The sequence below is a fragment of the Paraburkholderia sp. RL17-380-BIE-A genome, assembly GCF_046028085.1.
Taxonomy (GTDB): domain Bacteria; phylum Pseudomonadota; class Gammaproteobacteria; order Burkholderiales; family Burkholderiaceae; genus Paraburkholderia.
In genome coordinates this window covers 1-55,127 of the sequence record NZ_JARESQ010000028.1, presented here as the reverse complement: position 1 = coordinate 55,127, position 55,127 = coordinate 1, and the positions used below count along the sequence as shown (strand labels likewise).

Annotated in this window: 58 protein-coding genes (1 of these 58 running past the window's edge); 32 read left to right on the top strand and 26 right to left on the bottom strand. The window is 62.8% G+C overall.

Translation table 11 applies throughout. The features are described 5' to 3' along the window. The 3 genes in view from arcD to argF are tightly spaced (at most 45 nt apart) and all read left to right on the top strand, a layout consistent with a single transcriptional unit that may run on beyond the window. Window positions 1-856, top strand: partial view of an arginine-ornithine antiporter gene (arcD, locus tag P0D68_RS33240; RefSeq protein WP_408303367.1) — the 3' portion only. Its footprint begins 626 nt before the window's first position; the window shows 856 of its 1,482 coding nt (coding positions 627-1,482); its start codon lies beyond the left edge, outside the window; the stop codon is at window positions 854-856. Window positions 857-884: 28 nt separating this feature from the next. Continuing rightward, entirely contained in the window at window positions 885-2,102 is a 1,218-nt protein-coding gene (locus P0D68_RS33235; RefSeq protein WP_091793522.1) for an arginine deiminase, read from the top strand. Between the two features lie 45 nt (window positions 2,103-2,147). Next, window positions 2,148-3,146, top strand: a complete 999-nt coding sequence (gene argF, locus P0D68_RS33230; RefSeq protein ID WP_091793520.1) for an ornithine carbamoyltransferase — start codon at window positions 2,148-2,150, stop codon at window positions 3,144-3,146. A 65-nt stretch (window positions 3,147-3,211) separates the two neighbouring features. On the opposite strand, the gene P0D68_RS33225 is transcribed toward argF, so the two are convergent. Continuing rightward, window positions 3,212-3,712, bottom strand: coding sequence for a phasin family protein (locus P0D68_RS33225; protein ID WP_408303364.1), 501 nt, complete (start codon window positions 3,710-3,712; stop codon window positions 3,212-3,214). Window positions 3,713-3,756: 44 nt separating this feature from the next. Beyond that, on the bottom strand, window positions 3,757-4,446 hold the full coding sequence (locus tag P0D68_RS33220; protein ID WP_091793490.1) for a CBS domain-containing protein: 690 nt from the start codon (window positions 4,444-4,446) through the stop codon (window positions 3,757-3,759). A gap of 265 nt (window positions 4,447-4,711) precedes the next feature. Here P0D68_RS33220 and adhP point away from each other — a divergent pair, with 265 nt between their 5' ends. Continuing rightward, window positions 4,712-5,737, top strand: coding sequence for an alcohol dehydrogenase AdhP (adhP, locus tag P0D68_RS33215; RefSeq protein ID WP_408303362.1), 1,026 nt, complete (start codon window positions 4,712-4,714; stop codon window positions 5,735-5,737). Between the two features lie 85 nt (window positions 5,738-5,822). On the opposite strand, the gene P0D68_RS33210 is transcribed toward adhP, so the two are convergent. The 3 genes from P0D68_RS33210 to P0D68_RS33200 all read right to left on the bottom strand — a co-directional run bounded on the left by P0D68_RS33210 (window position 5,823) and on the right by P0D68_RS33200 (window position 7,374). Then, entirely contained in the window at window positions 5,823-6,089 is a 267-nt protein-coding gene (locus P0D68_RS33210; RefSeq protein WP_408303360.1) for a UDP-glucose 4-epimerase, read from the bottom strand. 131 nt (window positions 6,090-6,220) lie between these two features. Next, complete coding sequence (locus tag P0D68_RS33205; RefSeq protein WP_091793486.1) at window positions 6,221-6,871, bottom strand: BON domain-containing protein; 651 nt, start codon at window positions 6,869-6,871, stop codon at window positions 6,221-6,223. A gap of 74 nt (window positions 6,872-6,945) precedes the next feature. Then, window positions 6,946-7,374: an Hsp20/alpha crystallin family protein gene (locus P0D68_RS33200; RefSeq protein ID WP_408303358.1), complete on the bottom strand. Its 429-nt coding sequence runs from the start codon at window positions 7,372-7,374 to the stop codon at window positions 6,946-6,948. A 307-nt stretch (window positions 7,375-7,681) separates the two neighbouring features. Here P0D68_RS33200 and P0D68_RS33195 point away from each other — a divergent pair, with 307 nt between their 5' ends. After that, a complete protein-coding gene (locus tag P0D68_RS33195; RefSeq protein WP_408303356.1) occupies window positions 7,682-9,331 on the top strand; it encodes a bifunctional aminoglycoside phosphotransferase/ATP-binding protein in 1,650 nt (549 codons plus the stop codon). A gap of 152 nt (window positions 9,332-9,483) precedes the next feature. Here the strand turns inward: P0D68_RS33195 and P0D68_RS33190 are convergent, their stop codons facing one another. After that, entirely contained in the window at window positions 9,484-9,954 is a 471-nt protein-coding gene (locus tag P0D68_RS33190) for a hypothetical protein (RefSeq protein ID WP_091793479.1), read from the bottom strand. A 269-nt stretch (window positions 9,955-10,223) separates the two neighbouring features. Here P0D68_RS33190 and P0D68_RS33185 point away from each other — a divergent pair, with 269 nt between their 5' ends. Further along, window positions 10,224-11,351, top strand: a complete 1,128-nt coding sequence (locus P0D68_RS33185) for a PAS domain-containing sensor histidine kinase (RefSeq protein ID WP_408303411.1) — start codon at window positions 10,224-10,226, stop codon at window positions 11,349-11,351. Here the strand turns inward: P0D68_RS33185 and P0D68_RS33180 are convergent. Then, entirely contained in the window at window positions 11,296-12,156 is an 861-nt protein-coding gene (locus tag P0D68_RS33180; RefSeq protein WP_408303354.1) for a potassium channel family protein, read from the bottom strand. The two genes, P0D68_RS33185 and P0D68_RS33180, sit on opposite strands and share 56 nt — an antisense overlap. A gap of 13 nt (window positions 12,157-12,169) precedes the next feature. Beyond that, window positions 12,170-12,742 (bottom strand): hypothetical protein, encoded by a 573-nt coding sequence (locus P0D68_RS33175; RefSeq protein ID WP_408468812.1) that lies wholly within the window; start codon window positions 12,740-12,742, stop codon window positions 12,170-12,172. A gap of 235 nt (window positions 12,743-12,977) precedes the next feature. On the opposite strand from P0D68_RS33175, the gene P0D68_RS33170 reads away from it, so the two are divergent. The 5 genes from P0D68_RS33170 to acs all read left to right on the top strand — a co-directional run bounded on the left by P0D68_RS33170 (window position 12,978) and on the right by acs (window position 18,870). Continuing rightward, the gene (locus P0D68_RS33170; RefSeq protein WP_091793472.1) at window positions 12,978-13,217 is read left to right on the top strand and encodes a type 2 periplasmic-binding domain-containing protein; all 240 of its coding nucleotides are present in this window, start codon (window positions 12,978-12,980) and stop codon (window positions 13,215-13,217) included. Between the two features lie 57 nt (window positions 13,218-13,274). After that, complete coding sequence (locus P0D68_RS33165) at window positions 13,275-14,738, top strand: MBL fold metallo-hydrolase RNA specificity domain-containing protein (RefSeq protein WP_408303350.1); 1,464 nt, start codon at window positions 13,275-13,277, stop codon at window positions 14,736-14,738. Between the two features lie 100 nt (window positions 14,739-14,838). Further along, entirely contained in the window at window positions 14,839-15,870 is a 1,032-nt protein-coding gene (locus P0D68_RS33160; RefSeq protein WP_091793468.1) for an Acg family FMN-binding oxidoreductase, read from the top strand. Window positions 15,871-15,909: 39 nt separating this feature from the next. Then, the gene (locus P0D68_RS33155; protein ID WP_408185743.1) at window positions 15,910-16,581 is read left to right on the top strand and encodes a nitroreductase family protein; all 672 of its coding nucleotides are present in this window, start codon (window positions 15,910-15,912) and stop codon (window positions 16,579-16,581) included. Between the two features lie 312 nt (window positions 16,582-16,893). Further along, window positions 16,894-18,870: an acetate--CoA ligase gene (acs, locus tag P0D68_RS33150; protein ID WP_091793464.1), complete on the top strand. Its 1,977-nt coding sequence runs from the start codon at window positions 16,894-16,896 to the stop codon at window positions 18,868-18,870. Between the two features lie 301 nt (window positions 18,871-19,171). On the opposite strand, the gene P0D68_RS33145 is transcribed toward acs, so the two are convergent. Genes P0D68_RS33145 through P0D68_RS33135 form a run of 3 tightly spaced genes read right to left on the bottom strand, consistent with a single transcriptional unit; the run spans window position 19,172 to window position 21,134 of the window. Further along, the gene (locus tag P0D68_RS33145; protein ID WP_408185741.1) at window positions 19,172-20,212 is read right to left on the bottom strand and encodes a zinc-dependent alcohol dehydrogenase family protein; all 1,041 of its coding nucleotides are present in this window, start codon (window positions 20,210-20,212) and stop codon (window positions 19,172-19,174) included. 42 nt (window positions 20,213-20,254) lie between these two features. After that, window positions 20,255-20,728, bottom strand: coding sequence for a universal stress protein (locus tag P0D68_RS33140; RefSeq protein WP_408185740.1), 474 nt, complete (start codon window positions 20,726-20,728; stop codon window positions 20,255-20,257). Between the two features lie 40 nt (window positions 20,729-20,768). After that, a complete protein-coding gene (locus P0D68_RS33135) occupies window positions 20,769-21,134 on the bottom strand; it encodes a hypothetical protein (protein WP_091793458.1) in 366 nt (121 codons plus the stop codon). A gap of 255 nt (window positions 21,135-21,389) precedes the next feature. On the opposite strand from P0D68_RS33135, the gene chrA reads away from it, so the two are divergent. Together chrA and P0D68_RS33125 are read left to right on the top strand one after the other, a co-directional pair. Beyond that, window positions 21,390-22,607: a chromate efflux transporter gene (gene chrA, locus P0D68_RS33130; protein WP_408303346.1), complete on the top strand. Its 1,218-nt coding sequence runs from the start codon at window positions 21,390-21,392 to the stop codon at window positions 22,605-22,607. A gap of 172 nt (window positions 22,608-22,779) precedes the next feature. After that, window positions 22,780-24,411: an oleate hydratase gene (locus P0D68_RS33125; protein WP_408303344.1), complete on the top strand. Its 1,632-nt coding sequence runs from the start codon at window positions 22,780-22,782 to the stop codon at window positions 24,409-24,411. Between the two features lie 173 nt (window positions 24,412-24,584). Here the strand turns inward: P0D68_RS33125 and P0D68_RS33120 are convergent, their stop codons facing one another. After that, window positions 24,585-25,100 (bottom strand): flavodoxin family protein, encoded by a 516-nt coding sequence (locus P0D68_RS33120; protein ID WP_091793454.1) that lies wholly within the window; start codon window positions 25,098-25,100, stop codon window positions 24,585-24,587. A 229-nt stretch (window positions 25,101-25,329) separates the two neighbouring features. On the opposite strand from P0D68_RS33120, the gene P0D68_RS33115 reads away from it, so the two are divergent. The 7 genes from P0D68_RS33115 (at window position 25,330) to P0D68_RS33085 (ending at window position 31,235) form a co-directional block, all read left to right on the top strand. Next, window positions 25,330-26,166 carry a universal stress protein gene (locus P0D68_RS33115; RefSeq protein WP_091793448.1) on the top strand — a complete coding sequence of 279 codons (837 nt, stop codon included), beginning with the start codon at window positions 25,330-25,332 and terminating at the stop codon, window positions 26,164-26,166. A 37-nt stretch (window positions 26,167-26,203) separates the two neighbouring features. Continuing rightward, window positions 26,204-26,710 (top strand): universal stress protein, encoded by a 507-nt coding sequence (locus P0D68_RS33110; protein WP_091793446.1) that lies wholly within the window; start codon window positions 26,204-26,206, stop codon window positions 26,708-26,710. Continuing rightward, on the top strand, window positions 26,707-27,534 hold the full coding sequence (locus tag P0D68_RS33105) for a universal stress protein (RefSeq protein WP_408303341.1): 828 nt from the start codon (window positions 26,707-26,709) through the stop codon (window positions 27,532-27,534). The genes P0D68_RS33110 and P0D68_RS33105 overlap by 4 nt, the downstream gene beginning before the upstream one ends. Before the next feature lie 274 nt (window positions 27,535-27,808). After that, a complete protein-coding gene (locus P0D68_RS33100; RefSeq protein ID WP_408303339.1) occupies window positions 27,809-29,167 on the top strand; it encodes a PAS domain-containing sensor histidine kinase in 1,359 nt (452 codons plus the stop codon). Next, on the top strand, window positions 29,164-29,814 hold the full coding sequence (locus tag P0D68_RS33095; protein WP_408185735.1) for a response regulator: 651 nt from the start codon (window positions 29,164-29,166) through the stop codon (window positions 29,812-29,814). Before P0D68_RS33100 ends, P0D68_RS33095 begins: the two co-directional genes overlap by 4 nt. 208 nt (window positions 29,815-30,022) lie before the next feature. Then, window positions 30,023-30,454 carry a response regulator gene (locus P0D68_RS33090; RefSeq protein WP_091793438.1) on the top strand — a complete coding sequence of 144 codons (432 nt, stop codon included), beginning with the start codon at window positions 30,023-30,025 and terminating at the stop codon, window positions 30,452-30,454. 46 nt (window positions 30,455-30,500) lie between these two features. Continuing rightward, window positions 30,501-31,235, top strand: a complete 735-nt coding sequence (locus tag P0D68_RS33085; RefSeq protein ID WP_408303410.1) for a helix-turn-helix domain-containing protein — start codon at window positions 30,501-30,503, stop codon at window positions 31,233-31,235. Between the two features lie 89 nt (window positions 31,236-31,324). On the opposite strand, the gene P0D68_RS33080 is transcribed toward P0D68_RS33085, so the two are convergent. Both P0D68_RS33080 and P0D68_RS33075 read right to left on the bottom strand, forming a co-directional pair. Beyond that, on the bottom strand, window positions 31,325-32,311 hold the full coding sequence (locus P0D68_RS33080) for a zinc-dependent alcohol dehydrogenase family protein (RefSeq protein ID WP_408185734.1): 987 nt from the start codon (window positions 32,309-32,311) through the stop codon (window positions 31,325-31,327). Window positions 32,312-32,413: 102 nt separating this feature from the next. Then, on the bottom strand, window positions 32,414-32,698 hold the full coding sequence (locus P0D68_RS33075; protein WP_091800397.1) for a DUF1488 family protein: 285 nt from the start codon (window positions 32,696-32,698) through the stop codon (window positions 32,414-32,416). Window positions 32,699-32,925: 227 nt separating this feature from the next. Here P0D68_RS33075 and P0D68_RS33070 point away from each other — a divergent pair, with 227 nt between their 5' ends. The 3 genes from P0D68_RS33070 (at window position 32,926) to P0D68_RS33060 (ending at window position 34,244) form a co-directional block, all read left to right on the top strand. After that, window positions 32,926-33,261: a c-type cytochrome gene (locus tag P0D68_RS33070; RefSeq protein WP_091793432.1), complete on the top strand. Its 336-nt coding sequence runs from the start codon at window positions 32,926-32,928 to the stop codon at window positions 33,259-33,261. A gap of 95 nt (window positions 33,262-33,356) precedes the next feature. Next, entirely contained in the window at window positions 33,357-33,731 is a 375-nt protein-coding gene (locus P0D68_RS33065; RefSeq protein WP_408185733.1) for a DUF3564 domain-containing protein, read from the top strand. Window positions 33,732-33,767: 36 nt separating this feature from the next. Next, entirely contained in the window at window positions 33,768-34,244 is a 477-nt protein-coding gene (locus P0D68_RS33060) for a hypothetical protein (protein WP_408303336.1), read from the top strand. A gap of 24 nt (window positions 34,245-34,268) precedes the next feature. Here P0D68_RS33060 and P0D68_RS33055 read toward each other — a convergent pair whose 3' ends face one another. From P0D68_RS33055 to P0D68_RS33045, 3 genes are all read right to left on the bottom strand, one after another. Continuing rightward, entirely contained in the window at window positions 34,269-34,541 is a 273-nt protein-coding gene (locus P0D68_RS33055; protein WP_408303334.1) for a DUF2964 domain-containing protein, read from the bottom strand. A gap of 58 nt (window positions 34,542-34,599) precedes the next feature. After that, window positions 34,600-35,118, bottom strand: coding sequence for a hypothetical protein (locus P0D68_RS33050; RefSeq protein ID WP_408303409.1), 519 nt, complete (start codon window positions 35,116-35,118; stop codon window positions 34,600-34,602). Window positions 35,119-35,185: 67 nt separating this feature from the next. Beyond that, the gene (locus P0D68_RS33045) at window positions 35,186-35,605 is read right to left on the bottom strand and encodes a DUF1810 domain-containing protein (protein WP_408303408.1); all 420 of its coding nucleotides are present in this window, start codon (window positions 35,603-35,605) and stop codon (window positions 35,186-35,188) included. Between the two features lie 315 nt (window positions 35,606-35,920). On the opposite strand from P0D68_RS33045, the gene yghU reads away from it, so the two are divergent. After that, window positions 35,921-36,796, top strand: a complete 876-nt coding sequence (gene yghU / locus P0D68_RS33040) for a glutathione-dependent disulfide-bond oxidoreductase (RefSeq protein ID WP_408303331.1) — start codon at window positions 35,921-35,923, stop codon at window positions 36,794-36,796. A 185-nt stretch (window positions 36,797-36,981) separates the two neighbouring features. Next, the gene (locus tag P0D68_RS33035) at window positions 36,982-37,704 is read left to right on the top strand and encodes a phosphonate utilization associated transcriptional regulator (RefSeq protein WP_091793417.1); all 723 of its coding nucleotides are present in this window, start codon (window positions 36,982-36,984) and stop codon (window positions 37,702-37,704) included. Between the two features lie 9 nt (window positions 37,705-37,713). On the opposite strand, the gene P0D68_RS33030 is transcribed toward P0D68_RS33035, so the two are convergent. The 5 genes from P0D68_RS33030 to P0D68_RS33010 form a co-directional block, all read right to left on the bottom strand. Next, on the bottom strand, window positions 37,714-39,102 hold the full coding sequence (locus tag P0D68_RS33030; RefSeq protein WP_408303329.1) for an FAD-dependent oxidoreductase: 1,389 nt from the start codon (window positions 39,100-39,102) through the stop codon (window positions 37,714-37,716). Between the two features lie 94 nt (window positions 39,103-39,196). After that, window positions 39,197-40,327 carry a 2-aminoethylphosphonate--pyruvate transaminase gene (locus P0D68_RS33025; protein WP_408468811.1) on the bottom strand — a complete coding sequence of 377 codons (1,131 nt, stop codon included), beginning with the start codon at window positions 40,325-40,327 and terminating at the stop codon, window positions 39,197-39,199. Between the two features lie 35 nt (window positions 40,328-40,362). Continuing rightward, window positions 40,363-42,090, bottom strand: coding sequence for a putative 2-aminoethylphosphonate ABC transporter permease subunit (locus P0D68_RS33020; RefSeq protein WP_091793413.1), 1,728 nt, complete (start codon window positions 42,088-42,090; stop codon window positions 40,363-40,365). Next, on the bottom strand, window positions 42,087-43,178 hold the full coding sequence (locus P0D68_RS33015; RefSeq protein ID WP_091800390.1) for a putative 2-aminoethylphosphonate ABC transporter ATP-binding protein: 1,092 nt from the start codon (window positions 43,176-43,178) through the stop codon (window positions 42,087-42,089). Before P0D68_RS33015 ends, P0D68_RS33020 begins: the two co-directional genes overlap by 4 nt. Window positions 43,179-43,297: 119 nt before the next feature. Then, window positions 43,298-44,353 (bottom strand): putative 2-aminoethylphosphonate ABC transporter substrate-binding protein, encoded by a 1,056-nt coding sequence (locus P0D68_RS33010; protein WP_408303324.1) that lies wholly within the window; start codon window positions 44,351-44,353, stop codon window positions 43,298-43,300. Between the two features lie 223 nt (window positions 44,354-44,576). Here P0D68_RS33010 and phnA point away from each other — a divergent pair, with 223 nt between their 5' ends. The 3 genes from phnA to P0D68_RS32995 all read left to right on the top strand — a co-directional run bounded on the left by phnA (window position 44,577) and on the right by P0D68_RS32995 (window position 48,007). Further along, complete coding sequence (gene phnA, locus P0D68_RS33005) at window positions 44,577-45,812, top strand: phosphonoacetate hydrolase (protein ID WP_408303322.1); 1,236 nt, start codon at window positions 44,577-44,579, stop codon at window positions 45,810-45,812. Between the two features lie 14 nt (window positions 45,813-45,826). Beyond that, entirely contained in the window at window positions 45,827-47,281 is a 1,455-nt protein-coding gene (gene phnY / locus P0D68_RS33000; RefSeq protein ID WP_408303320.1) for a phosphonoacetaldehyde dehydrogenase, read from the top strand. A gap of 204 nt (window positions 47,282-47,485) precedes the next feature. Next, the gene (locus P0D68_RS32995) at window positions 47,486-48,007 is read left to right on the top strand and encodes an MmgE/PrpD family protein (protein WP_408303407.1); all 522 of its coding nucleotides are present in this window, start codon (window positions 47,486-47,488) and stop codon (window positions 48,005-48,007) included. Window positions 48,008-48,246: 239 nt separating this feature from the next. Here P0D68_RS32995 and P0D68_RS32990 read toward each other — a convergent pair whose 3' ends face one another. After that, entirely contained in the window at window positions 48,247-48,723 is a 477-nt protein-coding gene (locus P0D68_RS32990) for a nuclear transport factor 2 family protein (RefSeq protein ID WP_091793405.1), read from the bottom strand. Between the two features lie 248 nt (window positions 48,724-48,971). Continuing rightward, window positions 48,972-49,892, bottom strand: a complete 921-nt coding sequence (locus P0D68_RS32985) for a LysR family transcriptional regulator (protein ID WP_408303318.1) — start codon at window positions 49,890-49,892, stop codon at window positions 48,972-48,974. Window positions 49,893-50,032: 140 nt separating this feature from the next. Between P0D68_RS32985 and P0D68_RS32980 the strand changes: the two genes are divergently transcribed. From P0D68_RS32980 to P0D68_RS32970, 3 genes are all read left to right on the top strand, one after another. After that, window positions 50,033-50,836: an SDR family NAD(P)-dependent oxidoreductase gene (locus P0D68_RS32980; protein WP_408185726.1), complete on the top strand. Its 804-nt coding sequence runs from the start codon at window positions 50,033-50,035 to the stop codon at window positions 50,834-50,836. An 82-nt stretch (window positions 50,837-50,918) separates the two neighbouring features. Further along, window positions 50,919-52,031, top strand: coding sequence for an NADH:flavin oxidoreductase (locus tag P0D68_RS32975; RefSeq protein WP_408468810.1), 1,113 nt, complete (start codon window positions 50,919-50,921; stop codon window positions 52,029-52,031). Between the two features lie 49 nt (window positions 52,032-52,080). Beyond that, window positions 52,081-53,037, top strand: a complete 957-nt coding sequence (locus tag P0D68_RS32970) for a helix-turn-helix transcriptional regulator (protein WP_408303312.1) — start codon at window positions 52,081-52,083, stop codon at window positions 53,035-53,037. Between the two features lie 186 nt (window positions 53,038-53,223). On the opposite strand, the gene P0D68_RS32965 is transcribed toward P0D68_RS32970, so the two are convergent. Next, complete coding sequence (locus P0D68_RS32965) at window positions 53,224-53,754, bottom strand: MarR family winged helix-turn-helix transcriptional regulator (protein WP_408468809.1); 531 nt, start codon at window positions 53,752-53,754, stop codon at window positions 53,224-53,226. Between the two features lie 248 nt (window positions 53,755-54,002). Here P0D68_RS32965 and P0D68_RS32960 point away from each other — a divergent pair, with 248 nt between their 5' ends. Beyond that, complete coding sequence (locus tag P0D68_RS32960) at window positions 54,003-54,797, top strand: SDR family NAD(P)-dependent oxidoreductase (RefSeq protein ID WP_408185722.1); 795 nt, start codon at window positions 54,003-54,005, stop codon at window positions 54,795-54,797. On the opposite strand, the gene P0D68_RS32955 is transcribed toward P0D68_RS32960, so the two are convergent. Next, window positions 54,785-55,127, bottom strand: a 343-nt coding sequence (locus tag P0D68_RS32955) for a hypothetical protein (protein ID WP_408468808.1), incomplete at its 5' end; no start/stop codon positions are given. The genes P0D68_RS32960 and P0D68_RS32955 overlap by 13 nt on opposite strands.

Sequence of the window (55,127 nt, the reverse complement as noted above, 5' to 3'; positions counted from 1 at the left end):
GAAGCTCGGCAGCGTCTTCACGCAGGTCAAAAGCACCATGCTGATCACCGTGTGGGTGTTCATCGGTATCGAAGGCGCCAGCGTGTTCTCAGCCCGCGCGCAGCGGCGCGAGGATATCGGCCGCGCCACCCTGCTCGGCTTCGCGGTCGTACTGGTCCTGCTGATGGCGGTCTCCCTGCTGTCGCTCGGGATCGTCCCGCAAGGCGAACTCGCCGCGATGAAGAATCCGTCGATGGCCGGCGTGCTCGACAAGGCCGTCGGCGCCTGGGGCGCGGTACTCATCAGTCTCGGCCTGCTGGTATCGGTCGGCGGCGCGTTGCTGGCGTGGACCCTGCTGGCGGCGGAAACACTCTTCACGCCGGCGAACGGCGGCGTCATGCCGAAGTTTCTGGCGCGCGAAAACAGTCACGGCGTACCCGCCAATGCACTCTGGGTCACGAACGGACTCGTGCAACTGTTTCTCATCATCACGCTCGTCTCCAACGCGACTTATCTGGCGCTGATCTCGCTCGCGACTTCGATGATCCTGATCCCGTACCTGTTCTCCGCCGTCTACGCGACTCGCGTCGCCATACGCGGCGAGGGCTACGCGGCGGCGGAAGGCACCCGAACCCGCGACATGCTGATCGGTGCGGCCGCAACCGTTTATTGCTGCTGGCTGCTCTACGCCGCCGGGCCCAAGTATCTGCTGCTCTCCGCCCTGCTCTATGCGCCTGGCGTGCTTCTGTACGGCTGGGCAAAGCGCGAACGCGGCGCACGTCTGTTCAAGCCGTTCGAAGCGGCGATCCTCGCGGGCCTGCTCGTTCTTGCGGCCGTGGCGGCGTGGCTGCTGTCCACCGGCGCGCTCGGCTTGTAATCCGGCGATCTTCAGGAGAGAAAACTCGATGACATTCGGCGTCTATTCCGAAACAGGCACGCTGCGCAAGGTCATGGTCTGCCGCCCGGGACTTGCGCAGGCACGCCTGACACCCGCCAATTGCCGCGACTTGCTGTTCGACGACGTGCTGTGGGTATCGCAGGCGAAGAACGACCATTACGCGTTTGTCAGCACGATGCAGGAGCACGGCGTCGACGTGCTCGAGATGCACGATCTGCTGGCCGACATTCTGCGAGGCCGTGAGGCGCGCGACTGGGTGCTAGAACACAAGCTCGCGCCCGGCACCGTGGATGCGGAACTGGCGGCACAACTGCGGCCGTGGCTCCAGGAGATGGAGCCGAGTGAACTGGCGACTCGCCTGATCGGCGGAATCGTTCGGGCGGAATTGCCGTTCAAGGCCGACGGGTTGCTCGCGCAATGCACGCTGCCTGCGGGATTCATCCTCCCGCCGCTGCCCAACACGCTCTTTACGCGCGACAGCAGTTGCTGGATCAACGACGGCCTCGTGCTCGGATCGATGTACTGGCCGGCGCGGCAACAGGAAACGCTGCTCGCCGCCGCGATTTACCGCTTCCATCCGCTCTTCAGCAGCGGGACGCGCATCTGGTGGGGCGGCCCGGAGGCGGACCACGGTGGCGCCACGCTCGAGGGTGGCGATGTCATGCCGCTGTCGCGCGACGTCGTGCTGATCGGCATGGGCGAGCGGACCTCGCCGCAAGGTGTCGCGCAACTCGCACGCGCGCTGTTCGCTCGCGAATCGGTCAAGCAGGTGATCGCCGCACAACTGCCGCGCTCGCGCGGCGCGATGCACCTCGACACGGTATTCACCTTCTGCGATCGCGACCTGGTCACGATCTTTCCGGAAGTGGTCGATGCCATCCGTTGCACGAGTCTGCGCCCCGGCAAGCTGCCGGGCCAGCTCGACGTGCGCCCCGAAAGCGCACCGTTTCTGCAAGTGGTCGGGCAGGCGCTGGGCATCGGCACGCTGCGCACCGTCGCCACCGGCGGCGACACGTGGGAATCCGAGCGCGAGCAATGGGACGACGGCAACAACGTGATCGCCCTCGCGCCGGGCATCGTCGTCGCCTACAACCGCAATGTGTACACCAACACGCTCCTGCGCAAGGCGGGGGTGGAAGTCATCACGATCCCGAGCGGCGAGTTGGGCCGCGGACGCGGCGGCGGCCATTGCATGACCTGCCCGATCGAACGCGCCCCCCTCTGACCCTCTGACGCGAAACACGCGCCGCACCCTTTGGAGAATTCGCCTATGGCATTCAATCTACGCAATCGCAGTCTGCTGAACATGCAGGACTTCGCGCCGCGCGATATCCGCTTCCTGCTCGATCTCGCCGCCGAGCTGAAGCGCGCCAAATACGCGGGCAACGAAGTCCCGCGGCTCAATGGCAAGAACATCGCATTGATTTTCGAAAAGACCTCGACGCGCACGCGCTGCGCATTCGAAGTTGCCGTGCACGACCAGGGCGGCCACGTCACCTATATCGACTCCGCGAGTTCACAACTCGGCCGCAAGGAGTCGCTCAAGGACACGGCACGGGTACTCGGACGGCTCTACGACGGTATCGAATACCGCGGCTTTCATCAGAGCGTGGTCGAAGATCTTGCGACCTATTCGCATGTTCCAGTCTGGAACGGCCTCACCGACGAGTTCCACCCGACCCAGGTGCTCGCCGACCTGCTCACCATGCAGGAATTCGGCGAGAAGCCGTTGCATGAGCTGTCGTTCTGCTACCTCGGCGACGCCCGCTTCAACATGGGCAACTCGCTGCTGATCGGCGGCGTGCAGATGGGCATGGACGTGCGCATCGCGGCGCCACGCGAATTGTGGCCGCATGACGAACTGGTCGCGCAAATGCGCCTGCTCGCCGAGCGCACCGGCGCCGGCGTGACGATCGTCGAGGACCCGCATGAGGCGGTGAGCGGCGTCGATTTCGTCTACACGGACGTCTGGGTGTCGATGGGCGAGCCTGTGGACGCGTGGGGTCCGCGGATCGAACTCCTGCAACCCTATCAGGTCAACGCCACGCTGATGAAAGCAACCGGCAACCCGCGCACCCGCTTCATGCATTGCCTGCCGGCCTATCACAATCTGGACACCGAAACCGGCCGGATGGTCCACGAGCATTTCGGCGTGTCCGAACTCGAAGTCAGCGACGAGGTGTTCGAATCGGATGCGTCGATCGTCTTTACGCAGGCCGAGAACCGCATGCACACGATCAAGGCCGTGCTTGTGGCGACCCTCGCTTAAAGTCGGCGCACGATGCGCAGCTTCGACACCGACTCGACACCGGCCGAACCTCCAACCGAAGTCCGCTATTCCGTGTGCATCGGTTGGATGGGCTTTTTGTGCGCAGACGTTTTCTCATTTTCAGTAGCGTCCGCCCCTGCGACGGCGGGCGCGGCAGACGTCTGCGGCTCGCCCACCACCTCGGCAGGCACGAGCGCCTGGGTGGCGAGCCCCCCCACCAGGCTGTCGGCCGGATGCCGTTGCCGCCCCGCGCCAACGGCGGGCGGCGCGGCGTCCCGCTGCAGGTCCGACAGGATCTCGAAGAACTGCCGGCTGTACGAGAGCGCCTGGGCCACGCCCACAGGCGCCAGCAACGTGGGAAGACACAGCATCTCCGGCAGATTGTCTGCCGCGCATGTCCGGGCCATCGCCTCCTGCGTTTCGGCAAGTCCAAACCGGATCGCCTCCAGGTTCAACGCGGTGAGCCGCTCAAAAGCCTCGAAGCTGCGCGTCGTTACGCCGAACAGATTGTCGAAACCGGCGCTTTCCATGTTGAGCCATTGCCCGGGAATGATCTGAGCCATCATGCCTCCAAAAGTTGATTGCCGAAACGCGCCGGCTCGCTGATCCGCTAGATGCCCGGCATCACCGGATACGGCTCGGTGTGATCCTCCACACGTTTGACGCCGGGAATGTTCTGCGCCGCCACGCGAACTGCGTCGACGGCTTCCAGCGCATGAAATACGCCCCACAGGTGCACCACGCCATCGGTAACGACGATATTGCGGCCGGCGAAGCTCCATTTGCGGCCCGCCAGTTCGCCCATCAGCATCGCGCGGATCTCGGCGTCCGAGAGCGTCACATCCGATGTCGGCTCGTCCGGCACGCTTGCGAGCGCCTGCACAAGATTGGCGCGGCTCACGAGACCCACGAGCCGTCCCGCTTGCGTCACGGGAACACGTTTGATGCGCCGCGTCTCGAGAATGCCGGCCACTTCGCCAAGCGGCGTGTCGGGCTGAACGGTCACCACGTCGGCGGTCATAACGTCGCGCACCTTCACCGCATGGGTCTTGATGTAATCCCGCGCTTCATGGTTCGCGGACCAGACGTCGAGCCAGGAAGCGCGCTTGCGCTCGTCGGTGCCGATTTCGGTGCGGCGAAGCAGATCGCCCTCGCTGATCATGCCCGTGATACGACCCTCCGGATCCAGCACCGGCGCACCGCTGATGCCGTTGTCGACGAAAATTCTGGCGACGTCCCGCACGGTCATGTCGGGGGTGACAGAGATGACGTTGGTGGTCATGACATCGGATGCGCGCATAGTGAGCCTCCTGAACAGTTAGGATCATTGAATTCGCGGGACCGGCCCGTCTCGATCGTCAATATCTCGAAGCCGGTGAGCCCTCGGGTGACTTCAGATTAGGCCGCCACCGCATCCTCCCGTTTGACGTGGATCATCTCCAGGGTGGTACAGCACGAGCGTGATCCGAATAGCGCCGCGTAGCCATTGGATGACCCAAGTCAATTGCACCGTATGCGTGACAGAGATACTGGTCGCCACGCGTTCAACGTCTGGAGAAAAGGTTATGGCCCAAGTGATGAAAGCTGCTGTCGTTCACGAGTTCGGCGCTCCGCTGCGCATTGAAGAGGTCCCCGTCCCGAAGCCCGGTCGCGGTCAGATTCTCGTCAACATCAAGGCGTCCGGCGTATGTCACACGGATCTGCACGCGGCTGACGGCGACTGGCCGGTCAAGCCCACGCTGCCCTTCATTCCCGGCCATGAAGGAGTCGGCTATGTCGCTGCCGTGGGCGAAGGCGTCAAACACGTGAAGGAAGGCGATCGTGTCGGCGTGCCGTGGCTTTATACCGCCTGCGGTCATTGTGAGCACTGCCTCGGCGGTTGGGAAACCTTGTGCCATGAGCAGCAGAATACGGGCTATTCGGTGAACGGCGCCTACGCGGAGTACGTGCTGGCCGATCCGGACTATGTCGGCCATCTGCCAGCCGAAGTCACGTTCGAAGATATCGCGCCGATCCTCTGCGCGGGCGTGACCGTCTACAAAGGCATCCGCATGACGGACACGCGGCCGGGTCAATGGATCACGATTTCGGGGATCGGCGGGCTCGGCCACGTCGCGGTTCAATACGCGATTGCCATGGGCCTGCGCGTGGTAGCGGTCGACATCTCAGCGGATAAGCTCGCTCTCGCCCGCGAACTCGGCGCTACGCTCACCTTCAATGCTTCGGAGTGCGACGCCGCGGCGGCGATCCAGAAGGAAATCGGCGGAACGCACGGGGTACTCGTCACCGCCGTATCGCGCAGCGCCTTCGCTCAGGCACTGGGCATGGTGCGGCGCGGCGGCACCATTGCGCTGAATGGTCTGCCGCCGGGTGAATTCCCGCTGCCGATTTTCTCGACCGTGCTCAACGGCATTACCGTGCGCGGCTCCATTGTCGGCACGCGCAAGGACTTGCAGGAATCGCTCGAATTCGCCGCGCAAGGCCGTGTGCGCGCTCGAATCCATCTCGATCGGCTGGACAATATCAATCAGGTTTTCGCCGATTTGAAGAGCGGGAAGGTAGATGGACGTATTGTCCTGAAGCTCGACTGAAGCTCGACTGAGCGAGTGACGGGATGGCGAGATAAACGAACTAAAAAAAGCGAACTAAACCGAACGCGCGACGGAAGTCAGAAAATCACTTAGGCTCGGCCGGACATCCCCCCGGCAGAACCGACAGCGTATTCGACATCTTGAGGCGGACCCAGTCCATGCCTTCGCGCAAACCCGCCAGAACCGCTTCGCGCTCGGTAGGAAAAACACTGCTGTGTCTGAACTCGTGTTTGAAGATGCCCTCTGGGGTGTGGTGGCTGAGCTGGATCGAGCAATCGAAGCCGCCCGCTGTGCGATGTGTGGTTGCGGCGACCGACCAGTCGCCGTCACCCACACTACCCGAGATCGTCATGTGTCGCTCCTTGATAATGTGCGCCGCCCATGGACTGCCGTCCATGCTGCACCGTTCATGCACCCGCGCACGGCTTACGCCACCTGCGCGGCGCCCGTCCCGTCCGCAGCCAGGCGGCGCATGGCGCCTGTTTATCCCACGGTCAGATTGTCGATAACCGCATGGACACCCGGCGCCGACCACGCCGCACCTCGCACGGCGGAGCGCTCCGCCATCGAATCGACCGAGCCCGTCAGCGTGACGGTTCCGTCATCCACCTTCACGGCAATGTGCTTCGCCTCGCGTTCGGCGTGACGTTGCAGCGCCTTGCCGATCTGTTCGCCGATATCGAGCGCGGCCACGTTGCCGCCGATCCGCACGAGGTTCGACACCCCTGTCACGCCGCGCATGTGCGACACGGTACGCATCGCGACATGGCTCTGATACGCCCAGTCGACCTCGCCGCTCAACGTCACCCAACCTTTCTCGACCTGCACCTTGACCGACTCTTCGCTCAAACCGACCGTCCAGCGCAAGATGGAACGAACGGCGTTGGCGATTTCTTCGTCGGTGCGCACGTCGGAATGCGGCAGGCGAACGTTCAGTTCCACTACGACAGCCTTCACGCCGGCCACGCGTTGCGCAGCCTTTTCCGCCGCGAGCTTCTCCGCATAGCTCACTGGATGCCCGGACAACGTCACGACCCGGTCATGCACTTCAACGCCGATGTCCGTGACGGTCACCGCAGGATCCCAAGCCAGTTCGTCTTCGACCTGCTGCTTCAATTCCATGTCCGACTTCATTGCGTGCTCCTTGTTGGCATACGGCTAAAAGCCCGCGCGGCCCACGAAACCGCAGTGCTCCGCGCGGCCCCGGATCAATTGATCTGCAGGCGCTTGTGTTCGGAAGCCGCCTTCTTCGGCAGCGTGAGCGAGAGCACGCCGTCCTTGTACTCCGCTGCCGCCGCGCTCTCGTCGACTTCGCTCGCCAATGAAAAGGCGCGGCTGACAGCGCCTGCATAGCGTTCCCGGCGAATCACCCGTTCGCCCTCTTTCATTTCCTGATTCCGTTCGACTTTCGCGCTGATCGAAACAAGGTTGCCGTCGATTTTTACGTCGATGTCCTTTTTCTCGACGCCCGGCAGTTCGGCCTTCACGGTGTACGCGTTATCGCTTTCCGTCACGTCGACCTTGATATCGGCAAGCGGCGCTTCGCCGCCCGCGCCGCGCAGCGGCCGGAACAAACCTTGAAAGAGTTCGGACATGGGTTCGAGGGGAAACGGATCAAATCGGGTCAAGTTGCTCATCGTACTGCTCCTGATTTAGTCAATGACATCATGGATACGCATTCGCGTCGCACGCCTCATACCGCCTCTTTGACGCTCGATCTTCAGGACGGGAGCGGTGCACTCCAGCGCGCTTCGACGCACGGCGTTCACCGTCGCCACGAGCAGGCTGTACCGGTAACTCTATGCTCGCCTTCGACTCGTGAATTGACGTGCGTCAAGCGGCCCACATCGCAGTCCGAGACCTCGAAAAGCATGACGTCGGTCAACCCCGCACAATGGGCCGCATCTATTCTGAAGGAACCATGATCGTGCGACGGAGAGTTCCATGCCTGCTGACTTTTCACCGGCACATCAGCGTCCGGTTCACCTACGGCAGCGCGAGCGGCTCGCGCAACGAGGCTGGCGTGCGCTCGACCGCGCCATGCAGAGGTCGTCTACCTACGGCCATCCGGCGGGACGCATTCGCCGTATCGAGACACATATTTCGGTCGTGTACCTGGCCGGGCGTTACGCGTACAAAGTGAAGAAGCGCGTCGATCCTGGCTTCGTGGACTTCACGCAGGCGCAAGCGCGCGAGCGCTCGTGCGCCGACGAGTTCAGACTGAACCGGCGGCTCGCACGTGAACTCTATTGCGGCGTCGTATCGATTACGCGCCGCGGACGCGCGTATCGCATCGCAGGGACAGGCGACACCGCCGAGCACGCTGTGCGGATGGGGCGCTTCGACGAACACGACGTGTTCAAGGCGTTGCAGGCGCGCGGCGAGCTCGGCTTTGCCGAAATAGACGCCTTGGCCGTGCAACTCGCCACGTTCCACCGGCAGTCACCACGCACGCCGACTCGCGAGGTCTTCGGGTCGGCGCCGTTTGTTCAGCAGCAGATGCGCACCGTGCTGGAGGCGCTCGAAAGTGAGACCGGGGCGCGCTTGCCTGCGCGCCTCTCCGCCTGGTGCGAGAGCGAAGGCAAACGTCTTGCCGGGCACTTCGCCGCGCGCCGTAGAGGCGGCTTTGTGCGCGAGTGTCATGGAGACCTGCACCTCGACAACATCGTGCGCCGCGGCAAGCGCGTGCTCATGTTCGATTGCATCGAGTTTGACGACGCCTTGCGCTGGATCGACGTCGCCAGCGACCTGAGCTTTCCCTTGATGGATCTGCAGGCATACGGACGGCAGGATCTGGCAGCGCGGCTGTTGAACGGCTGGCTGCAACGTACCGGCGATTTCGCGGCGTTGCCTGCGCTGCGTTACTACATGGTCTATCGCGCGCTGGTACGTGCCCTCGTCGCCTTGTTGAAAACACGAAATCAACCGCACGATGAGCACTTCGCGCGAGCCGCTGCCTACCTGAATCTGGCAGAGCGCCTGAGCGCGCCACAGCGGCACTACTTGCTGCTATGCCACGGCTATTGCGGATCGGGCAAATCGGTGGCGAGCGAAGCGTTAGTGAGCCTGCTCGGCGCCGTGCGACTGTCGAGCGACATCGAGCGCAAACGCGGTCGTCCGTTCACTCCCGTCGATCCCCGGCCTCTGCCAGCGGACGCGTACACACCGCACTCGATCGATCGGCACTACGACCTGCTGCAACGGCTGGCGCAACAAGTGCTGCTGGCGGGCTACCCCGCGCTGGTCGACGCGACGTTTCTCAAGCATGCGCATCGTGCCCGCTTCGTTGCGCTCGCGCGCTCGCTCGGCGTGCCCGTTTTCCTGCTCGATTTTCATGCGCGAGCGCGTCAACTCGAACAGCGTGTGCAGGCGCGTGCCGCCGCTTCGCACACGGCGTCGGATGCCGGCCCGCTCGTGCTGATTCGCCAGATGGCCAACGAGGAACCGCTTTCCGCCGAAGAAATGCAGCGAACGGTGAGCTTCGATACGGAGGTCCCGCTCGCTGATTTCGGCCGTCTGGATTACTGGCGAAAACTGCTGCGGCGGCTGTGCGAACCCGAAGCGGCCGCGTCGACGGAAGCGGCGCATGGCTAGCCCGGACGCACACGCCCGCCAAAACGGTAATCCTTCAACGTTTCAGCGCATGTACATGTCGCCGTTGATGGACGCAACGCCTTCAGCCGACAGGATGCCCTCGCTCCTGCGGCTGGCCCACCGGCGGTCGGCGCCGGGGCCGAACTCGCCGATTAGCGTTCATGGAGGACATCGCCGCCGAGTGCTCGCCCGCGAGGCATGCCCGCCGCGCTTTCCACGCGCTGTAGCCACTCCTGCCAAGGCTGCATGACGGGATTCATCGCGGCCTGCGTGGGCCATTGGTCAGTCGAAACCGCCTGCCAGGTCGCAAACGCTTCACGCATGCCTTCGAAGGATCCGGTTTGCAGCCGCACCGCCGCGCCGAGGCCTTGCTGCCAGAGATTGGTGGTGGTCGCCATGTAGTCGCGCAACACCGTTTGCCACGATACGGCGAGCGCGCTCCAGTCCTTTGCCGCCGAAGCGGCATTGCCAATTGCGCGTGCCGCCTCCAGATCACGCCGTATACGCTGCATCTCGAACTCGCATGCCTGCTGCCTGGCCTGGTGGCCGAAGCTCAGCGCCTGCAGCGCGAACGAGAGATTGGCGCGGAACAGCTCGAAGGGCGTGACGGATTTGCCGGTCATAATGGACCTCCTGACGTGATGAAGCGATCCGCCTGCGCGCTGTGGGACGCAGCGACGAGCACGCGCACGGCAGTAGTCAGTCCAATGTAGGCGTGCCCCCTGGAAGCCGGTTGACATGCATCAATCATCGAATGGCTTGCTGCGCGCGTGAATGGCACGCGCAGTTGCGCTGGCTATCGTCGGCGGAAAGGAATTATTCGGCGTAACCTCGGTGGATCTCGCTATCATTGCAGTGGACCGGTCGTTCGCCATTGACCAACTTTTCGGAGATGCCGGTGGTGTTCAACTGGAAAGATGCAAACCGTAAATCCGCCTCAGCCAACGACTCCGACGTACCGGTGGAGGACCGCTATCATTTGCTGATCGACGCGGTGCAGGATTACGCGATCTTCATGCTCGATCAGGACGGCCGCGTGGCGAGCTGGAACGGCGGCGCGCACAAGATCAAGGGCTATGCGCCCGGCGAAATCATCGGCCGCCATTTTTCGGTCTTCTATACACCCGAAGACGTCGCCGCCGCGAAGCCGGAACGCGAACTGGCGCTCGCTATCGCGCAGGGCCGGGTGGCGGATCAGGGCTGGCGCGTTCGGCGCGACGGCTCGCGGTTCTGGGCGGACGTGACGATCACGGCAGTTTATGATGCGGCCGGTGCATTGCTCGGTTTCGCCAAGGTTACGCGCGACATGACCGAACGCATGCGCCTCGCCGAACTCGAGCATGCGAGCGAACTGGCCGCGCAGATTCAGCGCACGCGCGAAGACGAGCAAAGACGAATTGCCCGCGAACTGCATGACGACCTCGGCCAGCAGCTCACGGCGCTCAAGATGGGCGTCGTCGCGCTGGAACGGCGCATGGGCGAGAACGCGAGTGATCCGGAAGGACTCACCGCCGCGAGCGAACTGCAACGTCAGATCGACGGTATGGTGGCGTCTCTACGGCGTATCGCCTCCGACTTGCGCCCGCCATTGCTGGACGACCTCGGCCTCGTCGCGGCGCTGGAATGGCTGACCGACGATTTCACGCAACGCTTCAACGTGGTTGCCACGCTTCACAACACCGTCGACGATACGGGCTTCACGCCTTTCGCGTCTTCCGCGCTCTTTCGCATCGTGCAGGAAGCGCTGACGAATGTGGCCCGGCATGCGCAGGCTAGCCGGGTGGTGGTCGAAATATCGAGCGATCCAAACACCTGCTCGCTTCATATCGAAGACAACGGCTGCGGGGCGGTGCTCGAAGACACCGGCAGGCGCGGCTCGTTCGGTCTGCTCGGCATGGGCGAACGGGTACGTCAACTGCATGGCCGCCTGGCGATCGACACCGCGCCAGGCCACGGCTTCCGAATCACCGCGAAGATTCCGCTGAGTGCGATTCGCCCGGATGAGACGCAGCCGGGCTGACAGGCTCGCATGCAACCGCAGCAACGCGTGTTTCGCCGCCTGCGGACTGCACATCCTTTCTCAACTCGGCAATCTCGTCGCGCAACGCCTTGATGTCGCGATGCATTTCGCGCCGCAGAATCCGCTCTTCCTGTTCGACGAAAATCGCGGCAATGCTGGCGAAAACCAGCGACAACAGACCATAGCCGAGCAACACCACGAAGGCCGCGAGAACACGTGACGCAGGCGTGGTCGGCGCCATGTCCCCATAGCCGACTGTCGCACTGCTTTCGAATGCGAGCCAGACGCCTTCAGCGTAGGTATGCACGCCCGGTTCGAGCCAGTAAAACCCCGCGCCCGCGGACGCGAGCAGCAACACGGCTGTCACCAGCAGCAATCCCAGGCGCCCAGGCGAGAAAAACCCTCGTAACGACAACACGATCCGCGCCGCCACCAGCCCCACGAAAACAATGCGCAACACCCATTCGGCAGACGACCACGTCGACACGCCCCACGCCACGCTGATCGCCGAGCTGGCCGCGATCAGGACATCGTAACCGTTGCGCATGAGGAAACGCTTGGGCTTGCGGCTCAAACAGGCCATTCGCGCCAGCACCACCACGTATCCGGCGGACATGCAGGCGTAGAGCGCACGGCCGGCCAGATGAAACGGGGAGGCGGCGGCCAGTTCGAAATAGAACGCGGGAATGGCAAGCAGGCTCAAAGCGAACAACGCCCACTGCATCCAGCGCCATGCCCGCACAGCTCGCGCGTCGTCGTGAGGGTCGACGCCGGCGAGACCGGCAATGCGCCAACTCTCCTTCATATCGCCACCGTTGTCATGACGCCGCGCCGACGAACGCGCGGAAATCCGTTTCGACCGAGCGGATCTGTTTCGCACACGTTCCGTACAACCATCCGGGATTGCCGTCCGCGCGGTACATACCCCGGCACATGCCTTTGACCTCGATGGTCGACACGCCGCTGGCGTTGCTTGTCCGCGTTGCCCACACATAGACGGCGCCGAACATGTGCGGCTCTGCCGTTTCGATCGCCGTGTCGTCCGCGCGCCGGATTGGCGTCACTGAGCGTTGTGCCACGTACAGTCTCGTGCGGCTCCATAGCCGTTCGCATTCGGCAGAAGAAGAACAGTCCACGTGCGCCTGTTCGCGCGCCGTTTCCAGCGCGATCTCGGTGTCGCGGTGCGCGGCGACGCTCGCTTCGGTGCTGCAGCCAGCAAGGATGATTATCGGCAGCGCAAAAGCTGCCAGCCGCCCGTATTTCATATCAGCCTGCCCATTGTTACGTTCAACCGCGCAATGCGCCGTTGCACACCACTGGCCTGTTTTTTGGAAAGTTACCCATTTACAAAAGTATGGGCAGGACGCCCCAAGGCATTTGACCTGGATCATCGTCCAGCGTGGGAGCAGCATCGCGCTACGCCGCGTTTTCCCTAACATCCATCGTGCCCGGCCGTGTAGGGAAAGGCTGACATTGACGCAGGAACACCTACCCTAGTCTCAGCGACACCTGATTTATCCCGCCTGCTCGATGACCAATACTGAATTCATCCGAAGCACCAATCGATACGTTCACGCGGCAGGAAACGCAGTCTTGTCATACCTGCCCTGTCATCAGGAGACCATCATGCCGACCACCGCTTTGCACGCCCACACGATGTCGCCTGACGGCACGCTGCGCGAAGCACTCGACGCCACCGACGATATCAACCGGATTCTCACGCTGGCCCGCGAGGCGGGCATGCTGGTCACGCTCGACGGCCAGATCGGCGGCGAAAAATACCAGAGCATTGCCGGCTCGCTCAACGCCTTCCGGCGCTTCGCTCGAGCGCTTTGCAACGGCTCCACGCAAACCGCGGCGCGTTGAACGCGCGTTGAACATCCCTCACGGCCATGTGCGGCCATTTCTGACAGAAGGTGCGACATGAAGCTGACCTTTCTTGGTGCGGCGGAAACCGTCACCGGCTCGAAGTATCTACTGGAAGGCGCTGGCCTGCGGATTCTGATCGACTGCGGCCTGTTTCAGGGCACGAAGAATCAGCGTCTGCGCAACTGGAATCCCTTGCCAATCGACGTCGCAAAACTGGACGCCGTTATCCTGACCCACGCGCATCTGGATCACAGCGGCTACCTGCCGGTGCTCAGGCGCATGGGCTATCGCGGGCCGGTCTATTGCACTCGCGGCACCCGTGACCTGTGCCAGGTGATGCTGCGCGACAGCGCCAGACTGCAGGAAGAAGAAGCCGCTTACGCCAACCGCCACGGTTTGTCGAAACATCATCCGGCGCTGCCGCTGTATACGCTGGAAGATGCCGAGAATGCGCTTGAGCTGCTCAAGCCGCGCGAGTTCGACGTGCCGAAACAATTGAACGACCATGCGTGTTTCCGCCTGCTGCCGGCTGGCCACATTCTCGGCGCCGCGAGCGTCGTGCTGTGCGTCGAGGGCAAGGTCATCGCCTTCTCCGGCGACCTCGGCCGCCCAGACGACCCGATCATGCGCGCGCCTATGCCGCTCGCCCGTGCCGACTACCTGGTCGTCGAATCCACTTACGGCGACCGCCTGCACGACAGGACCGATCCCGCCACCGAACTGGCGGAAGTCTTCGCGAGCACTTTCCGGCGCGGAGGTGTCGTCGTGATTCCCTGTTTCGCGGTGGGGCGCGCGCAATCGATCCTTCACTACATCGTGCAACTGAAAGCCACCGGCCGCATGGCGAACGTGCCGGTTTTTCTCGACAGTCCAATGGCGACGAGCGTCACGCAGCTGTACCGGCATCACGTCGGCGAACACCGGCTGAGTTCGACAGAAGCCAACGCAATCAGCAACGCCGCGCACATGGTGCACACCGTCGAGGAATCCAAAGCAATTCTGGGTCTGAATGGTCCACGAGTCATCATCGCGGGCAGCGGCATGGCGACGGGCGGCCGGGTCGTGCATCATCTGAAAGCCTTCGCCCCCGATCCTCGCAACACGATCGCGCTGGTCGGCTACCAGGCGGCCGGCACGCGCGGCGCGGCGCTTGCCGCCGGCGCGCCGACGATCAAGATTCACGGTGACTACGTGCGTGTGCGCGCTTCGGTGGTGAGCCTGTCGTCGTTGTCGGCCCATGCCGATTACGCCGAGACACTGTCATGGCTCCGCTCGATTCCGCAGCCGCCGCAGCGGACCTTCGTCACGCACGGCGAACCCGCCGCCGCCGATGCGATGCGCCGTCACATCGAGGAAACCTTTCACTGGCGCTGCGAGGTGCCGCTCTACCTCGAGAGCGTCGAATTGCCCGGATCGGCGGGAACGGTGGGCGTCGATCCGTGTGCCGCCATCGCGAATGCAGCGCCGGACCACAGCGTGCCGACGTCGACTGGCGCAAGCGACCGGTCCACCGAATAGAAGCCGTCGCTCTCCGTTCAATTCGGACTGATCCAGATCAATCCGCGCGCGGCGCGCACCTGACACAGTGGCAGAATGGAATCGTGCAGGAGACCATGACATGAGCGCACTGCCGCAGACGGGCGCCTGGGCCGTCGACGAACATCAGCTTGACCCCACCGCCAGCGTCGAAGCGAAACTGCGATTTGCGCTGCGCTATGCGGTGCTGGCGCCGTCCAACCACAACACGCAACCGTGGCACTTCATTCTGGATGGCGACAGCGTGACCGTGTGCGCGGATCGTTTGCGCGCACTGCCCGTGGTCGATCCCTTCGATCGCGAACTGATCATGAGTTGCGGCGCGGCGCTGTTCAATCTGCGCGTGGCGCTGAGTTACTTCGGGCTCGCCTACGCCATCACGCTGTTTCCATCGCGCGCCGATCCCGACGTGCTGGCGCATTTGCGAATCGTTCACGACGGTCATTGCGACGCCAGTCTGGCGCCGCTCTTCCAGGCGATTGCCCGCCGCGTCACGACCCGCGAAATTTTTGCGGATGAGCCGCTGCCCTCGCTGATCCAGCAACAACTCGCGGATGCCGCCGAGGCGGAAGGCGCGGATGTGGTCTGCATCTCCAGCGCGCCGCTGCGCGAGAGTCTTGCCGAGCTGGTCGCCGAGGCCGATCGGGTCCAGTTCAAGGACCCGCGTTTTCGCCGCGAACTGGCTAGCTGGATTCATCCGCGGCGCCGTGAAGACGGCATGCCCGCGCTGTCCGCCGGGATGACCGTGCTGCTCGATCTGGCCGCGCCGTTGCTCACGTCGGTAATCCGGACCTTCGACCTCGGCGGCGGACTCGCCGCGGCCCATCATGCGCTGGCCGCGGGGTCTCCGTTGCTCATCTGCATATCGACATCGACGGACGACGCCTCCGCGTGGCTGGCAGCCGGCCAGGCACTCGAGCGACTGCTGCTGGTCGCCGCGAATGCCGGGATCACGGCCTCGTATCTGAACCAGCCGATCGAACTGACCCTTCTGCGTGAGCGGCTGGGCGCCACGCTGGCCATGGACGCCGTTCCGCAACTGCTGCTGCGCGTCGGCCGCGGCAAGCCGGCGCCTCATTCGCCGCGCCGTCCGCTTGCCGAAGTCGTGTCCTGAGGACCGACGCCTGCCCAACGCCTGTTCGATGAGGCTGCGATGAAACATTTCTTCAGACTCGGCACCGCCACGCGCGATCCCGCTCGCGCGCGCCCGGTCGTTGGCCACCCGGTCTCGCATATCACGCTGCCACCGCCCGTGCGCAGCGGCGGCCGACCGATCATGGACGCCTTCTCGGAGCGGCGCACCACGCGCCGCTTCGCGACGACCGAACTCGACGAAGCAACGCTTGGCCAGTTGCTCTGGGCCGCCAACGGCGTCAACCGCAGCGGGGCCGATGACAGTGGTGGACGCACGGCGCCATCGGTCCTCGCCCTTCACGAAATCGACATCTATGCGGCGCTGGCCGGCGGCATGTACCGCTACGACCCGTTGGAACACTGCCTCGAACTGGTGAGCGCTGCCGATTTGCGCGCACTGACGGGCTACCAGGACTTCGTCGGCGAAGCGCCACTCGAACTGGTCTACGTGGCTGACCTCGCACGCATGCACGACATCGCCCCGTCGCAACGTGAGCCGTTCGCGTATGCAAGCGCCGGCACGATCGTGCAGAACGTCTACCTGTTTTGCGCCGCCGCGGGGCTCGCGGTTGCCGCGCGAAGCTGGCTCAACCGCAGCGCATTGGGCGCCGAAATGCGTCTCTCGCGTGAGAGCTTGCCCGTGCTGGCACAAACCGTCGGCCACTTCGATCTTAGCGATCCGGCTTCCTGAACGATCCTGCTTAGATGCGGCGCCTGTGCGCGGCATCCGCTGCCCCGCGTTTGCGCATTTGACGCCCGCGGCTCGTGTCGCGCGCGGAAAATCCCACGACGACCTTGGCGGCGCGGCGCGTTCCAGTTGATGTGCATCAATGGCGCCAGCCGCCGCGCCTTCATAGTGGCTCCATACGCACGCTGATCTGACGCCGGCCCGTCCACGCTGCAATGCGAGTTCGGATGCCGACGCCGCATGGCCGACAAGAGCCATCCCGCATCGGTAAAGCACTAACGTGCTTTATCCCTTCATGACTCATGTGAGGAGACTATGTCTACCATCGATACCGCCCCGTCCGACTCCACCGCATTGCAAATACCCCTTACCCGGGATGCCAGCATCGACGGCATGGAAGCCTATCGCGCCCTCGTTGCCGAAGCGAGCCAGGATCACGAAGCTTTCTGGGCGCGTCTTGCCCGGGAACACCTGGACTGGCGCCGCCCATTCACGAAAGTGCTGAACGATACCGACGCGCCGTTCTATCGCTGGTTCGAAGACGGCGAACTGAACGCTTCGTACAACTGCCTCGATCGCAATCTGATCAACGGACTGGCGGAGAAGACCGCGATCGTGTTCGAATCGGACGACGGCAAGATCACTCATGTCACCTATCAGGCCCTGTATCACCGCGTATGCCGTCTCGCCAATGCGCTGCGAGCGCGTGGCGTGAAAAAAGGCGACCGCGTGGCGATCTATATGCCGATGTCGGTGGAAGGCGTGGTCGCGATGCTCGCCTGCGCGCGCATCGGCGCACCGCACTCGGTGGTGTTTGGCGGCTTCTCCGCCAAGTCGCTGCATGAACGCATCGTCGATATCGGCGCGTGCGCCATCATTACCGCCGACGAGCAGGTTCGCGCCGGCAAGACGCTGCCCCTCAAAACGATCGTCGACGAAGCGCTCGCGATGGGCGGCACCGCCGGCATCAAGACGGTGGCGATCTATCGGCGCACGGGCGGCCAGATTCCGTGGATTGCCGAGCGCGACAAATGGCTTCACGAACTCGAAGCGGCCCAGCCGGACACCTGCGAGCCCGAGTGGGTCGGCGCGGAACATCCGCTGTTCGTGCTCTATACCTCCGGTTCGACGGGCACGCCCAAGGGCGTCCAGCACAGCACCGGCGGTTATCTGCTGTGGGCTGCCGTGACGATGAAGTGGACCTTCGACATCAAGCCGGCGGATGTGTTCTGGTGTACGGCTGACATCGGCTGGATCACCGGTCACACCTATATCTGCTATGGCCCGACCGCGGTCGGCGCAACGCAGGTGATCTTCGAAGGCGTGCCCACCTACCCGAACGCGGGACGGTTCTGGGAGATGATCCAGCGCCACAAGGTCAGCATCTTCTATACGGCGCCGACGGCTATCCGCTCACTCATCAAGTCCGCCGAGGCGAATCATGCGGTGCATCCGGACAGCTTCGACCTGAGCAGTCTGCGTCTGCTCGGCACGGTCGGCGAGCCGATCAACCCGAGCGCCTGGACGTGGTACGCGCGGCACGTGGGCGGTGGTCGTTGTCCTGTGCTCGACACCTTCTGGCAGACGGAAACGGGCGGACACATGATCTCCCCGCTGCCGGGCGTGACGCCGCTGGTGCCGGGTTCATGCACCTTGCCGATGCCCGGTATCGACGCGGCAATCGTCGATGAAACCGGCCAGGACGTGCCAAATGGAAACGGCGGCGTGCTCGTCATCCGCAAACCGTGGCCTTCCATGATCCGGACCATCTGGGGCAATCCGGAGCGCTTTCGCAACGGCTATTTTCCCGACGAACTCGGCGGCAAGCTCTATCTCGCGGGCGATGGCGCAATCCGCGACCGCGAGACCGGCTACTTCACCATCACTGGCCGTATCGACGACGTGCTGAACGTGTCCGGGCACCGGCTCGGGACGATGGAAATCGAGTCGGCGCTGGCCGCGCATCCGTTGGTGGCCGAAGCCGCGGTGGTCGGGCGTCCCGATGAAACAGCCGGCGAGGCGATCGTCGCGTTCGTGGTGCTGAAGGCGGAGCGCCCATCCGGAGCCGACGCGAAGCGCGTGGCCGACGAATTGCGCGCGTGGATTGGCAAGGAAATCGGCCCGATCGCCAAGCCCAAGGACATCCGCTTCGGCGACGCAATGCCGAAAACGCGCTCCGGCAAGGTGGTACGCCGGCTGCTGCGTTCGGTGGCCAAAGGAGAGGTCATCGCGCAAGACACCTCGACGGTGGAAAACCCCGCGGTGATTTCGCAGTTCGCCGACGCCACCTGACCTGCCGCCTGACCGATGAGCGACTAGCCCTCGCTCATCGCTTCCGTCGCAATCCCCGCAGCAATCCCATGCCGCGCGTGCACCGTGAGTGCACGCGCGCAACCCTCATTTTCAGCGTTCCTGTAAGGGACCCGTGGTTCAGGAAAAGCTGCGCAACGCGTAACCCGGGCCTTCTGCGCACGGTGCCTGCTGCCACAGCGTTGCGGTTGCGCCACCCTGAACTGAGCGGCGCTGGGGCGCAGATCGAATCGACTTCCTCGCCAGCATCCTGGCTCCCGGCTGTGCCGACCCGACACCGCCGCTACGACATTTCGATGATGACCTTCAACGCATGGGAATCCGCCGCGGAGCCGAAAGTCTCGTAGGCGTTCAACACGTCTTCGAGATGGAAGCGGTGGGTGATCAGCCTGGCAGGATCGAGCTTGCCGGAACCTACTGTTTTCAGCAACATCGGCGTACTGACGGTATCGACAAGGCGTGTGGTGATGGAGATGTTGCGGTCCCAGAGCGTTTCCAGATGCAGATCCGCCTTGACCCCATGCACGCCGATATTGGCGATCACGCCGCCAGGGGCGACCAGCGCCTCGCACAACTCGAAAGTTTCAGGCACGCCCACCGCCTCGATCGCGCAATCCACGCCGACATGGCCGGTCAGTTTCATCACCTCGGCTATGGGTTCGGCCACTCCGCTGTCGATGCACGCTGTCGCCCCGAAACGGCTCGCCACCTCCAGGCGGCTTGCATCGCGATCGATCATGATGATCTGGGCCGGCGAATAGAACTGCGCGGTCAGCAGCGACGCCAGTCCGATCGGGCCCGCGCCGACAATTGCGACAGTGCTGCCAGGCTGGACCTTGCCATTGAGGACGCCGCATTCGAAACCGGTCGGCAGGATGTCGGAGAGCATCACGAGCGCTTCTTCGTCGGCACCGGCGGGAATCGGATAAAGACTCGTCTCCGCATGCGGAATGCGCACGTACTCTGCCTGTGTGCCGTCGATGCGGTTGCCGAGAATCCAGCCCCCGGTCGTGCAATGCGAATACATACCGCGCCGGCAATACTCGCACTTGCCGCACGAGGAGATGCACGAGATCAGCACGTGATCGCCCTCTTTCAACGAACTCACCGCGGCGCCGACCTGCTGTACGATGCCCACCCCTTCGTGACCGAGAATGCGGCCGGGTTGGCACGTCGGAACGTCGCCCTTCAGGATGTGGAGATCGGTGCCGCAGATCGTCGTGCGCGTCACCTTGACAATGGCGTCGGTGGCGCAGGCGAGTTGCGGCACGGGCCGCTCGTCGAGCGATTTCTTTCCAGGGCCGTGATACACCAATGCTTTCATGATTTTCCTCGTTGATCAGTCAGGGCCGCCGCGAGATGAGCATCACGCCGGTGTGTCATGCTCCGTGTCCGCCTCTTCGCGAACCAGCAGCACCGGGCACGTCGCAAAGCGCGCGAACCGCTCGGCCACGCTCCCGAGCACCATGCGCCGCAAACCACGGCGCCCGTGCGTGCCCATCACGACCAGGTCCGCGCCACGGCGTTCCGCACAGCGCAGCAACGCGCTGGCAATGTCTTCGGCGATGCCTTGCGTCTCGACGATTTCCGTATCGCCCGCGACATCGAGTTCGCGCATCTGGTCGAGCGCGCTGGTCAGGAAGCTTTGCCCCACCTGCCGCGCCGCGTCTGTCAGCAGATGCGGATCGCAGGCGCCCGCGTACGTGAAAGCCGCAGACTGATCCAGCACGAAAACCGCCGTCAATTTGCCGCGCGCGAGCCTGGCGAGCTGGATCGCTTCGGACAGCGCCCGCTTTGAGGCTTCACTGCCGTCGAGCGCCACTACGATGTTGGTGTACATGACTCACTCCTGAAGAAGACGCTGAAACATCCGTTGCCAATCAGTGGCGCGCGGCACCCTGTTCGAGAAGCCGTTCGGCCGCATCGAAGGCCTCCCGTATCGCGCCATCGGGATCGTGACCCTGGCGATGCTCGAGCGGCACCAGTTCACCCGTGCGCAGCACCAGATCGAGACGTGCGTCGAACAGGGTGTGGTTCGGCGCCGCGCCTGGCGCCGTCCCTGGCTCGGCGCCTCGCGCGCCGGGCATGTCGTAGAGCGACCGCTCGTGAATGGCCTCGATCGCCAGATGGCAACCGGAGATGAATCTGCCGAACCGCTCGAGCCGCACCAGTTGCGCCGCTGCCTCGGATTCGATTTGCGCGGATCCCGCAAATCCGAAGTAGACGATCTGCATATCAATTCCCATACTGCCTCCGCGCGTGCTGTCCCGCCGGTCGACCGTTGCTGCAGCGAAGCCACATAGGCAACGAGCCGATTAAGAGATCATCGGCACTATTGGCGTCTTGCGATTGACCTGCATCAACGGCGGGGCAGTGCCACGCAGCGTGCGTGAGCGCGTGTTCGAACGCGGCCGCGTTGGCGAGATGCTGCGACCCGGAGACGGGCGGCGTGTGCTATTTTCTGGAGCCCAACGCGGTACAACCGGTGTATGAACTTTCCCATGCATGACGCCAAAACAGAGACGTCCTTCGACCTGTCGTCACACAGCTCGCCGTGGACGCTGTTCTGCATTTTCCTGAGGCTCGGCCTGACTTCGTTCGGCGGGCCGGCGGCTCATCTTGGCTATTTCCGCGATGAATTCGTCAGCCGCCGCCGCTGGCTCGATGAACACACGTTCAGCGACGTGGTCGCGCTGTGCCAGTTTTTGCCGGGCCCGGGCAGCAGCCAGGTCGGCATCGCAATCGGCCGTCTGCGCGGCGGCATTGCCGGCGCGCTCGCGGCCTGGCTCGGCTTCACGCTGCCGTCGGTGCTCCTGCTCGTGGTCTTCGCATACGGCTTCACGCTGCTGTCGGATGCGACCTCGCTTCATCTGCTGCGAGGGCTGAAAATCGCGGCGGTCGCGGTGCTCGTCCAGGCTGTCTGGTCGATGGGACGCATGCTCTGTCCCGACCGCCTACGCGCGACAATCGCGGCGGCTTCCGCGATCACGGTGATCCTGCTCGGCGCGGGCTTCGGGCAGATCGCGTCGATCGTTGCCGCGGGGGTGGCCGGCGCGGCGCTGCTGACTTCTTCGACCGAGGTGCCGAGCGCGCCACCCGGCATGCCCGGGTCCAGAACCGGCGCGCTCGCCTGCCTCGCGGCCTTCGCACTGCTACTGTTCGGCCTGCCTGCGGCAGCGGCCTATCTGCACAGTTATCCGCTCGATCTGTTCGCGGCGTTCTACCGGGTGGGATCGCTGGTATTCGGCGGCGGCCATGTGGTGTTGCCACTGCTGGAAGCGGTCGTCGTGCCGCGCGGCTGGGTTCCCGCGAACACCTTCATGGCAGGCTACGGCGCGGCGCAAGCGGTTCCCGGCCCGCTCTTTTCGTTTGCCGCGTTTCTCGGCGCCACCAGCAGCGGTCATCCGGCAGGCCTCGCGGGCGCACTGATCGCTACGGTGGCGATCTTCCTGCCTTCGTTCCTGCTGGTCGGCGCGGCCTTGCCGCTTTGGGGCAGGTTGCGCGCGTTCGCGTCGATGCGCCGCGCCATGGCCGGCATCAACGCCGCCGTAGTCGGCATCCTGCTCGCCGCGCTGTACGACCCCGTGTGGACCAGCGCCGTGCACACCGGCCGCGACTTCGCGCTGGTCGTCGCCGCGCTCGTGCTGCTCGGGTGGTGGCGAGTGCCGTCGTGGGCGGTCGTGCTGATAACGGTCGTGCTCGCGTGGTGGTTCGTGTAAGGAGGCCGATAGCGGGCCGCTAGCGCTCGCTTGCCGAACAGGCGCGCGGATCACTCGCGCCGCCCTGCCCGGCCCCGTCGCACCGCGTTGATCCAACTCAACGAGATTCCCCCGCCGCGCGAGTATGGTTTAGCAATACGTCCACGGCCATCATCCCTCGGGGGATCATCACATGAAAAATTCCGATTACCTGGCCACGCAAGCGGCCACGGATCCGGCCCGCGACAAAGCAAACGCAGCGGGCCATTTCTATCTCGTCGGCGGCGGCATCGCGTCACTCGCGGCCGCCGCCTTTCTGATTCGCGACGCCGATATGCCCGGCGCCCGCATCACGATCCTCGAGGCGCTCGACAAGCCAGGCGGCAGCCTCGACGGCGCCGGCTCGCCACAGGAAGGCTATGTCGTGCGCGGCGGCAGGATGCTCGAGAGCAAGTATCTATGCACCTACGATCTGTTCGACTCGATTCCCACGCTAGACGGTCACAGTAGCGTCACGAAGGAAATCTTCGACTGGAACGAAACGATCCGCACCTCGTCGAAAGCACGCTTCGTGCGCGACGGCCAGCGCGAGGACGCGCCCTCTTACGGTCTCGCCGAAACGCATCTGCTGACGCTCGGGCGCCTCTCGATCGAACCGGAAGCCATGCTCGGCGACAGCCGGATTTCCGATCACTTCGAGCCGGACTTTTTCGAAACCAACTTCTGGTACATGTGGTGCACGACGTTCGCCTTCCAGCCCTGGCACAGCGCCGCCGAATTCCGGCGCTATCTGCTGCGTTTCGCGCATATGACGTCGGGCTTCAACCAGTTGCAAGGCATCATGCGCACGGTCTACAACCAGTACGATTCGATGGTGCGGCCGCTGCGCAAATGGCTCGACGAACGCGGAGTGAGATTTCGAACCAACACGCGCGTTGTCGATCTGCATTATGACGAAAGCGGCGAACTGAACCGGGTGGCAGGCATTGTCTGCGAACAGGACGACCGGCGTATCGAGATCCCCGTCGCCGCACAGGACAAGGTCATCGTCACGCTCGGTTCAATGACGGCAGGTTCGAGCCTCGGCGGCACGGACCGCGCCGCCGTGCTCAACCATGACGACAGCAGCGGCGCGTGGGCGCTGTGGAAAACCATCGCCGCGGGGCGTGCCGAATTCGGCCATCCATCGGTCTTCGCCGATCACATCGACGAATCGACCTGGCTTTCCTTTACCGCGACGCTGCACGACCGCACGCTGTTCCGCCTGATCCGCGATCTGAGCGGTAACGTGCCCGGCGAAGGCGGCCTGATTACCTTTCCGCACTCAAACTGGCTCGCCTCGATCGTGCTGCCTCATCAGCCGCATTTCATGGGTCAGCCCAAGGGCGTCGAGGTGTTCTGGGGTTATGGATTATTCGTTGACCGGCCGGGCAATTTCGTCAACAAGCCGATGGCCGAGTGCACGGGCCGCGAAATCATGACGGAGCTGCTCGGTCATCTGCACATTCAGGCGGAAGCGCCGCGCATTCTCGACGACGCCGTCTGCATTCCATGTCTGATGCCGTTCATTACCAGCCAGTTCCTGCGACGCAGGCGCGGCGATCGCCCGCAGGTGGTGCCCGAGGGCTGGACGAACCTCGCGTTCATTGGACAGTTTTGCGAGTTGCCGAACGACGTCGTGTTCACGGTCGAATACTCGGTACGTTCCGCGCAAACGGCTGTGTATACGCTGCTCGGCCTGAACCGATCCGCGCCGGCAGTGTACAAAGGCCAGCACGATCCGCGTGTGGTGTATGGCGCGGTTTCCGCTTTGCACGGCCACTGAAAACGGCAAAGCCTGTCGCGAAGCGTTCGATGAGCGTTCGATGACGGGCGCTTTCGCGCTTTCACCGCGAGTCGTAGGCGACTCGGCGGCTTCTTGCCCTTGCACCGGTCGCGGCGAAGGTGCCGCGCGCGGCAGCGCTGATGATCGTGCTGCCGACCTGAACGGCGCGTCGCTCAGCTAGTCCATGCGAGCGCGTCATAGTTGGCGAGATGGCGTTTCAGCACGCTCACGAACAGCACCAATGAAGCGGCCACCGCGCCGCGCTGCACTTCGGCTGCGCGCACCTTGCATTGCGCGACGGGCGCCTTGCCGGCCAGCGCGCGCATTTCGTCAAAGGCAGCCTGACTGCCGAGGCCGCCCAGGCTGCAAAAAAACGCGACATGTCTGAACTTCCACCGGTTTTCGAGCAGATATGCGCGAACCGGTGCGGAGACGGCGCCACCCCAAACGGGCGTGCCCACCACCACGAGATCGTATTGCCCGGTGTCCCGCCCGGCCGGGACGATCTCGGCGGGCCGCTTGAGCCACGAGTCGATCAGGCAGCGCATATAGCCCAAGCCGCCGCGCCGATCGGTGCAATCGCAGATCTCTTCGAGATCGGCAGACAGCATCTTTGCCAGCGTGAACGCGAGCGTGCGCGTGGTGCCGGTCCGCGAAAAGAAGACGACTAGAACACGGGCTTCAGACATGACTCGCTCCTTCTGGGGAAAACGCACGAGCGCGCATGACGCCATGCATGTCCGGAGCATAGGTGGGAGCAGGCGCGGCTTCATGACGCAAGTCAAAAAACGTTTTCACGCGGCGCGCTGGAAGCACCATTGATCTGCGTCAATGAGACCGGCGCCGCCGTTCTTAGACTCAAGCTCACTGATTCGCGCGTCAAGCCTGCGCGTCACCCCCTCTCGCGGAGCGACTGTCATGAGCTACAAAACCATCGTTGTTCATCTGGACACCAGCCAGCACGCCCATCCGCGGCTCGAGATCGCGCTGCGTCTGGCCAATCAGTTCGGCGCGCATCTGACCGGCGCATTCGCCGTGTTCTCGCCGGACCCGCGCTCGCTCTATGTGATGGCCGGAACCGCGGAGTATTACCGAACGCATCAGGAAATGCGCGCGGAGCGCAGCGCGGCGCTCGAACGGCTGTTCCACGCCGAACTCCGGCGCGCCGGCGTCTCGGGGGAATGGGTCGCCATCGACGAGCCCGCCAGTGTCGCGATCCCGCGCGTGGGCCGCTGCGCCGACCTTATCGTGGCCGGTCAGGACAATCCGGCGGATCCGGAGTCGTATGTCGGCGACTTCTTTCCGGAAAACCTCGTTCTGTCGAGCGGCCGTCCAGTATTGCTCGTGCCCTACGCCACCAATGAACGGTCGACGGGCGGCCGCGTATTAGTCGCGTGGGACGGCAGCCGCGAAGCCACGCGCGCCGTGCACGACGCACTGCCGTTCATGCAGTCGGCGAGCAGCACCACGATTCTCACGATCAATGGCGAGCACAACGGCGAAGGAGCCCGCATTCCCGGGGCGGATATCGCCGCCGTGATCGCGCGGCATGGCGTGCGGGTCGAGGTCGCCGACATCGAAACGGGACCGGGCGGACTGGTTGGCGAGGTGTTGCTCTCGCAGGTCGCCGACAGCGGCGCCGATCTGCTGGTGATGGGCGCTTATGGCCACGCCCGCTGGCGCGAACTGGTAATGGGCGGCGCTACGCGCACGATTCTGCGCTCGATGACCGTGCCGGTACTGATGTCGCACTGATCGCGGCACCCGCCCTTCTGATTCTGGAGAGTTCGCCATGTATAAACAGATTCTGGTTGCCGTCGACGGCAGCGAAACCTCGTCGCGCGCTCTGGCCGCCGCGATCGGACTGGCGCGCGACTCGGGCGCGCGGCTTCAGCCGCTCTACGTGGTGGACGTGCCGTTGATGTCCTACGACGTGCCCGGTTACGACCCGTCCTATGTGCGCGATGCCCTCGTCGCGGAAGGCAAGCACGTGCTCGCCGACGCCACCGCGCTGATGACCGCGGCAGGCGTGATCGGCCCCTCGCGCATGGTCGAAACCGACCTGACGGGCGACGACACCGCGCACCGCATTTTGCTCGCCGCGCAGGAATTCAACGCCGACGTCGTCGTGATGGGCACGCACGGCCGGCGCGGTGTGCAACGGCTGGTGCTCGGCAGCGTGGCTGAACATTTTCTGCGCATCGCCACCTGTCCGGTATTGCTGATATCCGCGCATTGCCCGGCGCCTGCCGCAAGCCCCGCAAAAACCGAGAGCGAGCCTGTCAAGGATCCGTCATGAACTGCAAAACCCTGCTGGTGCATCTCGACGACAGCGCTCACAGCGCCGCCCGGCTCGACTATGCGCTCGACCTGGCCGCTCGCCACGACGCCCATCTGATCGGCCTCTACCTGGTTTGCGACGAGCCCGAGGGACCGCTCTTTCTGCACGGAGAGGACATCTGGACCGCCAGCCGTCAGGTGCAACGGGACAAGAATCTCAAGAACGCGCACGCGGCTTTTCTTGCCGCGGCGGAGCGCGCCGGGCGCAGCGTCGAATGGCGCGCTCCGGGCGGAGCACCGACCGGCACGGCGATCCTGCATGCGCGCCACGCGGATCTGCTGATCCTCGGCCAGGACGATCCGGAAGACAGGAGCGCATTTATCGCGCGCGATTTCGTCGAGGACGTGATCATCGCTTCCGGGCGGCCGGCAATCGTACTGCCGTATGCGGGACCGGTACGGCCTCAGATAGAGAATGTGATGATCTCGTGGGACGGCGGACGGGAATGCGCGCGGGCGGTGACCGATGCGCTGCCGCTCATCCGCGGCGCCGGCTTCGTCACGATCATGAAGGTCGAGCGCCATCCGCAATATGGTGAGCCGAGCGGCATCGACGTGGCGGCCTGGCTCGCGCGGCACGGCATCGAGGCGAGTTTCACGGCCATGCCGAAAGTGTCCGGCGTCCACACCGGCGCGATGCTGCTCAATGCGCTGGCCGACCGTCACATCGATCTGCTGGTCATGGGTGCGTACGGCCACGCGCGGGCGCAGGAGCGGCTGCTCGGCGGCGTCACGCGCACCATGCTTCAGTCGATGACCGTGCCGGTGCTGATGTCCCATTGAGCACCGCGTCGATAGTGAGGGCGAGAGCGAGCGCCCGTCTTGATGGAATGAGCCGGACGACCACGGCCTGCGACACCCGGCGGGACTGGCATGAACCCGGCGTTTCACGGACAATGAGCGCAAACACAAATTATCCGCGCGGTGTTTCGCCGGCCTGCGGCCACACGAACCACGGAATCGCCCGGAATAGACGTGCTTGCCGTGCACGCCGCCGTACAGACGCTCTCGGGCGGCGCGCGCTATCCTTGTCCGCAGTCATTCCAAAGAGATGCACATGTCCGTCAGCGGTAAGGCGCCCACATCGCGCAGTGCGAATTTGCGTGAGCGATTGGGTTCGTTTGCGGGTTCGTTTGCGGCGCGGCCCGCGCTCGCGGCCGCTGCCGCGTTCGTCGTCACGTTGGCCGCCATGCTGACAGCGCGGCACTGGTTCGATCCGGCACTGCTGATTTGCGTCGCCGCCGCCCTGCTGCTGGCCACGAGCGCGTTTTTGCTGGTGCGCGCGCGGCGCGAAAGCGTATCCGCACGCGGCGAGGCCAGCACCCGGAACAATCAGTCGGCCGTGAATGAAGCCCGCATGATGGCGATCATCCGTTCGTCGATGGAAGCGATCATCACCATCGACGACCAGCACCGGGTCGTCATCTTCAATCCGATGGCGGAACAGGTGTTCGGCTGCTCAGCGATGGATGCAATCGGTGCGCCGCTTGCCCGTTTCATCCCGGAGCGGTTTCGGGCGGCGCACGCGCAGCATGTCGCGCAGTTCGGCGTGACGGGCGTATCCGACCGCCAGATGGGCAAACAACGCGTGCTGGCCGGCTTACGCGCCAACGGCGAGGAATTCCCGCTCGAGGCGTCCATTTCGCAGATCCGCGATGGCGACATCCGCCTCTATACGGTGATGCTGCGCGATATCACGGAACGCGTCAAAGCAGAGCGCGCGCAACGGCAGGCGCGCGAGGAGTTGCGCGAGCTGTCGGCCAATCTGCAGAATATCCGTGAAGACGAGAAAACGCGTATTGCGCGCGAACTGCACGACGACCTCGGCCAGCAACTCACCGCGCTGAAAATGGACATTTCGTCGGTCGAACAGGCGCTCGACGGGTCGGCAAGCGAGCCGGTGCGTGGACAATTGCAAGGCATGCGCCGACTGATCGACGTGACCGTGGCCTCGGTCCGCCGCATTGCGGCCGATCTGCGTCCGGTCATGCTCGACGACCTCGGATTGATTCCCGCGATCGAGTGGCTCGCCACCGACTTCACCAACCGCTACGGCATCGACGTGGAGCGTGACATCGAAACCGGCGACGCGCGTTTCAGCCCGGCAGGCGCCACCGCGCTGTTCCGGATCGTGCAGGAAGCGCTGACGAACGTGGCGCGCCATGCCGACGCCACGCTGGTCACGCTGAGCCTGCAGGCGGGCGATCAGACCTTCGTGCTGCGCATCGCCGATAATGGCCGCGGCGTGCATCGCACGGCCGAGCCGGCAGCCAAATCCTTCGGCCTGCTCGGCGTTCGCGAACGCGCGCACATGCTCGGCGGTGCCGTCGACATTCAAACCGCCCACGGCCAGGGCTTTGTGCTCACCGTCACCATTCCGGCTGAAAACGTGCAGATGCAGGAGATGCAACTATGACCCGCGTTCTGATCGCCGACGACCACGCGCTGGTGCGCGACGGTCTGCGCCACATCCTGAAGAACGCAAGCGGCTTCGAAGTGATCGGCGAAGCAGACGACAGCGCCAGCACCGTTGCGCTGATCCGCGAGCGGCCCGCCGACGTGCTCGTGCTCGATCTTTCCATGCCGGGGCGTAACGGCGTCGAGTTGATCAAGCAGATCAAGGAGGAAAAGCCGGCGCTGCGCATCCTCGTGCTGACCATGCACGCCGAACAGCAATACGCGGTGCGGGCGTTCAAGGCCGGCGCGTCCGGTTATCTGACCAAAGAAAGCGCGAGCGCCGAACTGGTGGCCGCCGTGACCAAAGTCGCTGCCGGCGGCGTCTACGTCAGCCTTGCCATGGCCGAGCGGTTCGCGCAGAGCCTGAACGAACCGGCCGATCTGCTGCCGCATCAGCGTCTGTCGGATCGGGAATTCGATGTTCTGAAGCGTATTGCCGCAGGCCAGACGATCACGGAAATCGCGGTCGAACTGTGTGTGAGCAGCAAGACCGTCAGCACGTACAAGACGCGCATCCTGGAGAAGATGCAGATGCCGCACGAGGCCGCCCTGGTGCGCTACGCGATGCGCCACAAACTGGTCGCCGACGACGACGCCGACATCTAGACGGCTTCGCGGCGCCTCCGCTCGCGGGCGAGCGCCGCATGTTCCCTAGCCGCCCCGAACCACAAAGCCTGCTCCTTTCGCACCCAGGGACTTTCCTGGTGCGCCCCATCTCCATGTAGGAAACTCCCTACAAAGCTTCACGCTCACCTACTCGAAGTTCATTCGGCGCCGATTTTATTTTGAGACAGCGCAGCCGATACTTCGAGCCATGAACTCAAGCCCCGAGAACCTTACCCTCCGCGTCTTTCTGGTCGACGACGCAGTATCGGTCCGGCGCCGCATGGCCGCGCTGCTTGGCGCGCTGGACGGCGTGGAAATCGTCGGTGAAGCCGAGGAATCCGGCGCCGCGCTCACAGGCGTCGAGACTGGCGCAGCCGATCTGGTCGTGACGGAACTGCATCTGAGCGGAGGCACGGGCATGGAGTTGCTCGCATCGCTTGCCAAAAGAATGCCTCATGTGATCGCCATCGTGCTGACGAACCACTCGGGTGCATGGTTTCGGCGCGCATGCCTGATGAGCGGTGCCCACTACTTTTTCGACAAGACCAGCGAATTCGATCTCGCACGAAGCACGATCCAGCGGATCGCCAGCGAACATCGCACGCGCGCCTTTCTACAATCCGGAGCACATCATGTCTGACGTCCTCGCCTATTCCGTCCCCGCGCCTGTTGCCGTCTTCCCGCCGATGTCGCCCGTTGCCCGGGAAGTGCCGGTGCCCGTGCAAGTGCCGCGCAAGGACGCGCTGGGCTGCACGACCTGCTCGATGCGCTCGATCTGCATGCCGCAAGGTCTGACGGCGGCGGAGATCAAACAGGTCGAATCATTGATCTGCCCGTCGCGCACGATCAAGCAAGGCGAGACCATTTATCGCGCGAACGATTCGTTCCAGAGTATCTACGTGGTGCGCGTCGGCTCGTTCAAGACCGTCGTCATGCATCGCGACGGCCGCGAGCAGGTGACAGGCTTTCACCTCGCCGGCGATTCGCTCGGGCTGGACGGCGTGTGCTCCGGTCATCACAACTGCGACGCCATCGCGCTCGAGGACAGCAAGATGTGCATTATCCCGTTCCATCTACTCGAAGCGATGTGTCGCGAGGTCAAGGCGGTCCAGCAACACGTGCACCGCATGATGGGCAGCGAGATTGTGCGCGAATCCTCGCAGATGATGTTGCTCGGCACGATGTCCGCCGAACAGCGCGTCGCGACGTTCCTTCTGAATCTGTCGGACCGCTTGAGAATGCGCGGCTATTCGCCGGCCGAGTTTTACCTGCGCATGACGCGTGAGGAAATCGGCAGCTATCTCGGCATCAAGCTTGAAACGGTGAGCCGGATGCTCTCCAAATTCCAGCGTGATGGACTGCTCGACGCACACGGCAAAAATATCCGGATTCTCGACCATGAGGGTCTCGTGCGGGTTTGATTCGCGCTCGGCGTTCGCTCGGAAGTCATGACCCGCCGTCGGCGCGAAACAGGCGCCAAAGGTGGCCAATGAGCGAGTATCCGCGCACGCTACCCGACGGCGAGCACTGCGGCACCTGTCAACTTGCCCTCCCGCAGATCGCTGAGCGCCCGGTTCGCCTCCGTCAGCGCATAAGTTGTCGTGTCGATCTCGAGACGATGCTCGGTAGCAATTCGCATGAAAGCGAGTCCGTCCTCGCGCGTCAGATTGGCGACGGATACCACGTGCCGCTCGCCCCATAGAAATGCGTACGGGAACGACGGAATGTCGCTCATGTGGATCCCGCCGCATACCACCGTCCCCCCTTTCGCGACAGCGCGCAATGCTTGCGGAACGAGCGCGCCGACCGGCGCAAAAATCAGGGCTGCATCCAGCTCAGCCGGAGGCATTTCGTCGCTGCCGCCCGCCCACGCTGCCCCGAGACGCAACGCGAGTTGCTGGGCCGCGTGATCGCCGGGGCGCGTGAACGCATACACCGTGCGCCCTTGATGACGCGCGACCTGCGCGACGATATGCGCCGCTGCGCCGAAACCGTAAATACCGATCCGTTGGGCGTCGCCCGCCATGCTCAGCGTGCGATATCCGATGAGTCCCGCGCACAGTAACGGCGCCGCTTCGATATCCGAATACTGCGCGGGCAGATGGAAGCAGTAGCGACTGTCGGCGACGGTGCGCTCGGCGTAACCACCGTCGATCGTGTAGCCCGTGAAGCCCGGTGCGTCGCAGAGATTTTCCCGCGCCGACAGGCAGTAGCGGCAATGTCCGCAGGTATGGCCGACCCATGGCACACCCACCCGGTCGCCGAGCGCGAAGCCCGTCACCCCCGCACCGAGCCCGGCCACGGTGCCGACGATCTCGTGGCCCGGGATCACAGGCTGCTTGGGATGCTCGAGTTCATGATCGACCAGATGGAGATCGGTGCGGCACACGCCGCATGCGTGAATCTGGATGAGGATCTGCCCGGGACCGGGCGTCGGATCCGGCACCTCCTGCTCACGCAGCAGCGCTGCGCTACCGTCGAACACCATCGCACGCATAAGGTTCTCCTCAAACCGGGTAAGCCGGCGTATACATCGAGTGCTGCCGCGGCGGCATGGCGATAAGGACACTGCAGCGACCGCCGGCTGCCTCGCAGGCGCTCACTCGCAAAAGCGGAAGTAGCCGCTATGCATCAGCACCGGTTTGCCGCCGATCTCGTGGAGCAACTGTCTTGCAGCATGTTCGATGGGATGCCGGTTCGAGTTGAACGCGGCAATCAGATCGTCTTCGCGCAGCGACGCGGCACCGAAATGATCTTCGAGGGCCTCAGCGGTGATCGCGCACTGCACGCGCTCGCCATCCACTTCGGCCGGAAACGCGATGACGAGATCGCGCGCACAATACTCCGGAAGTTCTTCAGGAAAATGAATCTTCATGACCGTCACCTGGTTCACTGCGCAGGTCGCAAGACTGGAACGGTCGTATTCGCGCACCTACGCGTCGCGCGCCACGCACCGGGGCGAATGCGACCTATGCGTCGCCCGCCTGTCAGCAGCATAGGACCTCTACACAGTACGTCAAATTCAGGCATTGCGTCCTGATTGACGAAAGTCAACGGCACCCAATCTGGCCTCCGTACACTGGACTCATCCTTTGCACAGGAGCACGTGCCGTGATCGCCTTAGTCCGAAACTGTCTGTCCGCATGTGCCGTGTTAGTGCTGGCCGCCGGCTCCGCTCATGCCGAACCGGAACCGACCGCCCTGGTCGACCAGCAGCACTGCATGTTTTGCCACACACACGATGCGCCATTCCTCGCCCCGTCGTTCCAGCAGATCGCCGAGCGTTATCGCAACGTGCCAAATGCGCAGTTCATGCTCGAGCACAAGTTGCGCCTCGGCGGCAAAGCGCATTGGGGCGATATGCCGATGCCGCTGCCGGGCGACCGCGGCGGCCCGCTGTCGGCTGAAGACGCGCATACGCTGGTGCAATGGGTATTGAGTCAATAAGGAGTCGATGAGCAGTCGATAAGCCCGCCCATCGAGGCCGCGTTATCCGCGGTCTGCCTTGATTGAACGACGACCGTACGTTTCGGAGAAATTTCATGCGTCTCACTGTCCACCTCGACACGTTCGATCGTGTCCATCCGATGGCTTTTGCAATCCTGTGGCTCGATAAGGATGCGCGGCAGTGGTCGCGTGAAGGCCACCTCGGTCTCGAACTGCCCGATTGGGGCACGCTGCATATGGATTGCGGCAACACGCTCGTGTGCGGCCCGCACGACACGACGCCCGTCTGTGTGCTCGAAGGGCTCGATCTGAACGAACTCGACGGGCCGTTCGAAGGCGAGACCGGACGCGCCCAGTGGTGCGCGGAACGCGGCCGCGCCCTGATGACCGGCCATTGGCATGTGCAATGTATCGACAACGAACGGGTGCAGCCGGAACACGGCCTGTTCGCCTCCGACAGCGACGTGTGAAGCGCTGATTTCATCCACATTACCGAGGCCATCGCCATGGGACTGAGCACCGATCTGGACGGCGTGCGTCACGCTTACGGGCTTTGCTTCGTGCGCGTACCGTGGGCTTACTTCACGCGCTTGCCGCTCAACGAACAATGGGGCGACGGCTGGGAACGCGCGCCCTACGAGCGGCACGCCGGCCTGCCTTACGAGGACGCGGCACAGCAGATCCTGACTGTTGCGTTCGACGGGCCGCTGTTGCCGCCCGACGCCGGATACGACGGTCGCGCGCGCAGCGTCAACGAAATCAACAGCGGCGACGCACCATGGCTGCGTACTCAGGATTTCGTCAACAATGCGCCGGTTCAGATCGCCGCGGGGGTGTCGCTCGAAAGGTTCGTCGAACTCGTGGAACTGGCTGGCGGCCGCGTGTTTGCGCCGCTCGGTTGGGGCGCGCTGCGGCTGTCGCCCGCGGATCCGGCCGAGGCGCCGGAATCTGCGAAGTGCGAGCACCGCGCGGATCCTGCATAAACACTGCCGCGCAATATCCTGCACTTACCTTTGCCGATCGCTGTCGGCCGTCGAATTGAGCAACATGACAAAGCACGCGACGCCGACGATCAGGGCCGCGACGCCGTAGCGAAACACCGGCGGCTGGTCGAAGAGCAAACCGCGGATCGACGCCCCAATACCTGCCAGTGCGACGAATACGGCGATTGCCGCAAAAATGATTCTGCTTTCTGAGCGGATCATGATGTGCTCCATGGAGTCCAGGCGGAGTAGTGAAGACATCATCGGTCCAGCGGGCTGATTGGGTTTGACGAACATCAATCGCAGGCGTGCGGCGGCAAGAAATCGACAAAGCAGCGGCGAGCCGTGGTTGACGTCACGACTTCTTTGTACGCGGCAACGCCGCATTCAGGAAGGGATTGAAGCTATTCGAACGCGCCGGCGGCCTCGCTTTTTTTGTGCGCCGGCCTTTGTCCGGTTGCGCGCTGCCGGACAATTGGGCGAGTAATTCTTCCGTGGCGTTGTCGTCGTCCGTATCGGCCTGTTTTCTGTTTTTTGCGTGGGCAGGCCGAGCGTCGTCGGCGCTTGCACCTGCAGTTTGGCTTGTGGCGCGAGTCGGCAGCGACTCTCCGGCAATGTGTTCGACCACGGCCATGAACGAAGCTGAAGCCGATTTCGGGGCTTCGCCCGGTAGCATAGTCAGCACGACGATTTCATGCAGCGAGCGGTTATCCACAGACCTCGCACTCGTGGTGCTGCGCCAGTCGGTACCCGCTTGCGCAAATGCCCCAATGACACGTTCAAGTACCGCTGGCGACAGGACGCCACCGTCATAGAGGCTGATGACCACACGCTCGAAAACACGAAACGGAGTCGATGCAGAAGCTTTTGGCATGCGTTCTTGCTCCCCGAAGTGACGCCGCGAATCACAACCGCACGATGCACGGCCGATTGCGCCGCATCTATAGCAAACGCAGCGTGTCGGGATCGGCCTCGCCATCGAAATATTTGCGCAGCGCCTCGACGAACACTTCGTTGTCGCTCGTCGCGCGCGCGAACAGCGTCATCGACGAGCGGAACTTCAGATAATCCGGATAGCCGAAAATGTCCTCGATCGAGCGGTCCTGCACCAGATTGACGAGCCGCGCCGTTTCCCGAAGACGCTGGCCGAGCACCGGATGCCGCATATAGGCCTCCGCCTCCGGCAACGACGAAATCGCAAAACGGTGCGCCATCGCGCTCGAGCCGAGGCCGCTGATTTGTGGAAATACGAACCACATCCAGTGGCTGCGCTTCCGCCCTGCGGCGAGTTCTTCGCGAACGTCGGCATAGACCGGGTTCTGCGCATCGACAAAGCGCTGAAGATCGTACGGATCGTCCATCATGAGCTCCTTTGTCAGGCATTGGATGCGAAGCGGTTTCAATGTGTTAAATGGTAAGCCCATCCTGCGTCCTTCCACTACGATTCACTGGCTGGGTGCCAGGGAATCGTGCAGACGCGCATTTCCCTGCCTCAGCATTCCCCGTTCCTGTCCATGCGGATCGCGCGGCGCCACCGCGTATTTCAGGCATCGATCGACAGGGTGCGGACCACGCCCGGCCCATCTCCTGACGGCGCGCGGCCGCCAGCGCATTTCGCGCCGATTTGTTAATCTCACTGCGAAAACACCTGTCCCCGAGACACAAGGAGCTTGAGCATGAGTGACCGCGCCGATTACGTGCCGCCGAAAGTCTGGACCTGGAACAAGGAGAACGGTGGCCGCTTCGCGAACATCAACCGCCCTATCGCGGGCGCCACGCACGAGAAGGAACTGCCGGTTGGCCGCCATCCTCTTCAGCTGTACTCGCTGGCAACGCCCAACGGCGTGAAGGTCACGATACTGCTCGAGGAACTGCTGGCGAGCGGTCATAGCGGCGCGGAGTATGACGCGTGGCTGATCAGGATCGGCGACGGCGATCAGTTCGGCAGCGGCTTCGTGGAGGTGAATCCGAACTCCAAGATCCCCGCGCTGATGGATCGCAGCGGCCCCAAGCCGATCCGGGTTTTCGAGTCCGGCTCGATTCTGCTCTATCTCGCCGAAAAATTCGGCGCGTTTTTGCCGACCGAGCCCGGCGCTCGCGCCGAATGCCTGTCGTGGTTGTTCTGGCAGATGGGAAGCGCGCCGTATCTGGGCGGCGGCCTCGGCCACTTCTACGCATACGCGCCGACAAAGATCGAATATGCGATCGACCGCTTCGCCATGGAAGTCAAACGTCAGCTCGACGTGCTCGACCAGCGGCTCGCGGATAACGAATACGTGGCGGGCAGTGAGTACACGATCGCCGACATGGCGATCTGGCCTTGGTACGGCGGCCTCGTCAAAGGGTGGCTCTACGATGCGGCCGAATTCCTGTCGGTGCAGGACTATCGGCACGTTCAGCGCTGGGCTAATGCGATCGGCGAACGCCCGGCCGTGCGTCGCGGACGGATGGTCAACCGTGTCTTTGGCGAGTTGTCGGATCAATTACACGAGCGCCACGACGCCTCCGACTTCGAGACGGGCACGCAGGCCGTATTGGCCGCACAGAAGTAGCGGGAGCAGCGAAGTAGCGGGAGTTGGGCGGACATCGCGGAGCGTTCAGCGGTCACGAGCTCCTGATCGAAACCTGCGCGGCCCGCACCGCCGTGCGGATCGTTGTTGACAATAAACAAGGCGTCACGCTATGTTCGGAAAGCCAACCCTACGCACTCCCAACCCTCACTTCCAACCGCTCATCAATGACCACGCCAACCCCATCCAGCGCGATTGAATTGCTGCAGCGGCACTCGCTTGCCACGTTAGTCCAGGAAACGCTTGAACGCGGTATCGCCTCGGGCGAATTCGCCCCCGGCGAAAAGTTGAACGAAGTCGAAGTTTCCGCGCGGCTGAACGTGTCGCGCGGACCCTTGCGCGAAGCGTTTCGAGCGCTGGAACAGGCGGGTTTGCTGAAAACCGAAAAGAACCGTGGCGTCACGGTGCGCGCGTTGTCGCTGCGCGAAGCGGAAGAGATCTACGAAGTGCGCGCAATGCTGGACGAATCGGTGGCCCGCGCACTAGCCGAGCGAATGACGCCTGAAACGCTGGCCACGCTAAAAGGCATCATCGCCGCGATGAAATCGGCGAAGAAAGACCACGACCTCGCCCGGTACACGACACTGAATGTCCAGTTGCACGACGCCATGGTCTCGGGCGTGGGCAACCAGCATTTGCTCGAAACGTATCGCCATCTCGTGCGTCAGCTAGGATTGCTGCGTCAAGCGGCCATCGAAACGGAAAAGAGCGCGCTGACAACATCGGTCACGGAGCACGAAAAAATCGTCAACGCACTCGCGAAAGGCGACGCCGAGCGCGCCGTCGCGCTCGTGCGGGAACACGTGGCGCACGGCCTCGCCAGAATGCGGCGCGCCCACGAGCGCTGGGTTGCTTCAGCGCCGCTGCCCACCGCGAGCCAGACCGGCTGAGCGGCGCCGCTACCCTTTATCCGACTTGCCGGCGGCGCTCGCCAGTTTGCTGAGAAGGCGATCGACGAGCCACGGCTGGCGGTCCTCGTCTTCCGCGCGTTCCTTGCGCCGGATTGCATCACGCACCGTTATCGAGCCCACGAAGCGGATCGGTTCGGGCGGAAAATACCCTAACGGGCCATTCGTCAAAGGACTACGCGTCCACTCGTTGTCGAGTTCGAGCAGCAGCGAGGACAGGATCTGTCCGCCCATATACGTCGGTCCAACGCCATTGCCGGAATAGCCAAAGCCGTAGAGCACGTTTGGCGCGCCGTCGAGCCGGCCGAAAAAAGGAAAGCCGGTGACAGACCGATCCGATGGGCCGTTCCAGCTCGCGGTGACCGGCACGTCGCGCAGCGCCGGAAAGAAATCGTGCAGACCTCGCGTCAAATCGGCTTCATAAGGCGAGCGCTGATCGAACACCGGGGCGATCCGGCCTCGCCAGGCAAACGTGTTGCCGCCCTTGCCCAGCATCAGCCGCCCGTCCGGCGTGCTGCGGTAGTAGTAGACGAAGATCCTCGAGTCGAGCACCGACACACCGTCTTTCAAACCGATTTGCTGCAGCAACTCCGGGCATCGCTCGGTGACGATCATGTCGCTTGAAACGACCGCCAGCGTGCGCTCGAACTGCCGGAAGCGGCTCGCCATCCACGCATTGATCGCGAGCACCAGTTTTGGCGCGCTGACGCTGCCGGCGGGTGTGCGCACCGTCACGCGTTCGCCGGCAGCGAAGTCGAGCATCGGCGTGCGCTCGTAAAGACGAATACCCATCGCCATCGCGACGCGCCGCAGCCCGCGCACGAGCTTGCCCGGATGGACCGTTGCGGCGACCGGCGAATACACGCCGCCGAGATTGCGCGCGGAGCCGGACCGGCTCGCCACTTCTTGTGGCGAAAGATGCTGATACGAATTGATGCCGTGCTCGCTCAGCGCGGCAATGACCGGGTCGAGCAGGCCGATTTGCGCGCGTGAAGTCGCCGTGTAGAGCGTGCCGTCGAGCCGCAGTTCGGCGTCGATCGCGTTGTCGGCGCAGAAGTCGCGAATCCGCCCGACGGCCGCTTCGGACGCTTTCACCAGCCGGATCGCCTCCGCCTCGCCAAACAGTCGCCGCAACGTGAAGAACTTGGTCGACCACGTCAGCAGACAGCCACCGTTGCGGCCACTCGCACCCGCGCCGCACAGATCGCTCTCGATGATCACAATGTCGAGGTCGGGCCTTTTCTGCTTCGCCTGAATGGCCGTCCACAAACCGGTAAAGCCGCCGCCGACGATGCAGACATCCGCAGTCGTCGCGCCTTGCAAGGCGGGCGCCAACGAACCGTCGGCAAAGAGTGCTTGTTCAATCCAGAACGGACGCATAAATGGCTCGCATTGACCCAACGGTTGTATTCCATTCGGAGAAAGCGAGGCTTGCTCGCGCTTCAAGCAAGAACAAGCCTCCGCGCCGGCCGCTTCAGGCCAGCGCTTTCGCCGAAACCCGCTCGATTCCCATCACTCTGAGCGTGTCGGCAATCGCCGCGACCGCCCCCGGAATGCCCGATTCGCCGAAGTGCCCGATACAGCCGACACGGAACGTCTCCAACTGGGTCAGCTTGCCGGGGTACAGGATGTAGCCGCGCTTTTTCACTTCCGTGTAGAAGGTCTTGAAGTCATAGCGAGGATCGTCGGGGGCATGAAACGTGACGATGATTGGCGCCTGAATCGACGGATCGAGAAAGGGTCGAAAACCGAGTGCCGCCATGCCTTCGATCAGCGCGCGGCAATTGCCTGCATAGCGTGCGCCGCGCGCTTCGAGACCACCCTCTTCCACGTATTGCGCGATGGCCTCGTCGAGTGCCGCGACGACATGGGTAGGCGGCGTGAAGCGCCATTGCGTGGTGCGGTTCATATAGACCCACTGATCGTACAGATCCATCGCGAGCGATGGGCTATTGCCCTCGCAGTGATCCAGCGTGCTGCGGCGAATGATCACGAACCCCATGCCGGGCACGCCTTCGAGACACTTCCCGGAGGCCGCCACCACCGCGTCGAATGGCGTTCGGCGTGCATCGATATCAATGGCGCCAAACGAACTCATCGCGTCGATGATCAGACTGCGCCCGTGCTTCGCGACCACCTCGGCAATCTCATGGAGCGGGTTGAGCACGCCCGCCCCGGTTTCGCAGTGCACGAGCGCGACATGCGTGATGTCGGGGTCGGCCGCCAGCGCGCGATCGACATCCGCCGCTTTGACCTGCGTGTCTTCCGGATAGTCGATGGTCTGATGGCGCCGGCCGAGTGCGCGGCAAATCTTCGCGATGCGCTGGCAGTACGCGCCATTGTTCGGCACCAGCACCCGTCCGTCGCGTGGCACCAGCGTGCCGATCGCGGCTTCCACGGAGAAGGTGCCGCTGCCTTGCAACGGCACGCACTCATGCGTGTCTTCGCCATGCACGATGCGCAGCGTCTGCTGGCGGACACGGGCGGTGATCTGATTGAAATCGCCGTCCCATGATCCCCAGTCGCGCAGCATCGCCTGACGCGTGCGCTCGGAGGTCGTGAGCGGACCAGGAGTAAGCAGAATGGGTGCGGAGGACAGATTCACGGTAGCTCCTTGTAGATCCAGATGAAGTTTCTGTTTCAGCCACGACGCGACGTGCGCCATGCCTGGGTTCTGCGCAATACGCCATGCGACACGCCGGCAAACAGCAGACAGGCGAGCGCCGCTGTCACGAGGACCAGCGTGGCCATCGCCGCGGCCGGTCCGATCTGTCCGGCGTCGTCGAGATTGAGAATGGCGACCGAGGCCGGTTGCGTGTCGGGTGAATAAAGAAACGCGACGGCGGACACGGTCGTCATGCCATTGACGAAGAGATAGCGTGCAATCTGCAGGATGGACGGCAGGCAGACCGGCACGGTGACGCGGAAAAACGTCCTGTAAAAAGGCACTTTCAAGGACGCGGAGACGGCCTCGAACTCATTGTCGATCTGACGCAGCGCGGTCACGGCGGTCAGATGACTCGACGAGTAGTAATGCACCACGGTCACGATCGCGAGTATCGCGAGCGTGCCGTAAAGGCCGTTGAGCGGGTTGGCAGGCGAGTTGAAAAGAAAGATGTAGCTGATGCCCAGCACGAGTCCCGGCACACCCATCGGCAGAATCGCGCACAGATTGATAAAGCCGCGTAACCAGCGCGGTCCGCGCGTCTTCTCGACGAGATACGCGCCGCCGAACACGATGATGGTGCCGCCGATCGCCACGCATGCTGCCATCTTCAGGCTGTTCTTGTAGGCGTCGAAAATCCCGGCGCCGATCAGGCCCATCTTGTAGTGCTGCAAGCCGAGACTCATCTGATACGGCCAGAACTTCACGAACGAGGCAAACACGGAAATGCCGACCACTGCCAGCACCAGAGCGCACACGAGGCCGCAGTAGCCGAGCATCGCCATGTCGAAGCCGCGCGCGGGTTTCGGCTGATAAGGCGTGGAACGCGCGCCGAGTTGCGACTGCTGCTTGCGGCGAATGAAAAAGTCGATCGCGAACGCAACCAGCGCGGGACACAGCAGCAGCAGGCTGACAACCGCGCTCCGGTTGAAATCCTGCAAGCCGATGATCAGCTTATAGATGTCGGTGGAGAGCACCGAATAAGGCCCGCCGATAACGACCGGCACACCGAAATCGTTGATGCAGATCGTAAACGACACCATCGTCGCGCTGATCAGGCCGTACTTCGCGCCCGGCAGCGTGATCGTGAAGAACTTGCGCACGCGGCGCGTGCCCATTGCGTCCGCGGCTTCATACAGGCGCCCGTCGGACAGCGAGAGCGCCGTCACGAGAATCATCAGCACATGCGGAAACGCGGCATAGACCAGACTGCATACAATGCCCGGCAGCCCGTAGATCGAATGTCCGTGAAGCAATGGTTTCAGGATGCCCGAGTTGCCGAACCAGTAGATGAACGACACAGCGGAGAGCAACGTCGGTGCGAGCAGCGGCAACAACGCGACCGTGCGCGCGGCGTTTTTCATCGGCATGCACGAACGGGTCAGCGCGTAGGCAAACGTGAATGCCATCGGAATCACGATGGCCGTCACCAGGCAGGCGACCGTGACCGAATGCAGCGTCGAGGTCCACACGCCCGAGTCCGCCAGATAGCCTTTGAAATTGACCAATCCGACAAAATGACCGTCCGCGTCCACAAAGCATTTACCGACCACCAGAGCCAGCGGCAGCAGCAAAAACACGCCGAGAAACGCGGACATCAGCACGAGCGCCAACTGCGCGACCCGGTCGTGCCAATGGCTCTTCTGACGCACTTCGGCGTGCGCCTCGTCGCCGCTGCGACGCTCCAACAGAACGGCACTCATTGAAGTCGCTCCTTCGCGGCCGAAAACACGCACACGTGCTCGCGGCTAATGGCCAGATCGAAGCGCGCCCCCTGCTGCAGACTCGTCCGATGCATCTCGTGAAACGACAGGTCAGCGACGATTTCCTGCTCCCCGAGACCGTCCACCTTGAAACTGACCCGGCAGAACGCGCCGAGGAACTCCAGTTTCTCCACCGAAGCCGGCAGCAGATTGTCCGCGGCGCTACCCGGCGCGCTGATATGGATGTCTTCCGGACGAACGAAGGCGGACACTCTGGAGCCCGGCACCGCGCGCTGCGTTCCGCACCCGTAGCGCAGTGCCAGCGAGCCCGCCTTGAGGTTGCCGTCGCGTGTCACTTCGGCGGGAATCAGGTTGACCTTGCCGATGAAATCGGCAACGAACGGCGACGCCGGCTCGCGATAGATTTCGTGCGGTGTGCCGATCTGCTCGATCACGCCCTGATTCATCACCACGATCCGGTCGGCCATGGAAAGCGCTTCTTCCTGGTCGTGCGTGACCATGATCGTGGTCACGCCGAGCCGCTGCTGCAACTGACGTATCTCCTGACGCAGCCGCACTCGCACACGCGCATCCAGCGCTGACAACGGCTCGTCGAGCAACAGCAGCCCCGGCGAGGTGGCAAGCGCCCGCGCCAGGGCGATACGCTGCTGCTGACCGCCCGACAGCTGATTCGGATGTTTGCGTTGCGCGTCCGGCAGGCCCACGAGCGTGAGCAGTTCGTTGACGCGATCGGCGATCGCCGCGCGCTTCATCTTGCGATTCACGAGACCGTAGGCCACGTTGTCGAAGATGGTCAGATTGGGGAACAACGCGTACGACTGAAAGACGATGCCGTAATCGCGAAGCTGGGGCGGCAGCCGCGAAATATCGCGGCCGTCCTGCGTGATCTGGCCGGCACTCTGCGTTTCGAGGCCGGCGATGATGCGCAGCAAAGTCGTCTTGCCGCATCCCGATGGGCCGAGGAAACAGATCATCTCTCCCTGCTTCACGCCAAGGTTGATGTCCTCCAGAACCGGCGTGTCATTGAACCGCTTGTAGACGTTCTGCACGCTCAAATACGCTGTCATAAACTCCTCCGATGCCAAGCCTGCATGGCGGCGACGCGCCGCCGCGCGTTGCTTCACCGTTTGTTCGGGGCGTGCGTACCGCACGCCCGGCGCTCCTCAAAGCCCTGTCGAAGCCGCTCCTACTTCTGCTCCTTGCTGCCGTAGCGCTTCTGCCAGTCGCCGAGAATCGCGTCGCGGTTTTTCGCCGACCAGGTGAAATCGTTTTTCACCAGCAGTTCCGAGTAGTTGTCGGGAATGCCGGAGAGCTTCTTCGCGACACCGGGATACGCAACGATCGCCCACCATTGCGCGGTGATTTCATTGGCCTCCTTGCTGGCCATGAAATCCGCGAGTTTTTTGGCCGCCTCGGGCTGTTTGGTGGTCTTCATGATCCCCGTCGCTTCCATATCCCACCCCAGTCCCTCTTTCGGGAAGATGAGATCGATCGGGGCGCCCTGGGCCTGCAACTCGTGCCCGCGAAATTCGAATGAGATGCCGATCGGAAACTCGCCGGTGCCGGCCAGCGTGCAGGGCTTCGAACCCGAGTGCACGTATTGCGCGACGTTCTTGTCGAGCGCGTCCATGTACTTCCAGCCCTTGTCGTCGCCGAACGTTTGCAGCCACGAGGTCACGTCCAGATAGCCCGTACCGGAGGACACCGGGCTCGGCATCACGATCATCCCCTTGTAGATGGGCTTGGTCAGGTCTTCCCATGAGGTCGGCTTAGGCAGGTGGCGCTTCTCTGCCTCGACGCGGTTGTAGCAGACCGTCGCGCCCCATACGTCCATGCCGACCCAGTGCGGCGGCGTATTGGCGTCGCTGTACTTGCGCGTCAGGCTGTCGAAGCCTTTCGGCGCGTAGGGCATCAGCATTCCCTGCAGATCGAGCAGCGTCAGACTGGATGCCGCGAGTCCGAGCACGACATCGGCGCGCGGATTGCTTTTTTCAGCGAGCAGCTTGGCGGTCACCGCGCCCGTCGAATCGCGCACCCAGCGGATTTCGATATCGGAGTTGGCTTTCTCGAAAGCGTCCTTGTACGGCTTCATGGCTTCGTCTTCGAGCGCGGTATAGACGAGCAACTGCGTTTTCGCCTGCGCGAACTGGACCGCGCCGAATGCGACGGCGGCGGCAACGAGACCACGCAACGCCACATTCCAGCGACTGCTGCGACCCTTTGACCCCTGCTTATCCTTCATTTCCAGACCCCTTGAGAAAGTGGCGTCGCGGCCTGCGACGAAAACGACCGGTGCTACGGGACTGCTGCTTACGAGCTTCGTGACGACGGCTTTTTTTGGTTTCGAGAATGTTGTCTGTTGTTGACAATCTACAAAGCATCAATTTTAATGTCAAGTATTGCCACACTTTGCCACATAACGCCTCATCCCCAACACCCGACTTACCCTAGCCAAAGGACACGTCATGAGCGCAACACCGGTTTCCATCGAAGTGAACGGCCGTAGCTACAACTGGATGCATCGACCCGTCGTTGTGGTCTGTGTGGACGGCTGTGCCTATGAATATCTGGAGATGGCGGCAGCGGCGGGCGTTGCGCCCTTTCTCGGCAAGCTGCTGCATCCCGGCACGGCGCTCAAGGGGGAATGCGTCGTGCCGAGTTTCACGAATCCGAACAACCTGTCGATCGTGACGGGCGTGCCACCTGCCGTTCACGGCATTAGCGGCAACTATTTTTTCGATCGCGACAGCGGCACCGAGGTGCTGATGAACGATCCGAAGTACCTCGTCGCGCCCACCGTGCTGGCCGGCTTCGCCGAAAAGGGTGCGCATGTGGCGGTCGTCACCGCGAAAGACAAATTGCGCCGCCTGTTAGGCAAAGATCTGGCGGGCGTGTGCTTCTCCGCGGAGAAAGCCGACGAGGCGACGATCGAGGAGAACGGTATCGACAACCTGCTGGAGTTGGTCGGCAAGCCGGTGCCGAGCGTGTACAGCGCCGACCTGTCGGAATTCGTATTCGCGGCGGGCGTGCGCCTGCTCGAAACCCGCGCGATCGACCTGATGTATCTGTCGACCACGGACTACGTCCAGCACAAATGCGCGCCCGGCACGCCCGGCGCGAACGCGTTTTACCAGATGATGGACGGCTACCTGCGGCGGCTCGACGAACTCGGTGCGATTGTCGCCATCACGGCTGATCACGGCATGAATGCGAAGCACAATGAAGACGGCGAACCCAACGTGATCTATCTTCAGGAGCGCTTTGACGAGTGGCTCGGCCACGACGCCGCTCGCGTGATTCTGCCGATCACCGACCCTTACGTCGTGCATCACGGCGCGCTGGGATCGTTCGCCACGGTCTACCTTCCGCCTTCGGCCGATGTCGAGGCGATGCGCCGTCGGCTCTCGGCGGAACCCGGCATCGAAGTCGTGCTGACGGGCGCCGAAGGCTGCGCGCGCTTCGAACTTCCGCCCGCGCGCATGGGCGACCTGATCGTGATCTCGACGCGCGATGTCGTGCTCGGCACACGGCGCATCAAACACGACCTGTCCGGCCTCGATGTACCGCTGCGCTCGCACGGCGGCCTCGCCGAACAGATCGTGCCGCTTCTGTTCAATCAACCGGTCGCGAAATCCGTTGTCGAGCGGGCACGGCTGCGCAATTTCGACATCATCGATATCGCACTCAATCACCTTCAATGAACCGGGGACCGGATATGAACGCTATTGCGGAAACGAAAGCTCAGTGGCAGGTGCGTCATGAAGCGTTGCGTATTGGTGGAGAAAAAGTCCATCGCGACGAAGTGATCGAAGTGCGTAATCCCTACGACGGCACGCTGGTCGGCACCGTGCCGAAAGCGACGCTGGAAGACGTGCGTCACGCGTTCGAATTTGCGCGCGCGTATCGCCCCGCCCTCACCCGCTATGAGCGGGCGGCGATCCTGCGGCGCGCAGCCGACGCGGTGCGGGCTCGCACGCACGAAATCGCCGCGCTCATCACGGCGGAGGCCGGCTTGTGCTGGAAGGACTCGACCTACGAAGCCGGCCGCGTCGCCGACGTGCTGGTTTTCGGCGCGGGCGAGGTGCTGAAAGACGACGGCCAGATTTTCTCGTGCGATCTCACGCCTCACGGAAAAAAACGCCGCGTCTATACGCAACGCGATCCGTTACTCGGCGTGATTTCCGCGATTACGCCGTTCAACCATCCAATGAATCAGGTCGCGCACAAGGTCGTGCCGGCTATCGCCACGAACAATCGTATCGTCGTCAAACCGTCGGAGAAGGTGCCGCTGTCGTGCTATCTGCTGGCGGACATTCTCTATGAGGCGGGTCTGCCCGTGCAGATGCTGCAAGTGTTGACGGGCAACCCTGCCGTCATTGCCGATGAGCTGATCACGAACCCCGCGATCGATCTCATTACGTTTACGGGTGGCGTGTCGATCGGCAAATCGATTGCCGCCCGGATGGGCTACCGCCGCGCGGTGCTCGAACTCGGCGGCAACGACCCGATCATCGTGATGGAAGATGCCGATCTGGACGAAGCCAGCTCACTCGCCGTGTCGGGCTCTTACAAGAATTCCGGCCAGCGATGCACGGCAATCAAGCGCATGCTGGTGCATGAGTCGGTTGCCGATCGCTTTACCGAACTCGTCGTGGACAAGACGCGCGCGTGGAAATACGGGAATCCCGCGGATAGCTCGGTCGACATGGGCACCGTCATCGACGAGGCGGCCGCGCGGTTCTGCGAGCAGCAGGTCAACGACGCGTTGTCGCGCGGCGCGCGGCTGCTGGCGGGTAACTGCCGGGATGGCGCGCTCTACTCGCCGACCGTCGTGGATCGAGTCACGCCCGACATGCCGCTCGTCAAATACGAGACGTTCGGGCCGGTGTCGCCGATCATGCGCTTCTCCAATATCGACGAAGCGATCCGCATGTCCAACTGCACCGACTATGCGTTGTCATCGTCGGTCTGCACGAACCGACTCGACTACATCACGCGGTTCGTCACCGAACTGGAAGTGGGCAGCGTGAATGTACGCGAAGTACCGGGTTATCGACTCGAACTGACGCCGTTCGGCGGCGTGAAGGATTCGGGACTCGGTTATAAGGAAGGCGTGCAGGAGGCCATGAAGAGTTTCACCAATACCAAGACCTACTCGCTGCCATGGTGAGGGCGATATGTTGAGGCGCCTTTTATGCTGAGTTGACACTGACCGCGTGGGACCTTGTGCAGGGGTTCCGGCGGTCAGCAACATTGCTCGTCTCGTGGTTGGTGATAGATGGTTATCTTTCACCCACCACGAAGCTGAAAGAATTCCGTTGGGCCGCTTTTTCCGCTCCGCACTGCCTCGTCCGGACAGCGACGAGCGCTTCGACTGGCGAACAGCAAAGCGCACCGGGACTTCCGGGCTATCTCGGCCCGACGTATTAATCAATCGGCCCGCCGCCCGTGTGGCGTATTCGGTGCGGCCGCGGCGACCGGCAAGAAGACCCCGCAGATCGGACTCGAGGGCAAGTTCAGCATCTATCACGCGGTGGCGATTGCCGTGATCGACGGCGCGGCGGGTGAGAAGCAGTTCAGCGACGCGAAGGTGCGTGACCCGATGACGGTGGCACTGCGCCAGAAGGTGAATACCATCGTCGACCCGGCCATCAAGCCGGAGCAGGTCGACATGACGATCACACTGAAGGACGGGCGCAAGCTGCATAAATTCATCCAGCACGCGATCGGCAGCACCGAAGTGCCGATGACCGATCAGCAACTCGAGAAGAAATTCTCGGACCTGGCCGAAGGTATTCTATCGCCGGATAGGACCCGCAAACTGATCGACACATGCTGGCACGTCGAACAACTGGACAGCGCCGGAGAAATCGCCTTGTCCGCGCTGCCGCAGTAGCTGAAAAGCAGCCGGAAGTGGCGTCTCACCGGCTCGTGAAGGAGACTGAAGGTTTGGCGAGGCCGCGCTCACCGCTCGAACGAACGACCCGTTTCGAACGCAACGGCATCGCCGCAAATTCACCGCCACATGAGTACTCCCTTGCCGCAATCCGACATTGAGTCGACGATAGGTATCGCCCCCTTACATTTCGCGCGGCAGAGGAGTATGAACCGACGAGAAAGAGACCGGCGTCGTTTCTAGAACCCAAAACTGCTGAGTCCAGGATGATCCTCCGGGCGAGGGCCCAGCGCCCAGAAAAACTTGCGATCGGCTTCTTTGATCGGCACATCGTTGATGGATGCATGGCGCACAGCCATCAGACCGTTTTCGGCGAACTGCCAGTTTTCGTTACCGAATGAACGGTACCAGTTGCCCGCATCGTCGTGCCACTCGTAAGCGAATCGGACTGCAATATGATTTTCCGTGAACGCCCAAATCTCCTTGATCAAGCGGTATTCGTGCTCGCGCTCCCACTTGCGGCGCAGAAAGGGCACGATCTGTTCGCGGCCGGTGATGAATTCGGAACGGTTGCGCCAACGGCTATCAACCGTGTAGGCAAGAGACACTTTCTCCGGATTGCGAGAGTTCCAGCCATTTTCCCCGGCGCGCACCTTTTGCGTGGCTGTCTCCAGAGTGAACGGTGGGAACGGAGGGATGGGGGTATTTTCAGACATGACAGCTCCTTTGGTTGCGGGCGCCGCCGCATGCAGAGAAACACCGGCGACGCTTTTGTGTTGAGACGCCGCCAGTCTGTCTGACTACCTCGACAGGGGCTTTACTCCGCGCCGAGCGATTTAGGATTCGCACGGAAACATTGTCCGCGCGAAGCGTGCCCCTCAAGTTTTGATCTGCCTCTGAGTCGTCATTCGTGCAGGAGCGATTTATGTGCCGCCAGATTGACCTGGCTAATCCAACAGTACTGCTACCCGTCAGCCAATGCGCTCGCGACGTGCTGCGCGAAGGCCTTCACTTTCGCTGAGTTCCGTCGTTCGCGCGGATAGACCAGATGAATAGAGACCGGCGGAGGTCGCCAGTCGGCCAACAGTAGCTGGACCTCGCCGCTGGCGATTTCTTCATGGAAAAGCCAGGTCGGCGAACACCCGATGCCCATTCCCGCGAGGACCGATGCACGGATCACTTCACTGCTGTTACTTTGCAGATTACCCGCTACACGAACGACTCGCGTTGTCCCTTCTGGCTCCAGCGCAGCGCTGCCCGCGGTAAAAGTCCAGTTGTTGCGCATGGGCAATTCCGTGTAGACAACGCAGTTGTGCGCAGCGAGATCCTCAGGCTTGACGGGCGCCATCAGTCCCTTCGGAAGCGACGACAAATAGCGGTTGTGTGCGACGATGTGCCGGGGAGAAGTGCCGACCTTACGCGCAATTAAAGTACTGTCCGGCATGTCGCCGATACGAACCGCCGCATCGATTCCCTCTTCAACCAGATCGACAACGCTGTCTTGCAGACGGATATCGATCTTCACCGCGGGATGCGCAGCCAGGAAGGTCTGAATCATTGGCATGAGCTTGATTCGAGCGAACCCAACCGACGCCGCGATTCGCAGCCATCCAACCAGTTGCTGCTCACCGCGCCGCAACTCGCCCTCGGCCTCGTCCATCTCGGCCACCAGGCGTCGCACCCGGTTGAAATAGCGTTCACCTTCTTGCGTCAGGGCGAGCGAGCGGGTCGTACGCGTCAGCAGTTTGGTGCCGAGTTCGCGCTCCAACGCCGCCACCTGTTTGCTGACCGCGCTCTGCGTCGTGTTGGTTTGAAGTGCGACCGCCGAAAAACTGCTTGCCTCGACGACGCGGACAAAGACGGTGATGGCCTGCAGCTTATCCATTTTGAGCGACACCTATTCCCGGGTGGACTTAATGATATGAGCGCCCACCGTCTATATCAATGCCAAAAAAACCAGCAAAGTCCACCCATCGAAAGCGAGATCCACCCAGCACGCAATCCAACCCGTCCCACGGAGGTTTTATGAGCACCCATTCTTCAGGCAAAGGTACTGCAGTCATTACTGGCGCATCGGCCGGCATCGGCAAGGTCTATGCCAACCGTCTTGCAAAGCAGGGATATGACCTCCTGTTGATCGCCCGGAATGCCGATAGTCTGAGCGAACTGGCCCAAAGCCTGTCAGCGCAGTTTGGCATTCGTGCGACGTTCCTCGCCGAAGACCTGACGACGCAATCCGGCGTCGAGACGGTGGTGACCGCCATTACCCGCGACGCAACCATCACGATGCTCGTCAACAATGCCGGCGCCGGCACGCTCGGCGGTTTCACGGACTCGAAGCTCAGCAACCTCGAAACGATGAACGCACTGAACGTGGATGCACTCGTCCACCTGTCGTACGCCATTCTTCCGTTGTTCAAGCAGCGGGACAAAGGGACGCTCGTCAATATCAGCTCCGTCCTCGCGCTTCATACACTTCCTGTCAGCACCGTGTACAGCGGCACCAAGGGTTATGTCCTGAGCTTCACTCGCGGGCTTCAGCAGGAAGTCGCGGGCACCAACGTAAAAGTCCAACTGGTCATGCCGGCGGCGACTCACACAGGTTTCTGGGACATCGCGGGCTTCCCTGTCTCCAACCTGGATAAGAGCGTTGTCATGAGCGCCGATCATCTCGTCGACGCCGCGTTGGCCGGTTTGGCACAAGGCGAATCGATCACCTTGCCGTCGGTTGAAGACTTGAGGTTGTGGGAAGAGTACGACCAGGCGCGCGAAAAGCTATTTCTGGCGTCCCAATCGGGTAAGCCGGCTTCCCGTTACAACGTCGCGTAACCGCTTCTGCATGAATGGGGTTCGTTGGCGAACCGCCGACACAGCCGCCAAGTTTATCGGCATAACCGATTCGAGGCTTCGAATGAGCGAAAAGACTAACCTGTTTACTCCGTTTCACGGCGCGGGACTTGAATTGGCGAACCGGATCGTGATGGCGCCGATGACGCGGCGTAAGAGCCCGGGCGGCGTTCCAGGTGAGGACGTGGCTGCGTACTATCGACGCCGCGCCGAGGGAGGCGTCGGCCTGATCATCACGGAAGGAACGACGATCGGGCGGCCGGCGGCGTCGAGTGACGAAGCCATTCCGAACATCCATTCGCCCGAAAGCATCCTCGGGTGGAAGCATGTAGTCGACGGCGTCCATGCTGCCGGTGGCAAGATTGCGGTCCAGCTCTGGCATATGGGGCTGCGGCGCGAACCCGGCACGGGCCCCGAACCCAGCGCACCGTCCGAGGGTCCCTCCTCAGAGGGAGCCCACTCGCATGCAATGACCGACAGCGAGATCGCGGACGCGATAGAAGCTTTTGCGCAAGCCGCACAAACAGCGCGCGCGATCGGCTTCAACGCCGTCGAGATACATGGTGCGCACGGCTATCTTGTCGACCAGTTCTTCTGGGAAGCGACGAACCGCCGCACCGATTCGTACGCGGGCAGCATCGCTGGGCGCACTCGATTCGCCACTGAAATCGTCAAGGCAATCCGCAACCGGGTCGGCTATGACTTCACCGTGTCGCTGCGTTTTTCGCAGTGGAAAGTTCAGGATTACAGCAGCCGGCTAGCCCGCACGCCCGGTGAACTGGAACAACTGCTGATTCCTCTTGCGGACGCAGGTGTGAGCATTTTTCATGCGTCGACGCGCCGTTTTTGGGAACCTGAATTTACGGATTCCTCACTTAATCTTGCGGGCTGGGCAAAAAAGATTACCGGCTTGCCGGCTATGACTGTCGGCTCCATCGGTCTCGAAGGGCCGGATTTTCTGCACACGCTCCACGCTCGAGACACCGATCGGCAATACGGCCAGCACCAGGCTGCCTCGCTGGACTCGCTGTTGCACCGCCTCGGCGATGGAAAGTTCGACCTCGTTGCGGTTGGACGTGCGCTGGCGGCTGATCCGAATTGGGTGAGGAAAGTCAGGGACGGCGCTCAGGACTCGATCGTGACCTTCGAGCAGTCGACCTTGGCAGAACTGATCTGACTGGCTGCCGCCATGTCGAAGCTCAACATTGTGAAAGGACGGACACGCTATGGCATCGTTTCCCGCATCGAGCATTCCTAGGGAAGTGCACTGGCGCTGCGCCGACGCAGATCAGGTTGAGGCTCGTGCGAATCCTGGCGCAGTCGTCGTGACGCGATGGACTCACGCCGGTGATGCGCCACTCGAAGTGGCGAACCCGGGCAATGACGAATTGCATTGTATTGCGCTGAACCTGAAGTGGGCTAACTTCACGTTCAGCCATGCCGGCCGGCGCGTCGCGCAGGGTCGAATGACGCCGGGCATTGCGCAGGTCACTGCGCCGGGCGTATCGACCCGAACCATTTTCAACTCGTCCGCCGACCTGGCTCATCTGTTCGTTTCACAGCAGGTATTGGCGGAATGCTATCAGGACCTTTTCGAGGGTGCCAGCGCAGGCGCCATTGTGCTCGACAGTCCCGACATGATCCGCGATCCGGCGCTTGAAAGTCTCATCCAGGCGCTCATTGCCGCACGGAGCAACGGCGCTCTCTTCGGCAAGATGTTCGTCGAGCAGGTGAGCCTCGCCGTCGTGTCGCGAATCGTCGCTCGCCACTATGCTCGCGTTGCTGTTCAGCGTGAGGCGGCACCGTTGCAACCATGGCGTCTGAATCGCGCGATGGATTTTATCGAGGATCACCTGTCTGAGCAGGTCAAGCTGGAAGACATTGCCGCGAGCGTGGGTCTCTCGCGTATGCACTTCGCCTCGCAGTTTCGGCGCGCCACCGGCGTGCGGCCTCATGAGTATCTGCTGAAACGACGTATCGACCGCGCGCAGCAACTGTTGCGATCGTCCCAGCAAAGAGTGCTCGACGTCGCGCTCGAGTGCGGCTTCCAGTCGCATGCGCATTTCGCGACCGTGTTCAAGAAAATAGTCGGCGAGACACCCGCTTCCTGGCGGGCGATGGTGGATCACCCCGTGGCTGCCGTCTCGCCAACGCGTTGCTCAGAAGAGGCAGCAACATCATGAACATCGCTGCCATGAATCGCCCGCGGCCGTTCCGCGCATTCCCTGTACCAGGCACTCGCGGATACCGGCGCTCCTCCTTGCACTGGCGTCTACACCCGAGCCGTCGTCAATGTCCAGAGATTGCGAGAATCCACACGCTATCGAACTGGTCTTCCGGGCGAACACGGTCTGGCGAGCGTCTTTCGCCTAGCTGCGACCGTACGCCGCCAGAAACTCATCGGATGCGACGTGGTCAGCCAAAGCGCGCAATGCGGAGGCGGAATCGCTCCCAAGGACCTGTTCGACTCGCTGATTTGCGGTAGCCCAGAGCACAAGAGCCTCGTGCAGCCGCGCCTCCCCAGCGGTGGTGAGCGCTCCGCGCTTCGCCCGTCTGTCGTGCTCGTCGGGCTGCAGTTCGACAAAACCATCTCGGACGAGGGGTCGGAGCGCATGTGTAACGGCAGAAATCTGGATCGCAAGTTTCGTCGCCAGATCCTGGAGCGTGGGGGCCTGGCCCCCGGACTCGGCAGTCATGCGCTCGATTTCCGCCAGCAATCCCACCTGAGTGGCCTTCAGCCCGAGCGGTGCGAGCGCATCGTCGTACAGCGTGCCCAACCGGCGCGCGGCGCGCCTGAGCGCAGTGTTTGTGCACACCAACGACTCGAAGATGCTCTTTTCTTCGTTCCGGGGCACGCGCGGGCTGCCAGCGCCCGCCATATCAGCAGATTTCTTCTTCATGGCGTAAGGATCGTTGAGTACTGCAGTATTGACAAGCCCCCGCAACATTTGTTTCCGCAGATCGGCACGGTCGACACCCGGCGCCCCTCTGCAATCGGGGCTGCCGCCTTCAGTTCGATCGCTGAAACTTTCTTCTGACGAAAAATAGTTGAGCACTTCACTATTGACACGAGCCCATAGCATGGCTTTATACTTGAGCCCTCAATCAATATGGTTGAAGGCTCAACCTAACCCACTGGAGTAGCAAAATGACTGCAAGCAACAAAACCGCCCTGGTCACCGGTGCCTCGTCAGGCATTGGCGCCGTCTATGCCGACCGTCTGGCTGCGCGCGGCTACGACCTGATCCTGGTTGCCCGGCGCGCGGATCGCCTGTCGGCACTGTCGCAGAAATTGTCGGAAACCTATGGCGTCAAGGTTCAGGTCCTGGTAGCGGACCTCGCCAAGGAAGCTGATCTCGCCAAGGTCGAGCACGTGCTGGCCAGCGATTCCAGCGTGACACTGCTGGTCAACAATGCTGGCCTGGCGCGCTTCACCCCGTTGGGGAAGACGCCCGTCAGCGACTCGATGGCACAGATCAATCTCAACATCGTGGCACTGACACGACTCACCCACGCTGTGCTGCCCCGTTTCCTCGAACGCAATGAAGGGGACATCATCAATGTTGCGTCGGTGCTGTCGGTCCACTCGTGGGAGGTCAGCTCCGTGTACAGCGGCACCAAGTCTTTCGTTCTGGCATTCAGCCGCGGTCTCCAGGATGAATTGAAGAACACGGGTGTGAGACTGCAGGTTGTTCTGCCGGCGACCACGGCAACCGAGATCTGGGACGAGTCGGGTATCCCTCTGTCGGCCTTGCGCCAGGAGAGTGTGATGAGCACCGAAAACATGGTCGATGCAGCCCTGATTGGTTTTGACCGAGGCGAGAAGTTGACGTGGCCGTCGGTCGCTGATGAAAGCCTGTGGGAAAAGTACGACGCCGCTCGCGCCGCTCTGTTCGCCGCTACCCAGACCGGCACGCCCGCGCCGCGCTATCAGAAGGCGTAACGCGCGCGAAGCTGCGGGTCGCCCACATCTTTGAGTGACGGGACATTCGCCGTTGCCGGAATCCTGTTTCCGACAACGGCGGTATCGGCGCTCGACACGATTTGCCCCACGGCGGCGCCAATAGATCGAGTGTCACGGCGACGCCATGGCGGTTCGATATCGGAATCACACTGCCCGTGCGCTTGCACCTCCCCTTCGCTGTTGTCTCGATCAATCACGGGACGACGGATAAGCAAGGCGAAATTGAACACGCAGCTATTGAGCACATGCAATTCAAAGAGCACGTTTAACCAGAAGGTAAGTGGGTAAATGAACATCGGAATTCCAACG

What these genes read in the sequence shown, in the direction of transcription:
- P0D68_RS33235 (WP_091793522.1), top strand. Translation starts at nt 885, where the DNA reads ATGACATTCGGCGTCTATTCCGAAACAGGCACGCTGCGCAAGGTCATG.
- argF (WP_091793520.1), top strand. Translation starts at nt 2,148, where the DNA reads ATGGCATTCAATCTACGCAATCGCAGTCTGCTGAACATGCAGGACTTC.
- P0D68_RS33225 (WP_408303364.1), bottom strand. Translation starts at nt 3,712, where the DNA reads ATGATGGCTCAGATCATTCCCGGGCAATGGCTCAACATGGAAAGCGCC.
- P0D68_RS33220 (WP_091793490.1), bottom strand. Translation starts at nt 4,446, where the DNA reads ATGCGCGCATCCGATGTCATGACCACCAACGTCATCTCTGTCACCCCC.
- adhP (WP_408303362.1), top strand. Translation starts at nt 4,712, where the DNA reads ATGGCCCAAGTGATGAAAGCTGCTGTCGTTCACGAGTTCGGCGCTCCG.
- P0D68_RS33210 (WP_408303360.1), bottom strand. Translation starts at nt 6,089, where the DNA reads ATGACGATCTCGGGTAGTGTGGGTGACGGCGACTGGTCGGTCGCCGCA.
- P0D68_RS33205 (WP_091793486.1), bottom strand. Translation starts at nt 6,871, where the DNA reads ATGAAGTCGGACATGGAATTGAAGCAGCAGGTCGAAGACGAACTGGCT.
- P0D68_RS33200 (WP_408303358.1), bottom strand. Translation starts at nt 7,374, where the DNA reads ATGAGCAACTTGACCCGATTTGATCCGTTTCCCCTCGAACCCATGTCC.
- P0D68_RS33195 (WP_408303356.1), top strand. Translation starts at nt 7,682, where the DNA reads ATGCCTGCTGACTTTTCACCGGCACATCAGCGTCCGGTTCACCTACGG.
- P0D68_RS33190 (WP_091793479.1), bottom strand. Translation starts at nt 9,954, where the DNA reads ATGACCGGCAAATCCGTCACGCCCTTCGAGCTGTTCCGCGCCAATCTC.
- P0D68_RS33185 (WP_408303411.1), top strand. Translation starts at nt 10,224, where the DNA reads ATGCCGGTGGTGTTCAACTGGAAAGATGCAAACCGTAAATCCGCCTCA.
- P0D68_RS33180 (WP_408303354.1), bottom strand. Translation starts at nt 12,156, where the DNA reads ATGAAGGAGAGTTGGCGCATTGCCGGTCTCGCCGGCGTCGACCCTCAC.
- P0D68_RS33175 (WP_408468812.1), bottom strand. Translation starts at nt 12,742, where the DNA reads ATGATCCAGGTCAAATGCCTTGGGGCGTCCTGCCCATACTTTTGTAAA.
- P0D68_RS33170 (WP_091793472.1), top strand. Translation starts at nt 12,978, where the DNA reads ATGCCGACCACCGCTTTGCACGCCCACACGATGTCGCCTGACGGCACG.
- P0D68_RS33165 (WP_408303350.1), top strand. Translation starts at nt 13,275, where the DNA reads ATGAAGCTGACCTTTCTTGGTGCGGCGGAAACCGTCACCGGCTCGAAG.
- P0D68_RS33160 (WP_091793468.1), top strand. Translation starts at nt 14,839, where the DNA reads ATGAGCGCACTGCCGCAGACGGGCGCCTGGGCCGTCGACGAACATCAG.
- P0D68_RS33155 (WP_408185743.1), top strand. Translation starts at nt 15,910, where the DNA reads ATGAAACATTTCTTCAGACTCGGCACCGCCACGCGCGATCCCGCTCGC.
- acs (WP_091793464.1), top strand. Translation starts at nt 16,894, where the DNA reads ATGTCTACCATCGATACCGCCCCGTCCGACTCCACCGCATTGCAAATA.
- P0D68_RS33145 (WP_408185741.1), bottom strand. Translation starts at nt 20,212, where the DNA reads ATGAAAGCATTGGTGTATCACGGCCCTGGAAAGAAATCGCTCGACGAG.
- P0D68_RS33140 (WP_408185740.1), bottom strand. Translation starts at nt 20,728, where the DNA reads ATGTACACCAACATCGTAGTGGCGCTCGACGGCAGTGAAGCCTCAAAG.
- P0D68_RS33135 (WP_091793458.1), bottom strand. Translation starts at nt 21,134, where the DNA reads ATGGGAATTGATATGCAGATCGTCTACTTCGGATTTGCGGGATCCGCG.
- chrA (WP_408303346.1), top strand. Translation starts at nt 21,390, where the DNA reads ATGCATGACGCCAAAACAGAGACGTCCTTCGACCTGTCGTCACACAGC.
- P0D68_RS33125 (WP_408303344.1), top strand. Translation starts at nt 22,780, where the DNA reads ATGAAAAATTCCGATTACCTGGCCACGCAAGCGGCCACGGATCCGGCC.
- P0D68_RS33120 (WP_091793454.1), bottom strand. Translation starts at nt 25,100, where the DNA reads ATGTCTGAAGCCCGTGTTCTAGTCGTCTTCTTTTCGCGGACCGGCACC.
- P0D68_RS33115 (WP_091793448.1), top strand. Translation starts at nt 25,330, where the DNA reads ATGAGCTACAAAACCATCGTTGTTCATCTGGACACCAGCCAGCACGCC.
- P0D68_RS33110 (WP_091793446.1), top strand. Translation starts at nt 26,204, where the DNA reads ATGTATAAACAGATTCTGGTTGCCGTCGACGGCAGCGAAACCTCGTCG.
- P0D68_RS33105 (WP_408303341.1), top strand. Translation starts at nt 26,707, where the DNA reads ATGAACTGCAAAACCCTGCTGGTGCATCTCGACGACAGCGCTCACAGC.
- P0D68_RS33100 (WP_408303339.1), top strand. Translation starts at nt 27,809, where the DNA reads ATGTCCGTCAGCGGTAAGGCGCCCACATCGCGCAGTGCGAATTTGCGT.
- P0D68_RS33095 (WP_408185735.1), top strand. Translation starts at nt 29,164, where the DNA reads ATGACCCGCGTTCTGATCGCCGACGACCACGCGCTGGTGCGCGACGGT.
- P0D68_RS33090 (WP_091793438.1), top strand. Translation starts at nt 30,023, where the DNA reads ATGAACTCAAGCCCCGAGAACCTTACCCTCCGCGTCTTTCTGGTCGAC.
- P0D68_RS33085 (WP_408303410.1), top strand. Translation starts at nt 30,501, where the DNA reads ATGTCGCCCGTTGCCCGGGAAGTGCCGGTGCCCGTGCAAGTGCCGCGC.
- P0D68_RS33080 (WP_408185734.1), bottom strand. Translation starts at nt 32,311, where the DNA reads ATGCGTGCGATGGTGTTCGACGGTAGCGCAGCGCTGCTGCGTGAGCAG.
- P0D68_RS33065 (WP_408185733.1), top strand. Translation starts at nt 33,357, where the DNA reads ATGCGTCTCACTGTCCACCTCGACACGTTCGATCGTGTCCATCCGATG.
- P0D68_RS33060 (WP_408303336.1), top strand. Translation starts at nt 33,768, where the DNA reads ATGGGACTGAGCACCGATCTGGACGGCGTGCGTCACGCTTACGGGCTT.
- P0D68_RS33055 (WP_408303334.1), bottom strand. Translation starts at nt 34,541, where the DNA reads ATGTTCGTCAAACCCAATCAGCCCGCTGGACCGATGATGTCTTCACTA.
- P0D68_RS33050 (WP_408303409.1), bottom strand. Translation starts at nt 35,118, where the DNA reads ATGCCAAAAGCTTCTGCATCGACTCCGTTTCGTGTTTTCGAGCGTGTG.
- P0D68_RS33045 (WP_408303408.1), bottom strand. Translation starts at nt 35,605, where the DNA reads ATGGACGATCCGTACGATCTTCAGCGCTTTGTCGATGCGCAGAACCCG.
- yghU (WP_408303331.1), top strand. Translation starts at nt 35,921, where the DNA reads ATGAGTGACCGCGCCGATTACGTGCCGCCGAAAGTCTGGACCTGGAAC.
- P0D68_RS33035 (WP_091793417.1), top strand. Translation starts at nt 36,982, where the DNA reads ATGACCACGCCAACCCCATCCAGCGCGATTGAATTGCTGCAGCGGCAC.
- P0D68_RS33030 (WP_408303329.1), bottom strand. Translation starts at nt 39,102, where the DNA reads ATGCGTCCGTTCTGGATTGAACAAGCACTCTTTGCCGACGGTTCGTTG.
- P0D68_RS33020 (WP_091793413.1), bottom strand. Translation starts at nt 42,090, where the DNA reads ATGAGTGCCGTTCTGTTGGAGCGTCGCAGCGGCGACGAGGCGCACGCC.
- P0D68_RS33015 (WP_091800390.1), bottom strand. Translation starts at nt 43,178, where the DNA reads ATGACAGCGTATTTGAGCGTGCAGAACGTCTACAAGCGGTTCAATGAC.
- P0D68_RS33010 (WP_408303324.1), bottom strand. Translation starts at nt 44,353, where the DNA reads ATGAAGGATAAGCAGGGGTCAAAGGGTCGCAGCAGTCGCTGGAATGTG.
- phnA (WP_408303322.1), top strand. Translation starts at nt 44,577, where the DNA reads ATGAGCGCAACACCGGTTTCCATCGAAGTGAACGGCCGTAGCTACAAC.
- phnY (WP_408303320.1), top strand. Translation starts at nt 45,827, where the DNA reads ATGAACGCTATTGCGGAAACGAAAGCTCAGTGGCAGGTGCGTCATGAA.
- P0D68_RS32990 (WP_091793405.1), bottom strand. Translation starts at nt 48,723, where the DNA reads ATGTCTGAAAATACCCCCATCCCTCCGTTCCCACCGTTCACTCTGGAG.
- P0D68_RS32985 (WP_408303318.1), bottom strand. Translation starts at nt 49,892, where the DNA reads ATGGATAAGCTGCAGGCCATCACCGTCTTTGTCCGCGTCGTCGAGGCA.
- P0D68_RS32980 (WP_408185726.1), top strand. Translation starts at nt 50,033, where the DNA reads ATGAGCACCCATTCTTCAGGCAAAGGTACTGCAGTCATTACTGGCGCA.
- P0D68_RS32975 (WP_408468810.1), top strand. Translation starts at nt 50,919, where the DNA reads ATGAGCGAAAAGACTAACCTGTTTACTCCGTTTCACGGCGCGGGACTT.
- P0D68_RS32970 (WP_408303312.1), top strand. Translation starts at nt 52,081, where the DNA reads ATGGCATCGTTTCCCGCATCGAGCATTCCTAGGGAAGTGCACTGGCGC.
- P0D68_RS32965 (WP_408468809.1), bottom strand. Translation starts at nt 53,754, where the DNA reads ATGAAGAAGAAATCTGCTGATATGGCGGGCGCTGGCAGCCCGCGCGTG.
- P0D68_RS32960 (WP_408185722.1), top strand. Translation starts at nt 54,003, where the DNA reads ATGACTGCAAGCAACAAAACCGCCCTGGTCACCGGTGCCTCGTCAGGC.